This window comes from Bacillus sp. MN7755 (genome assembly GCF_054771475.1).
In genome coordinates this window covers 115,343-173,013 of the sequence record NZ_BTRL01000029.1, presented here as the reverse complement: position 1 = coordinate 173,013, position 57,671 = coordinate 115,343, and the positions used below count along the sequence as shown (strand labels likewise).

59 protein-coding genes, 1 pseudogene and 1 riboswitch (2 of these 61 running past the window's edge) are annotated in these 57,671 nt (G+C 34.6%); of the genes and pseudogenes, 46 read left to right on the top strand and 14 right to left on the bottom strand.

The features are described from left to right. The 6 genes from ACYVEC_RS28265 to ACYVEC_RS28240 all read left to right on the top strand — a co-directional run. Window position 1, top strand: partial view of a 5-oxoprolinase subunit C family protein gene (locus tag ACYVEC_RS28265; RefSeq protein WP_063225242.1) — a 1-nt sliver only. 989 nt of this gene lie to the left of the window's left edge; a 1-nt sliver of its 990-nt coding sequence is all that appears in the window; its start codon lies beyond the left edge, outside the window; only part of the stop codon is in view: it crosses the left edge, with 1 base visible at window position 1. A gap of 18 nt (window positions 2–19) precedes the next feature. Further along, window positions 20–781: a 5-oxoprolinase subunit PxpA gene (gene pxpA / locus ACYVEC_RS28260; protein ID WP_063225243.1), complete on the top strand. Its 762-nt coding sequence runs from the start codon at window positions 20–22 to the stop codon at window positions 779–781. 21 nt (window positions 782–802) lie between these two features. Then, entirely contained in the window at window positions 803–1,498 is a 696-nt protein-coding gene (locus tag ACYVEC_RS28255) for a DUF969 domain-containing protein (protein WP_063225244.1), read from the top strand. A 1-nt stretch (window position 1,499) separates the two neighbouring features. Then, window positions 1,500–2,462, top strand: a complete 963-nt coding sequence (locus ACYVEC_RS28250) for a DUF979 domain-containing protein (RefSeq protein ID WP_063225245.1) — start codon at window positions 1,500–1,502, stop codon at window positions 2,460–2,462. 16 nt (window positions 2,463–2,478) lie between these two features. Next, window positions 2,479–3,126: a pyroglutamyl-peptidase I gene (gene pcp / locus ACYVEC_RS28245; protein WP_063225246.1), complete on the top strand. Its 648-nt coding sequence runs from the start codon at window positions 2,479–2,481 to the stop codon at window positions 3,124–3,126. 75 nt (window positions 3,127–3,201) lie between these two features. Continuing rightward, window positions 3,202–3,930 (top strand): NAD-dependent protein deacylase, encoded by a 729-nt coding sequence (locus tag ACYVEC_RS28240; RefSeq protein ID WP_063225247.1) that lies wholly within the window; start codon window positions 3,202–3,204, stop codon window positions 3,928–3,930. Between the two features lie 55 nt (window positions 3,931–3,985). On the opposite strand, the gene ACYVEC_RS28235 is transcribed toward ACYVEC_RS28240, so the two are convergent. After that, the gene (locus ACYVEC_RS28235) at window positions 3,986–4,567 is read right to left on the bottom strand and encodes a hypothetical protein (RefSeq protein WP_460509366.1); all 582 of its coding nucleotides are present in this window, start codon (window positions 4,565–4,567) and stop codon (window positions 3,986–3,988) included. Between the two features lie 279 nt (window positions 4,568–4,846). Between ACYVEC_RS28235 and ACYVEC_RS28230 the strand changes: the two genes are divergently transcribed. Together ACYVEC_RS28230 and lepB are read left to right on the top strand one after the other, a co-directional pair. Continuing rightward, window positions 4,847–7,000, top strand: a complete 2,154-nt coding sequence (locus tag ACYVEC_RS28230; RefSeq protein WP_460509364.1) for a peptidoglycan D,D-transpeptidase FtsI family protein — start codon at window positions 4,847–4,849, stop codon at window positions 6,998–7,000. An 82-nt stretch (window positions 7,001–7,082) separates the two neighbouring features. Beyond that, window positions 7,083–7,604, top strand: coding sequence for a signal peptidase I (gene lepB / locus ACYVEC_RS28225; protein WP_460509362.1), 522 nt, complete (start codon window positions 7,083–7,085; stop codon window positions 7,602–7,604). 33 nt (window positions 7,605–7,637) lie between these two features. Here the strand turns inward: lepB and ACYVEC_RS28220 are convergent, their stop codons facing one another. Then, window positions 7,638–8,270, bottom strand: a complete 633-nt coding sequence (locus tag ACYVEC_RS28220) for a cephalosporin hydroxylase family protein (RefSeq protein ID WP_097950276.1) — start codon at window positions 8,268–8,270, stop codon at window positions 7,638–7,640. A 180-nt stretch (window positions 8,271–8,450) separates the two neighbouring features. On the opposite strand from ACYVEC_RS28220, the gene ACYVEC_RS28215 reads away from it, so the two are divergent. Continuing rightward, the gene (locus tag ACYVEC_RS28215; RefSeq protein ID WP_460509359.1) at window positions 8,451–8,975 is read left to right on the top strand and encodes an NUDIX hydrolase; all 525 of its coding nucleotides are present in this window, start codon (window positions 8,451–8,453) and stop codon (window positions 8,973–8,975) included. A 180-nt stretch (window positions 8,976–9,155) separates the two neighbouring features. Here the strand turns inward: ACYVEC_RS28215 and ACYVEC_RS28210 are convergent. Beyond that, a pseudogene (locus ACYVEC_RS28210) lies at window positions 9,156–9,838 on the bottom strand (class I SAM-dependent methyltransferase). A gap of 352 nt (window positions 9,839–10,190) precedes the next feature. Between ACYVEC_RS28210 and ACYVEC_RS28205 the strand changes: the two are divergent. The 3 genes from ACYVEC_RS28205 (at window position 10,191) to ACYVEC_RS28195 (ending at window position 12,221) form a co-directional block, all read left to right on the top strand. Continuing rightward, entirely contained in the window at window positions 10,191–10,445 is a 255-nt protein-coding gene (locus ACYVEC_RS28205) for a hypothetical protein (RefSeq protein WP_460509357.1), read from the top strand. Further along, window positions 10,442–10,894 carry a hypothetical protein gene (locus tag ACYVEC_RS28200; protein WP_231428459.1) on the top strand — a complete coding sequence of 151 codons (453 nt, stop codon included), beginning with the start codon at window positions 10,442–10,444 and terminating at the stop codon, window positions 10,892–10,894. Before ACYVEC_RS28205 ends, ACYVEC_RS28200 begins: the two co-directional genes overlap by 4 nt. A gap of 190 nt (window positions 10,895–11,084) precedes the next feature. After that, complete coding sequence (locus tag ACYVEC_RS28195; protein ID WP_460509355.1) at window positions 11,085–12,221, top strand: hypothetical protein; 1,137 nt, start codon at window positions 11,085–11,087, stop codon at window positions 12,219–12,221. Window positions 12,222–12,274: 53 nt separating this feature from the next. Here the strand turns inward: ACYVEC_RS28195 and ACYVEC_RS28190 are convergent, their stop codons facing one another. Beyond that, window positions 12,275–13,036, bottom strand: a complete 762-nt coding sequence (locus tag ACYVEC_RS28190; RefSeq protein ID WP_098555999.1) for a methyltransferase domain-containing protein — start codon at window positions 13,034–13,036, stop codon at window positions 12,275–12,277. 385 nt (window positions 13,037–13,421) lie between these two features. Here ACYVEC_RS28190 and ACYVEC_RS28185 point away from each other — a divergent pair, with 385 nt between their 5' ends. Then, on the top strand, window positions 13,422–14,195 hold the full coding sequence (locus ACYVEC_RS28185; RefSeq protein ID WP_460509353.1) for a MerR family transcriptional regulator: 774 nt from the start codon (window positions 13,422–13,424) through the stop codon (window positions 14,193–14,195). A 163-nt stretch (window positions 14,196–14,358) separates the two neighbouring features. Here ACYVEC_RS28185 and ACYVEC_RS28180 read toward each other — a convergent pair whose 3' ends face one another. From ACYVEC_RS28180 to ACYVEC_RS28170, 3 genes are all read right to left on the bottom strand, one after another. Then, window positions 14,359–15,129, bottom strand: a complete 771-nt coding sequence (locus ACYVEC_RS28180; protein ID WP_098556002.1) for a DNA alkylation repair protein — start codon at window positions 15,127–15,129, stop codon at window positions 14,359–14,361. 33 nt (window positions 15,130–15,162) lie between these two features. Beyond that, complete coding sequence (locus ACYVEC_RS28175) at window positions 15,163–15,468, bottom strand: iron-sulfur cluster biosynthesis family protein (RefSeq protein ID WP_142332764.1); 306 nt, start codon at window positions 15,466–15,468, stop codon at window positions 15,163–15,165. A gap of 118 nt (window positions 15,469–15,586) precedes the next feature. Next, complete coding sequence (locus ACYVEC_RS28170) at window positions 15,587–17,053, bottom strand: amino acid permease (protein ID WP_063225258.1); 1,467 nt, start codon at window positions 17,051–17,053, stop codon at window positions 15,587–15,589. Between the two features lie 112 nt (window positions 17,054–17,165). Beyond that, a riboswitch (Lysine riboswitch) is annotated at window positions 17,166–17,357 on the bottom strand. A gap of 384 nt (window positions 17,358–17,741) precedes the next feature. Between ACYVEC_RS28170 and ACYVEC_RS28165 the strand changes: the two genes are divergently transcribed. Beyond that, window positions 17,742–18,191 (top strand): GNAT family N-acetyltransferase, encoded by a 450-nt coding sequence (locus ACYVEC_RS28165; RefSeq protein WP_199677755.1) that lies wholly within the window; start codon window positions 17,742–17,744, stop codon window positions 18,189–18,191. A gap of 39 nt (window positions 18,192–18,230) precedes the next feature. Here the strand turns inward: ACYVEC_RS28165 and ACYVEC_RS28160 are convergent, their stop codons facing one another. After that, entirely contained in the window at window positions 18,231–19,133 is a 903-nt protein-coding gene (locus tag ACYVEC_RS28160) for a sulfite exporter TauE/SafE family protein (protein ID WP_098556005.1), read from the bottom strand. A 206-nt stretch (window positions 19,134–19,339) separates the two neighbouring features. Here ACYVEC_RS28160 and ACYVEC_RS28155 point away from each other — a divergent pair, with 206 nt between their 5' ends. From ACYVEC_RS28155 to ACYVEC_RS28115, 9 genes are all read left to right on the top strand, one after another. Further along, a complete protein-coding gene (locus tag ACYVEC_RS28155) occupies window positions 19,340–20,137 on the top strand; it encodes a VOC family protein (protein WP_098556007.1) in 798 nt (265 codons plus the stop codon). A gap of 14 nt (window positions 20,138–20,151) precedes the next feature. Beyond that, window positions 20,152–21,078 carry an aminoglycoside phosphotransferase family protein gene (locus ACYVEC_RS28150; RefSeq protein WP_460509349.1) on the top strand — a complete coding sequence of 309 codons (927 nt, stop codon included), beginning with the start codon at window positions 20,152–20,154 and terminating at the stop codon, window positions 21,076–21,078. A 13-nt stretch (window positions 21,079–21,091) separates the two neighbouring features. Beyond that, window positions 21,092–21,835 (top strand): metallophosphoesterase family protein, encoded by a 744-nt coding sequence (locus ACYVEC_RS28145; protein WP_275719578.1) that lies wholly within the window; start codon window positions 21,092–21,094, stop codon window positions 21,833–21,835. 173 nt (window positions 21,836–22,008) lie between these two features. Next, window positions 22,009–22,680 (top strand): nucleoside/nucleotide kinase family protein, encoded by a 672-nt coding sequence (locus tag ACYVEC_RS28140; protein ID WP_098556011.1) that lies wholly within the window; start codon window positions 22,009–22,011, stop codon window positions 22,678–22,680. Between the two features lie 130 nt (window positions 22,681–22,810). Continuing rightward, on the top strand, window positions 22,811–23,635 hold the full coding sequence (locus ACYVEC_RS28135) for a DUF2785 domain-containing protein (protein ID WP_275719579.1): 825 nt from the start codon (window positions 22,811–22,813) through the stop codon (window positions 23,633–23,635). A gap of 106 nt (window positions 23,636–23,741) precedes the next feature. Then, window positions 23,742–24,728, top strand: coding sequence for an alpha/beta fold hydrolase (locus tag ACYVEC_RS28130; RefSeq protein WP_098556014.1), 987 nt, complete (start codon window positions 23,742–23,744; stop codon window positions 24,726–24,728). A 34-nt stretch (window positions 24,729–24,762) separates the two neighbouring features. Next, a complete protein-coding gene (locus tag ACYVEC_RS28125; RefSeq protein WP_098556016.1) occupies window positions 24,763–25,434 on the top strand; it encodes a response regulator transcription factor in 672 nt (223 codons plus the stop codon). Continuing rightward, complete coding sequence (locus ACYVEC_RS28120; protein WP_098556018.1) at window positions 25,431–26,426, top strand: sensor histidine kinase; 996 nt, start codon at window positions 25,431–25,433, stop codon at window positions 26,424–26,426. The genes ACYVEC_RS28125 and ACYVEC_RS28120 overlap by 4 nt, the downstream gene beginning before the upstream one ends. 63 nt (window positions 26,427–26,489) lie before the next feature. Beyond that, the gene (locus tag ACYVEC_RS28115) at window positions 26,490–26,804 is read left to right on the top strand and encodes a DUF3892 domain-containing protein (protein WP_098556019.1); all 315 of its coding nucleotides are present in this window, start codon (window positions 26,490–26,492) and stop codon (window positions 26,802–26,804) included. Window positions 26,805–26,890: 86 nt separating this feature from the next. Here ACYVEC_RS28115 and ACYVEC_RS28110 read toward each other — a convergent pair whose 3' ends face one another. After that, window positions 26,891–27,331 carry a YaiI/YqxD family protein gene (locus tag ACYVEC_RS28110; protein WP_063225267.1) on the bottom strand — a complete coding sequence of 147 codons (441 nt, stop codon included), beginning with the start codon at window positions 27,329–27,331 and terminating at the stop codon, window positions 26,891–26,893. 81 nt (window positions 27,332–27,412) lie between these two features. Next, entirely contained in the window at window positions 27,413–28,855 is a 1,443-nt protein-coding gene (gene pdxR, locus ACYVEC_RS28105) for a MocR-like pyridoxine biosynthesis transcription factor PdxR (RefSeq protein ID WP_063225268.1), read from the bottom strand. A 125-nt stretch (window positions 28,856–28,980) separates the two neighbouring features. Between pdxR and ACYVEC_RS28100 the strand changes: the two genes are divergently transcribed. Then, window positions 28,981–29,892 carry a DMT family transporter gene (locus ACYVEC_RS28100; RefSeq protein ID WP_063225269.1) on the top strand — a complete coding sequence of 304 codons (912 nt, stop codon included), beginning with the start codon at window positions 28,981–28,983 and terminating at the stop codon, window positions 29,890–29,892. Between the two features lie 18 nt (window positions 29,893–29,910). Here the strand turns inward: ACYVEC_RS28100 and ACYVEC_RS28095 are convergent, their stop codons facing one another. Continuing rightward, window positions 29,911–30,375 (bottom strand): NUDIX hydrolase, encoded by a 465-nt coding sequence (locus tag ACYVEC_RS28095; protein ID WP_063225270.1) that lies wholly within the window; start codon window positions 30,373–30,375, stop codon window positions 29,911–29,913. Between the two features lie 96 nt (window positions 30,376–30,471). Between ACYVEC_RS28095 and ACYVEC_RS28090 the strand changes: the two genes are divergently transcribed. From ACYVEC_RS28090 to ACYVEC_RS28075, 4 genes are read left to right on the top strand one after another with little or no spacing between them, the layout of a single operon-like run. Next, complete coding sequence (locus ACYVEC_RS28090) at window positions 30,472–30,873, top strand: DUF3980 domain-containing protein (protein ID WP_063225271.1); 402 nt, start codon at window positions 30,472–30,474, stop codon at window positions 30,871–30,873. A gap of 17 nt (window positions 30,874–30,890) precedes the next feature. After that, entirely contained in the window at window positions 30,891–31,361 is a 471-nt protein-coding gene (locus ACYVEC_RS28085; RefSeq protein ID WP_063225272.1) for a GNAT family N-acetyltransferase, read from the top strand. 48 nt (window positions 31,362–31,409) lie between these two features. Beyond that, entirely contained in the window at window positions 31,410–32,300 is an 891-nt protein-coding gene (locus ACYVEC_RS28080; RefSeq protein WP_063225273.1) for an AraC family transcriptional regulator, read from the top strand. A 23-nt stretch (window positions 32,301–32,323) separates the two neighbouring features. After that, window positions 32,324–33,265, top strand: a complete 942-nt coding sequence (locus ACYVEC_RS28075; protein WP_063225274.1) for a serine hydrolase domain-containing protein — start codon at window positions 32,324–32,326, stop codon at window positions 33,263–33,265. A gap of 213 nt (window positions 33,266–33,478) precedes the next feature. Here ACYVEC_RS28075 and ACYVEC_RS28070 read toward each other — a convergent pair whose 3' ends face one another. Then, entirely contained in the window at window positions 33,479–34,234 is a 756-nt protein-coding gene (locus tag ACYVEC_RS28070; RefSeq protein ID WP_336448491.1) for a CPBP family intramembrane glutamic endopeptidase, read from the bottom strand. 226 nt (window positions 34,235–34,460) lie between these two features. On the opposite strand from ACYVEC_RS28070, the gene ACYVEC_RS28065 reads away from it, so the two are divergent. Then, on the top strand, window positions 34,461–35,516 hold the full coding sequence (locus tag ACYVEC_RS28065; protein ID WP_063225276.1) for an SDR family oxidoreductase: 1,056 nt from the start codon (window positions 34,461–34,463) through the stop codon (window positions 35,514–35,516). 116 nt (window positions 35,517–35,632) lie between these two features. Here ACYVEC_RS28065 and ACYVEC_RS28060 read toward each other — a convergent pair whose 3' ends face one another. Continuing rightward, the gene (locus tag ACYVEC_RS28060; RefSeq protein WP_460509341.1) at window positions 35,633–37,021 is read right to left on the bottom strand and encodes an erythromycin esterase family protein; all 1,389 of its coding nucleotides are present in this window, start codon (window positions 37,019–37,021) and stop codon (window positions 35,633–35,635) included. A gap of 386 nt (window positions 37,022–37,407) precedes the next feature. Here ACYVEC_RS28060 and ACYVEC_RS28055 point away from each other — a divergent pair, with 386 nt between their 5' ends. Together ACYVEC_RS28055 and ACYVEC_RS28050 are read left to right on the top strand one after the other, a co-directional pair. Further along, window positions 37,408–37,899 carry an NUDIX hydrolase gene (locus ACYVEC_RS28055; protein ID WP_098556174.1) on the top strand — a complete coding sequence of 164 codons (492 nt, stop codon included), beginning with the start codon at window positions 37,408–37,410 and terminating at the stop codon, window positions 37,897–37,899. Continuing rightward, window positions 37,896–38,552, top strand: a complete 657-nt coding sequence (locus ACYVEC_RS28050; protein WP_098556172.1) for an alpha/beta hydrolase — start codon at window positions 37,896–37,898, stop codon at window positions 38,550–38,552. The genes ACYVEC_RS28055 and ACYVEC_RS28050 overlap by 4 nt, the downstream gene beginning before the upstream one ends. Before the next feature lie 54 nt (window positions 38,553–38,606). Here ACYVEC_RS28050 and ACYVEC_RS28045 read toward each other — a convergent pair whose 3' ends face one another. After that, window positions 38,607–40,331, bottom strand: a complete 1,725-nt coding sequence (locus tag ACYVEC_RS28045) for an amidohydrolase (protein ID WP_098556171.1) — start codon at window positions 40,329–40,331, stop codon at window positions 38,607–38,609. Between the two features lie 283 nt (window positions 40,332–40,614). Here ACYVEC_RS28045 and ACYVEC_RS28040 point away from each other — a divergent pair, with 283 nt between their 5' ends. The 15 genes from ACYVEC_RS28040 to ACYVEC_RS27970 all read left to right on the top strand — a co-directional run. Then, a complete protein-coding gene (locus ACYVEC_RS28040) occupies window positions 40,615–41,973 on the top strand; it encodes an MFS transporter (RefSeq protein WP_460509338.1) in 1,359 nt (452 codons plus the stop codon). Window positions 41,974–42,103: 130 nt separating this feature from the next. Beyond that, a complete protein-coding gene (locus tag ACYVEC_RS28035; RefSeq protein ID WP_097950250.1) occupies window positions 42,104–44,326 on the top strand; it encodes a helix-turn-helix domain-containing protein in 2,223 nt (740 codons plus the stop codon). A gap of 127 nt (window positions 44,327–44,453) precedes the next feature. Continuing rightward, the gene (locus tag ACYVEC_RS28030; RefSeq protein ID WP_199677753.1) at window positions 44,454–45,290 is read left to right on the top strand and encodes a MerR family transcriptional regulator; all 837 of its coding nucleotides are present in this window, start codon (window positions 44,454–44,456) and stop codon (window positions 45,288–45,290) included. Window positions 45,291–45,571: 281 nt separating this feature from the next. Continuing rightward, window positions 45,572–45,874: a PTS sugar transporter subunit IIB gene (locus tag ACYVEC_RS28025; protein WP_063225386.1), complete on the top strand. Its 303-nt coding sequence runs from the start codon at window positions 45,572–45,574 to the stop codon at window positions 45,872–45,874. Between the two features lie 15 nt (window positions 45,875–45,889). Further along, the gene (locus ACYVEC_RS28020; RefSeq protein ID WP_098556169.1) at window positions 45,890–47,182 is read left to right on the top strand and encodes a prolyl oligopeptidase family serine peptidase; all 1,293 of its coding nucleotides are present in this window, start codon (window positions 45,890–45,892) and stop codon (window positions 47,180–47,182) included. Window positions 47,183–47,249: 67 nt separating this feature from the next. Continuing rightward, entirely contained in the window at window positions 47,250–48,032 is a 783-nt protein-coding gene (locus tag ACYVEC_RS28015) for a histidine phosphatase family protein (RefSeq protein WP_097950247.1), read from the top strand. A 33-nt stretch (window positions 48,033–48,065) separates the two neighbouring features. After that, window positions 48,066–49,367 (top strand): PTS sugar transporter subunit IIC, encoded by a 1,302-nt coding sequence (locus ACYVEC_RS28010; RefSeq protein ID WP_098556168.1) that lies wholly within the window; start codon window positions 48,066–48,068, stop codon window positions 49,365–49,367. A 114-nt stretch (window positions 49,368–49,481) separates the two neighbouring features. Continuing rightward, the gene (locus tag ACYVEC_RS28005; protein ID WP_000437092.1) at window positions 49,482–49,802 is read left to right on the top strand and encodes a PTS lactose/cellobiose transporter subunit IIA; all 321 of its coding nucleotides are present in this window, start codon (window positions 49,482–49,484) and stop codon (window positions 49,800–49,802) included. 46 nt (window positions 49,803–49,848) lie between these two features. Continuing rightward, the gene (locus ACYVEC_RS28000) at window positions 49,849–51,234 is read left to right on the top strand and encodes a glycoside hydrolase family 1 protein (protein WP_098556166.1); all 1,386 of its coding nucleotides are present in this window, start codon (window positions 49,849–49,851) and stop codon (window positions 51,232–51,234) included. 258 nt (window positions 51,235–51,492) lie between these two features. Beyond that, window positions 51,493–52,347: a 3-hydroxyacyl-CoA dehydrogenase family protein gene (locus tag ACYVEC_RS27995; RefSeq protein WP_063225288.1), complete on the top strand. Its 855-nt coding sequence runs from the start codon at window positions 51,493–51,495 to the stop codon at window positions 52,345–52,347. Window positions 52,348–52,365: 18 nt separating this feature from the next. Continuing rightward, on the top strand, window positions 52,366–53,145 hold the full coding sequence (locus tag ACYVEC_RS27990; protein ID WP_460509334.1) for an enoyl-CoA hydratase/isomerase family protein: 780 nt from the start codon (window positions 52,366–52,368) through the stop codon (window positions 53,143–53,145). A gap of 15 nt (window positions 53,146–53,160) precedes the next feature. Continuing rightward, complete coding sequence (locus tag ACYVEC_RS27985) at window positions 53,161–54,336, top strand: acetyl-CoA C-acetyltransferase (RefSeq protein WP_063225290.1); 1,176 nt, start codon at window positions 53,161–53,163, stop codon at window positions 54,334–54,336. Window positions 54,337–54,438: 102 nt separating this feature from the next. After that, window positions 54,439–55,995, top strand: a complete 1,557-nt coding sequence (locus tag ACYVEC_RS27980; RefSeq protein WP_063225291.1) for a class I adenylate-forming enzyme family protein — start codon at window positions 54,439–54,441, stop codon at window positions 55,993–55,995. A 20-nt stretch (window positions 55,996–56,015) separates the two neighbouring features. After that, window positions 56,016–56,432, top strand: coding sequence for an acyl-CoA thioesterase (locus ACYVEC_RS27975; protein ID WP_063225292.1), 417 nt, complete (start codon window positions 56,016–56,018; stop codon window positions 56,430–56,432). Between the two features lie 54 nt (window positions 56,433–56,486). Beyond that, a protein-coding gene (locus ACYVEC_RS27970; protein WP_460509331.1) for an FAD-dependent oxidoreductase crosses the window boundary here: on the top strand, window positions 56,487–57,671 show its 5' portion. The gene runs 45 nt beyond the window's last position; only the first 1,185 of its 1,230 coding nucleotides appear in the window; its start codon is at window positions 56,487–56,489; its stop codon lies off the right edge, out of view.

Sequence of the window (57,671 nt, the reverse complement as noted above, 5' to 3'; positions counted from 1 at the left end):
AAATTAGGAGGGTAATATTGTGACTACAATTGATTTAAACTGTGATTTAGGAGAAAGTTTTGGCGCTTATAAAATGGGGAGTGATGATGAAATTCTTCCATTCGTATCCTCTATAAATGTTGCTTGCGGTTTTCATGCGGGTGATCCGTCCGTTATGCGGCAAACAGTTGAAAAGGCAATGCAGCAAAACGTAGCGATAGGGGCACACCCAGGGTTTCCAGATTTAATTGGATTTGGGAGAAGAAACATGAACGTTTCAGCAAGTGAAGTATACGATTATGTTTTATATCAAATTGGTGCATTAGACGGGTTTGTAAAAGCAGCTGGCGGGAAGATGCAGCATGTAAAGCCACACGGTGCTTTATATAATATGGCGGCGACTAATCCGGAAATTGCAGATGCAATCGCAAAGGCAATTTCTCATGTGAATCCAAAGTTATTACTTTACGGATTGGCAAATAGCGAGGCATATAAACAGGCTGCGGAAAAATATAACGTAACTCTCGTACAAGAAGCTTTTGCAGATCGTACGTATAGGCAAGATGGAACATTAACAAGTCGTACAGAAGAGAATGCGCTTATAAAAAATGAAGACGAAGCGATAAAACAAGTGATTCAAATGGTGAAAGAAGGCTATGTAAATTCGGTGAATGGAGAGAAAGTAACAGTTCAGGCGAAAACGATTTGTTTACATGGTGATGGAGAAAAAGCAGTGAAATTTGCGGAAAGAATATACAGAACATTCAAACTTGAAGGTATTTCTATTTGTGCACCAAAATAAAAAATAGGGGGAAGTGCTGGAATGATTAAATTAATCGGGATACTACTTGTTGCAGTTGGTTTTTTATTTAGATTAAATACACTATTAGTAGTTATGGTCGCAGGTATTGTTACTGGTATGGTTTCAGGATTAAGTTTTTATGATGTGATCAGCATGTTCGGTAAATTTTTCATAGAAAATAGATATATGTCTATGCCGATAATATTAACTTTACCGGTAATCGGGATTTTAGAGCGTTACGGTTTAAAAGAAAGAGCAGAAGCGCTTATAACGAAATCAAAAGGCGCAACAACTGGAAGAGTATTAATGTCATATTTTACGATAAGAGAATCATCAGCAGCACTAGGGCTTAATATTGGTGGTCATGCGCAAACAGTAAGACCGCTTGTTGCACCGATGGCAGAAGGAGCGGCACAAGGTAAATACGGTAAACTACCTGAAAAATTAAGAGAGAAGATCAAAGCAAATGCAGCTGCTGCGGAAAATACAGCTTGGTTTTTCGGAGAAGATATATTTATCGCAACTGGTGCCATTTTATTAATGAAAGGATTCTTCGATTCAGTAGGTATGCATGTCGGTGTTTGGGATATGGCACTTTGGGGGATTCCAACTGCAATATCTGCACTTATCGTGAGCTGGATTAGATTTAGAAGGTTTGATAAATATATAGAGAAAACAATGAAGGCAGAAGCAAAAGAAGAGAAGGAGGCAATATAATATGAACATCATAACTATGGATACAATCTATTATGTATTAGGTATAATCGTTGCATTTATCGCTGTTCGTATTGCGTTTGATCGTGAGCATCCAAATCGATTTGGTTCTAGTTTATTTTGGGCATTGTTTGCAGTTACATTTTTGTTTGGAAATGTAATTCCTTCGTTTTACGTTGGTTGTATTGTGCTTGCTATGGTCGTATTAGCTTCATTAAATAAAGTAACAAAGTCTCAGGAAAAAGAAGTACCAGTGCAAGAACGTGTAAAACATGCGGAGAAATTAAAGAATAAAATCTTTATGCCTGCACTTTTAATTCCTATTTTTACAATTATCGGTACGTTAACGTTAGGGAAAATTAAATGGGGAAATGTATCCCTTGTTGATCCAGATAAAGTAACACTAGTAGCATTAGCACTAGGAGCATTACTTGCGTTCGTTGCTGCGATGCGAATTACAAAATCGAAAATAACAACGCCTGTTCAAGAAGGAAGTAGATTATTACAAGCTGTCGGCTGGGCTGTTATTTTACCACAAATGTTAGCAGCACTTGGCGGTATTTTCGCAAAATCTGGCGTTGGACAAGTCGTTTCTGATTTAGTCGGCCAAGTATTACCGACAGAGTATCCGTTCGTTGCTGTTATGGCGTATTGTTTAGGAATGATGCTCTTTACAGTCGTAATGGGAAATGCTTTCGCAGCGTTTGCCGTAATTACTGGCGGAATTGGCTTACCTTTAATTGTTCAAATGCACGGTGGAAACCCAGCAATTATGGCAGCTCTTGGTATGTTTGCTGGATATTGCGGAACGTTACTTACTCCAATGGCAGCAAACTTTAATATCGTTCCGGCAATGCTTTTAGAGCTAAAAGATAAAAATGCGGTTATTAAAGCGCAAGTCCCAATTGCTCTTTCAATCTTTATCATAAATATGTTTATTATGTACGGCTTAGTATATCGTTTCTAATTAGGAGGGTAAAACTATGAAAACAGTATTATTAACAGGATTCGATCCGTTCGGCGGAGAAAGTATCAATCCAGCTTGGGAAGTCGCAAAAAGTTTGCATGAAAAAACAATCGGAGAGTACAAGATTATAAGTAAACAAGTACCAACCGTATTTCATAAATCAATAAAAGTTTTAAACGAATATATACAAGAACTAAACCCTGAAATAATTATATGTATCGGACAAGCTGGGGGCAGACCAGATATTACGATAGAGCGTGTCGCAATTAATATCGATGATGCAAGAATAGCTGACAATGAAGGGAATCAGCCGGTAGATGTACCAGTTATAGAAGGAGGACCTGCTGCCTATTGGTCTACACTTCCGATGAAAGCAATCGTAAAAAAGCTTCAAGAAGAAGGCATACCAGCTTCCGTTTCACAAACAGCAGGTACATTCGTTTGTAATCACTTATTCTATGGTCTTATGCATGAAATAGAGAACCGTGATAAGAAAATAAAAGGTGGATTTGTCCATATTCCGTTTTTACCAGAACAAGCGAGTAACTATCCAGGCCAACCGAGTATGTCACTTACTACTATTAGTAAAGGGATAGAATTGGCAGTTGAGGTAACGACGGAAGTAGAGGTAGATATTGTAGAGGTTGGGGGTGCGACGCATTAAATAAACCGAAGTGTACAACACCTCCTGTAAACAACTGGTATAATAAGAATAGGAAAATACATAGAGGTGATTTTTGTGCAACAATTTGAAGAAGTACGTTCAATTTTAGAAAAAGCGAAGAAAATTACAGTATTAACAGGTGCAGGTGCAAGTACGGAAAGTGGTATCCCAGATTTTCGTTCAGCAAATGGATTGTACGCTGATGCAAATGTGGAAATGTACTTATCGAGAGGGTACTATAACCGAAGCCCGAAAGAGTTTTGGAAGCATTATAAAGAAATTTTTCAAATTAATACGTTTCATCAATATAAACCAAATCGTGGGCATCGCTTTTTAGCTGAATTAGAAGAACAAGGGAAAGATATTACGATTTTAACGCAAAATATTGACGGTTTACATCAATTAGGTGGTAGTAAACATGTTATTGATCTACATGGAACACTGCAAACAGCGCATTGTCCAAAATGTAAAGCGGGATATGACTTGCAGTATATGATTGATCATGAAGTGCCTCGCTGTCAGAAGTGTAATTTCATTTTAAATCCAGACGTTGTTTTATACGGAGATACACTGCCGCAATATCAAAACGCGATGAAACGTTTATATGAAACAGATGTGCTTATCGTCATGGGAACAACATTAAAAGTACAGCCTGTCGCTTCATTCCCAGAAATCGCAAAGAGAGAAGTAGGAGCAAAGACTATTTTAGTAAATGAAGAGCTAACAGGGCAAGAATATAACTTTGATTTTGTTTTTCAAAATAAGATTGGTGAATTTGTAGAAGGATTATCATCAATGAAATAAAATATCAAAAAAACTGAGGTATCTACCTCAGTTTTTTATTTGAGTAATCGCTGTTTTAAGCCACATGAAAACATGTTGATAATGTAGTAACAACATCTCTATAATTTATAAAAAGGTGTTTCGTAGGTAAAATAGCAGAGTAAGAAGTAATATTATCTTTAGTGAATACACAATCGTCATAAAGTAAGCTAATGTGTAGCTGTTGTAAAGGTTCTATTTGATTTTGTTTTAAGTATAAAACTAAGTCATTATAAAGTTGCGTACTATACTCACTTACAGACCATTCTAATGAATGCTGACCTACTATGTTAGTCCACCATACTTTAAAACTACATATTAACTCTTTAAAGGATTCCTCATTACATAAATGAGTGTCAAAAAGCTTCTCATAAAAGATATGATTTTCTTCATGAAAAATTTGTAAATCATATTTGTCGTTAGCAATTTTTTTGCGAAGTGTATGCCATAATTCTTTGAAATTCGCTTCAAAGTTAGTAGAGAAATTGAATTGTCTTGCTATGTAAGGAAATCTTAAATTTTCTTTTTTCTCTTTTTGGTTGAGATAAATATTTTGAATATAAATCATAAAGTTTAAACAATGTGACGTATTAATATGAATTGTGAATGAATCTGTCATTTCATTTTCTCCTTAGTAATGGATTTTATTGTTAGTATACAAAGAAATATGAATGAAAGGTATGAAAAAATAATTATATACAATCTTTCTTTTAGAACAACATTCATGTTATTCCTTAATAAGGGAATGGTAATAAATAGGATATAAAATTAAAAAACTGAAAATTAAATCTTTTAATTCTTTTGTAATTAATATAAAATTCTATATATATCATATAAATAAATTTGATACATAATGGTTCTGTGTAGAAATGTTAATAGAATGAAGCGAGGGAGCGAAATGAAACAGAAAAAGGAGCAGAAGAAACAATCGAAAAAGAAAAAGACTCATATTCCATTTCGATTAAATGTACTATTTTTTATCGTTTTTCTTTTATTTTCAGCTATTATAATTCAATTAGGTAAAGTACAAATCATTGATGGAGAAACGTATAGAAATGAAGTGAACAAAAAAGAAGATGTAACGGTAAGCACACCTGTACCTAGAGGGAAAATGTTTGATCGACAAGGTCATGTGATTGTAAATAATAAACCGCTACGAACCGTTACATATACGAAAATGAAAGGAGTAGATTCGAAAGAAGTTTTACAAGTAGCAAGAAATTTAGCCCAGCTAATTGAAATATCGCCAGAAGATATAGATAGGTTGACAGAAACAGATAAGAAAGATTTTTGGATGCAGTTAAATGAAAAACAGGCAGCAGCAAAAGTAACGAAAGAAGATGAGAATACATTTAGGAAGCAAGAGATAGAAGGGAAAGAATTAGATAAAAAAGTAGAAGAGTTACGTAGGGAAAGAATTACACAAGAGGAATTAAGCGAACTTTCAAAAGAGGATCTAGAAGTACTAGCAATTAAAAGTAGAATGAATGCAGGATATAAAATGACGCCGCAAATCGTTAAAAAAGATGTAAGTCAAAATGAATATGCGATTGTTAGTGAAAGATTGGCAAGCTTGCCAGGAGTAGATACGACAGTGGATTGGGAACGTGAATATCCAAATGATAAAATACTTCGTTCTATCCTTGGGAGTGTTTCTACTGAAAATGAAGGATTGCCAAGAGAACAATTGGATTATTACTTAGTACGTGATTATAACAGAAATGATCGTATTGGTAAGAGTTATATTGAAAAACAATACGAAGATGCACTACATGGAACGAAAGAACAGACTAGAAATATTACAGATAAAACAGGGAATATTATTCGAACTGAAAAAGTGACTGAAGGAAAAAGTGGAAATAATTTAATGTTAACAGTAGATATGGATTTACAGAAAAAAGTAGAGGAAAGCCTTGAAAAGAACTTACGAGCATTCCATTCTGCAGAGCCGATGATGGATCGTGCGTTCGTTGTAATGATGAACCCGAAAAACGGTCAAATTTTATCGATGGCAGGAAAGAAAATTGTAAAAAAAGATGGCGGCATGCAAATAGAAGATTATGCTTTAGGAACGATGACAAGTTCTTATGAATTAGGATCAACTGTAAAAGGGGCTACTTTATTAGCCGGATATCAAACTGAAACAATTAAGCCGTATACGCATTTCTTTGATGCACCAATGTATTTTAAAGGAAGTACTAAGCCGAAGAAATCGTGGAAAGATTTTGGTGATATTGATGATTTAAGAGCTTTACAAGTTTCATCAAACGTTTATATGTTTAATACAGCTTTAAAAATGGCGGGTATAAATTATGTGCCAAACAATCCGTTAGACATTAGAAAAGAGACATTTAATAAAATGCGCTACTATTTTAGACAATTTGGTTTAGGTGTACCGACTGGTATTGATTTGCCGAATGAATCGATTGGTCAAATGGGTAGAACTGATAACATACCTGGTTTTTTACTTGATTATGCGATTGGACAGTACGATACATATACACCTCTTCAACTTGCTCAATATATTTCAACGATTGCAAATGGCGGTTACCGAATGAAACCGCAAATTGTACAAGAAGTGAGAGAGCAACCACATAGACCAGAGGATGTTGGAAAAGTTATTCGATCTATTGAACCAGTTATTTTAAATCGAGTAGATATGAACACTTCATACATTAATCATGTAAAAGAAGGGTTTAGAAGAGTATTCCAGGAAACTGACGGAACAGGTGCTGGAACGTTTAAAGGATTACCATATAAACCAGCTGGAAAAACAGGGACAGCTGAAACGGTATATGGTGGAGAAAGTGATATTGGAAGAGATGAAAACAATAACCGAAAAAAATGTTATAATTTAACTCTTGCCGGTTATGCACCATATGATGCTGATCCAGAAGTAGCTTTTTCAGTTGTTGTACCATGGGTAAATGATGATAAATCAGGAATTAATTCCGCGATTGGTAAAGAGATTTTGGATGCGTATTTTGAATTGAAAACGAAAAGATCGGGTGGAAATCCAGTCCCAGTAGAGCAGCCGAACAAGAACCAGTAAAAATAATATCACTGCATTGAGACATATGGTGCAGTGATATATTTTTTGATTTAAAAAGTGTTTGAATAAGGTGGGAATGGATATGAAACAGGAGATTAAGAGAGGTTGGGGGAAATACATACTCTTCGTGTTTGTTTTGGTAGTAGCCTATCATTCTTTTACTTTATGTAAAGTAGAAGGGAAATCGATGCAACCGACTTTATATGAAGAAGACTACGTATTTGTAAATAAAGCAGCAGTGCATTTTTCTAATTTAGAGCACGGAGAAATTGTCATTATAAAGGAAGATGATGAATCGAAATATTATGTAAAACGAGTAATTGGACTTCCTGGTGACGTAATTAACATAACGAATGGATCAGTATATGTGAATGATAAAAAGCAAGAAGAACCGTATACAAATAAAGATTTATTCAATAATACGCAAGTGTTTTATAACTTTCAAAAAACAAAAATCCCGCCAAATAAGTTATTTGTCATGGGAGATAATCGTGAACTTAGTAGAGATAGTCGAAACGGTTTAGGTTATATTGAGGAAGATAATATAATAGGAAAAGTGGAATTTGTTTATTATCCATTTTCAAAAATGAAGATCATAGAATAAGTGGGGAGTTACAAAACCCCACTTATTAACATTTCACTTTATTCTCTTTAAAAAACCTTTTGGGTTAAATGATATGAAAAACTTATGTTTAGATTCATCGATTATGAAGTTGTTATTTGTAGCTAAAAACTCTTCAACAGCTTCCATTGGGCCAGGACCCCAATCGGGAGAAACAGGATTTCCATTAATAGATGTATCCTCTACAATAATATAACTGCCATTAGAAACGATAGATTTATAAAGCAATAATTCTTTTGCTACATGATCTTTACTATGATCTGAATCTAAAATAACTAAAATCACATCATCAGGTTTACGCATACTTAATATTGTTTGCACAGCGGTTACTGAAACAGAAGAAGCTGTTAAATACGTAATGCGATCATGGGATGGACGATTTGGTTGTGGAAATACATCGATAGTCAGAACGTGTCCTTTTCCAATTAAATCTAATACAGAAGCCAAATACAATGCGCTACCACCATAACAAGTGCCACATTCAATAATTAAATCGGGTTTTAATTCGTAAATAATTTCTTGATACAAAAAAAGATCAGAGGGAAGTTTGAGAATGGGGACCCCGAGCCAATGTGTATCATATAACCAGACTCGACTGTCGTAATATTGTTTTAAAAATTCACTGCTTATGTTATCGATTTTGAACACTCCTTTCTGAAACGAAAGTTGTACAATATATTATGTAAGATATGATTATAAGGAGAATGATTTTTAATAAAATTGAGCAAAATACCTCATTAAAAACCAATTGTTTTTATAATAAAAAACCTTTATTCAGCAAGTTTAATCAAAATCTGTAGATGAGGGAAAAAGAAAGGAAATGAACGTATGTATAAGTACACAATTTGTTTCATTAGAAAGGGAAATAAAATACTCTTACTAAATAGAAATAAAAAGCCGAATATGGGAATGTGGAACGGTGTCGGTGGAAAAATTGAAGATAATGAAACGCCATACGAAGGGATAATTAGAGAAACGCTTGAGGAAACAGGCATAGATCTTCCAAGTGTATCGTATAAAGGGAATGTGGTTTTTAAGAGTAAGGACGAGCATCGGGGTAGTGAAGGGATGTATGTATTCCTTGCTCATCTGCCAGATGGAGTACATATGGACACGCCATTAAGTACGGCGGAAGGATTATTAGAATGGAAAGAACTTGATTGGATATTAGATTGTGATAATAGAGGTGTAGTTAGCAATTTACCAAAATACTTACCAATAGTATTAAATGAGGAAAACAAGTTAGAGCATATATTCACATATGATAACCGGAATATTATTAATTATACAACTGCATGTTTGACAGAAGATGATGCGAACAGGCGATATGAAAAACAATTCATTTCTCAATAGAAGAGGATAGTGAAAAATCACTTTTTGCTCTCATTATATATGTGAGGTGATTATATGTTTCAGAAACACAATTCATTGGCCATAATTGTAATATGTATGCTATAACTTTTCTTATCATGAAAGAGTAGAGAACATACGTAAACGGAGCAAAAAGGAGATGGCAAAGCCACCTCCTTTTTGTTAGCTGTGAATCGCCTTAATGATAAATCGATGTTGCTTTACATCAAAATAATCTCATGTATACGATATAACTCCTCAAAGTACCTTTCGACAGTAAAATCAGGAATTTGCCACGGAATTGCTTTTAAATAATAGACGATAGCGCCAATATCATAAAAGCGTTGGAAAGGGAATTCTTCTTTTGCTTCTAAAATAGTAAATCCATTTTCCTGTAGTTCATTAAGTTCCGCGCAATCAAGACCACCAACTTGTTGTGTAAGAAATGTTCCATTAGGAGAAAGTATTCTATTTACCTCAGAAGCAGCATACGATTCATGTTGATTTATGATTAAATTAAATTGAGCATCTTGAAATGGTAAAGCAGTATCATCGGTCACTTCTACAACGGCAACCCCTAAAGGCTCTAATTTCTTCTGAGCAATTGGCACATTTGGAGCATAACCCTCAGTCGCATAAATAGTTGGTGGGAATGGTTGTAACATAGATAAAAACTCTCCGCCGCCAGTACCCATATAGAGCATTGATTCTGCACGCTGCATAAGTTGGAAAGCGGTGCTGCCGTATGACCAAGATAAAGGCTCGCTCTTCATTCGGCCTGTTTCAGAAATGAAAGAAAAATCCCAGCCACTAAAGTTTGTATTTGCACTTTCTAATAAAGTTAAAAATAATGGATCACGTTTCATAAATTTGTCCTCTTATTTCATAAATGAATGATATGATGAGAAAAGAAAAAGGGAGGACCTCTTATGAAAGAGAAGTGGTTTTATGTTTCGTGTTTTCTGGGTTCATTTCAATAGGATTGGGCTTTTTTGCAGGGGAAAAATACTATTCTATATAATATTTCTTAATAGTGTAGTGTTGCTTTACAGCAAAGTATGAAATTTGCATTTTTATATAAAAATTATTAAATTGATCGGTTTTCCTGACAATTCTTGAGAAAAAAATCAATAGTATATTTTTCCATTTTTTACTGTAATATGAGGGTGCGCTTACAAATATAGGGGAAAGTGCATATCACAAGGGGTGGGAGTTGTTATGATGAAAGTCGCAAAGAAAAAAATAGTACCGTTGTTATTAGCAGGCGGAATACTAGCTGGGGGAGGCATTGTAGCTGAAACTGCGTATGGAGCTGAAACGGAAGTTCTTCAGCCAAAGTCAGTAGAGTATGAGATTCAGATGATGAAAGATAGTGGCATGACGTTGGAACAGGTAAAACAATTTGTTGAAATTTCTAAAGAAGGAAAAGAGTTTTTGAAAAAGATGCGAAAATTAAAGCGGAAAAAGATTTGAAAGAGATTGATGAGTTAAAAACAACACATCCAGAAGAAGCGAAAGAATTGTATTCTAAAATTGATGATCCTGCATATAGTCAAAATGAATTAAATGGTCTTGTTGCGTTAGCAGGATCTGCTTTAGGTACAAAAGGGGATGTTTTAGTCAGTTATGAAATTAATTCTGGAAGTTCTTCTATCGGTGTAGGACACACAGCGATCGTATCAAAAGATAGTAGTCGTACAATAGAATCATTTGCAAAAAGTTGGAGCCCAACTGGTAAAGATGGAGTCCAATATTACCCTAATACATGGAAAGGACGTTCTAAAGTTTATGGTCTATGGGTGAAGGGAGCTAACAATACAAAATATTTAAATGCAGCTTCATATGCTCAGGGGCAAATTGGAAAAGGGTATAATTGGTCATTCTTCGATAAAAATAGAACGGATAAGTTTTATTGTTCTTAATTGGCATGGCGTTCTTGGAGAAATCAGGGTATTGATATTGATAATGTTACTTGGGACACTGTTGTTACACCTATGGAATTAGTAAAATCATCAAATACTACTATTTTCTATTCAAATTGATAAACTATATTTTATAGAGCAATCGGCATTTATTTGTCGATTGCTTTCACTATATATGTGAGGTGATTACATGCTAAAGAAATATATTTCCTTAGTCAAAGTTATAATATGTACAATGTTTCTTTTTGTAGGTTGTTCTAAAAATGTTAATGGTGGTAAAGAACTTAAAAACATTCAACAAGCGGACTATCTTGTATCCTATTCAAATGCAATGAAAGATGGTGGTTACATATATGCATATGATAAGAAAGGAAATACGATTAGTAAAATGGAAGTAGATGGTCAAAGTATGATGAGCAATGCAAAAGATGAAAAGGGATACTACTTTTCATCAAATAGAAATAACAATCATTATGCAATAAATAAGACAGGCAAGGTACAAGGGATCAATAGACCTAAAGAATTACAAGATGTAAACGCAGGGGCATATTTCATCCATGCAGAACAAGGATATGTATATTATGATGTGAATATTGGATTGGTAGACGAAAAGAAGGGATATACAAGTGAACTTGTATATTGGAAAGATAGTGACAAAAGGCAAGAAAGTGTAGAACTAAAGGGAACGATTCAAGGTGCGCATATTATTGAGAATCATATATACGCATTTTCACAAACACTAGACAAAGTATATATTTCAGAAATAGATTTGGCCATAAATAAAAAAACAAACGAATTTGAAATTCCTAATGAAAATGTGTATTTTGCACCAACTGCTCAAAAAATAATTTTTCAAAAGTATAAAGATAAATTATTGTTCGTACTAAGTGATAATGTAAATCAAAAGTTACCACCTAAATTAATTATGGTAAATACAAAGACTAGAGTAGTAGAAAAAGAAACAATATTAGACGAAAAGCAATTCATACCTGTTCTAGTGCAGGTGGTTGAAGATAAGGTGTATATTTTAAATAATGATGAAAAAGTGAAAGAGCTAGATGAGAACTTGAACATCATACGTACATATTCATTACAAAGTGACAAAAATACAAAAATCACTAGAGAGGATAAAGGGATTTCTGATATACAAGTACATGGTAATAAGTTATACATCTTATACAAAGATATGAATCCAAAGAGTAAAACGAAACAATTGGTAGCTGAGATTGAAGGATATGATTTGTTAACAGGGGCTAGTATTGAAAAGACTACTTTACAATTAGAGAGAAAATGGGATGATATAACTTTTCTTATGGTGAAAGAGTAGAGAATATACGTAAATGGAACAAAAAAGGAGGTGGCTTTGCCACCTCTTTTCCGTTAGTCACGAATAGCCTTAATAATAAAGCGATGTTGCTTCACATCAAAATATCCTTTTTGCAAGATGATTTCATGTATACGATATAGTTCCTCATAATACCTTTCGACAGTAAAATCAGAAATTTGCCACGGAATTGCTTTTAAATAATAGACAATAGCGCCAATATCATAAAAGCGTTGGAAAGGGAATGCTTCTTTTGCATCTAAGATAGTAAATCCATTTTCCTCTAACTCACTACATGCTGCTTCGAGTGACCAACTTGCAAATTCGCTATTTAGTGGTGAGCCAAACTGCTCATTAAGTACCGCGCAATCAAGACCACCAACTTGTTGTGTAAGAAAAACGCCATTTCGAGAAAGGATTCTGTTTACCTCAGAGGCAGCATATGATTCATGTTGATTCATGATTAAATCAAACTGACCATTTTGAAATGGTAAAGCAGTATCATTAATCACTTCGACGACTGTAACTCCTAAAGGCTCTAATTTCTTCCGAGCAATTGGCAAGTTTGGAGTATAGCCCTCAGTCGCATAAATAGTTGATGGGAACGGTTGTAACATAGATAAAAACTCTCCGCCGCCAGTACCCATATCTAGCAGTGATTTTGCACGCTGCATAAGCTGGTAAGCAGTGCTACCATACGACCAAGATAAAGGCTCGCTCTTCATTCGGCCAGTTTCTGAAATAAAAGAAAAATCCCAGCCGCTAAAATGTGTATTTGCACTTTCTAATAAAGTTAAAAATAATGGATCACGTTTCATAATTATGTCCTCCTATTTTTCAATGAATGATATGATGAGAAAGGAAAAAGGGAGGACCTCTTATGAAAGAGAAGCGGTTTTACGTTTCGTGTTCGAATAGATTCATATAAAGTTACTCCTTGTGAGAATGGTTATTTATATATTCGGGATTAGTAAGTGGAAATCCTTTGAACTTATGAGGGAAGGTCGTTGTTTGAAAACTGCCATTCATGCTGTTCAACAATCGGGCCATTAAATGGAATAAAACTTATTGAATGAAACGGGATAATGCAATACATATTGATTACATGCACTTCAATATTTTTGAATTTTCTTAAATTCTCTCTTGAACCTCTAGTTACTTTAGGTTTTATAATGAATCTATACTTTTAATAGGGGGATTTGGATGAATAAGGATAAAAAGTTTTCTATTGGAGAATTCTCAGGGAAAACGGGAATACCAATTCCTACTTTGCATTACTATGATGAAATCGGGTTGTTACAACCAGAAAAGAATCCTTCTTCAGGGCACCGCATTTATAAGTATCACGATATTATAACCTTACAAAAAATTTTAAGTCTAAAATTTCTAGGCTATAGTCTAGATAAAGTCATTAATTTGTTACACGAATCAAGTTTTGGTGTTGATTTGAATGAAAGTTTGTCTCTCCATTTGCAAGTGTTAGAAAGAGAACACGAACAAATTGAGCAATCAATGCAAGCAATTAAAAGAGTAATGAAGTTAGTCGAAGAGGAAGAAGAAGTAGATAGTACTGTATTGTTTAGTCTTATTTACGGTAGGAATACAGAACATACACACAAAGAATGGATGGACCGCCATAAGTTAACAGATATCGTGGAAGAATTATCAAAGAAACGAGAAGAAGATAAAGTTGCCTTGGATAAAACGTTTATTCAATTGTCTAAAAAGGTTAAACAATTATATGGTAAACCAGTCGAGTATTCGAAAGTACAAGAGATGGTTAAGGCATATATAGGAGGGTCTTTTTCATTTCTTAGTGAAGATTTGATACAAAAGTTAGCTAATACTAGTGTGGAAGAACTGGATATGCAAGAACTTGAAAATATGATACCTTCGCCTTTCGTAGAAGATGAACAAAAATGGCTTAATCAAGCGATGGAATATTATATGAAGCAAGTAGAAATGGAAGAGGGATAGATTTTATGAGCAATTGTAGGTGGCTTAGCTTCATCGAAATAATGCAATAGACCTTTCATTGAAGAAGGGGAATATTGGAAAAATACGTTTGTTATTGCTTTATTCAAAAGAAAGAAACGCTTATACTTCATTTTTGAAACATAAGCGTTTTTGTTTAAAATACTCAAAAACAAAAATCCTTTGGTAAAGTATCATTTTTAATAACCGTTCTTAACCCATGTTTTATAATCCAAGGGTTAACAGGATGCTGTTTATCACGCAATTGCTGCAACCATTGAAAAACAAGTTCTTTATCTTCTTTCGTAATATCGTTAATATGATTGGCTACAGATTTTTGAACATATTTAGAAGGGTCATTCATTAAAGGTTCAAGAAGCTGTAAATTGTACTTAAAGTCACCTTTCAGAGCTCCTATTTTTTTAGCCCAAGGAAGCCTTGGTCTTGTACCTTCAGAAACTAATCTTCTAATGTGGCTGTTTTCGTCATGAAGCCACTGTTGTAGTATGTCTAGCGTGTCTTCATGGTATGTTTCAAGAAAAGGCCGAATGGCATATTCAGCAGTATTCCTTTTTGTTATTTCATACATGGCGTTGAATGAGGTTTCAAAATCGTTAAGTCCATATTTTTCAACGTATTTTGCGATAGGCATGTACATATATCCGTTTGTAAATGTGCCTACTTCTGTTGTATTTTCTGGTCCCAAAGTTCTCAGTAATATATGTATTGCTTCATTAAAATCTTTTTGTAAAGCATTGTGTAATTCATCTGCCAATACTTCAATACGCTGCTTTAACTCTAAATTTTCAACTTTACATGTTACGGAAGATACAAAGTTTCTTTTAGAGAAAGTAGGATCGTGTTTACAAATAGAATCAGCCATTTTTTCTGCTAATTCTTCGTTAAACAAAAATTTTAGCGGAACATATTTACTCATTTTTTCACCTCGGTGGTCAGTTAAAAGCAATTTTTATTTTTTAATCGACAATCCATAAACTAAAGTCTCACTTGGAGTCGTAATACTAAAACCAGTCGTCTTATAATCAAGTTTCACCGTATCACCAGTGTAATCTTTCGTGAATGAATCCATTTGTACAATAAAATCAGCATCTTCATATACAACATCATCTGCAACATATGTATCCCAAATTAAATCGACATCAACGAAAATACTACAAGAGTTTGTCATTGTTCCTCTAATACGAATAATCTTTTTGTCTTCACGTTCTAGACTATGTATAGCTGCTTTTGCTTCATCAGTAATGCGAATGTTCATGGTATCCCAACCTTTATTTATATTTCCTTTATTATTGCAAAAACAAGAGCAATAGGGAAGTAAAGAGGTTTGTAACAAAAAACGAGCAAACAAATTTGTTTGCTCGTTTCGTTTCATTTTATTTTAGTTCACATTTATCAAGTGGAATGACTTTTGTTTTCTTCGTAAATTTATATCCTAACCATAGTACTAAGAAGAGTGGTAAACCGATGTAAGAAACGAGTACACCGTTCCAATCGATTGATTCGCCCATAAATGCGCCGTAGTTTTGACCTAAAATTACGATGACACAAAGTGCAAATGCAAAGATTGGACCGAACGGGAACCATTTTGCTCTATATGGTAAGTCTTTTAAATCTTTTCCTTGTGCGATATATGCTTTACGGAAGCGATAATGACTAATTGCAATGCCGACCCATGCGATAAAGCCAGACATTCCTGATGCGTTTAATAACCAAATGTATACAACACCGTCACCGAATAAAGAAGCAATGAAAGCGATACTACCGACAATTGACGTTACGATTAATGCGTTAACAGGTACACCGCGGCTATCTAATTTACCAAGAAACTTTGGTGCTTTCCCTTGGCGAGCTAAATCCCAAAGCATACGAGTTGATGCATACATACCAGAGTTACCAGCAGATAGTACTGCCGTTAAAATAACAGCGTTCATAACAGAAGCAGCAAAGGCAACGCCCGCTTTTTCAAAAATAAGTGTAAATGGACTTACTGTTACATCACTTGCGGCAAGGCTTTCAGTTGTATAAGGAATTAATAAACCGATAACGAGAATCGCAAGAATATAGAATAAAAGAATACGCCAAAAGATCGAACGAATTGCTTTCGGAATATTACGTTCTGGATCAGAAGTTTCACCAGCAGCTACCCCAAGTAATTCAGTTCCTTGGAATGAGAAACCAGCTGCCATAAATACACCGATAATTGCCATGATGCCGCCGTTAAATGGTGCATCTGCAACTGTGAAGTTTTTAAAGCCAACAGTTTCGCCGCCCATAATTCCGAAAATCATCATAAAGCCGACAATTAAAAAGATAATAATAGTAACCACTTTAATAAGTGCGAACCAATATTCAGATTCACCAAACCCTTTAACAGATAAGTAGTTTAAAAGGAAAATAATAGCTAAACATAATCCGCTCCAAATGAGGGAAGGGGTATCTGGGAACCAAAATTTCATAATTAATGTTACAGCCGCTAGTTCAGCAGCTATCGTAATTGCCCAGTTATACCAATAGTTCCATCCAAGTGCAAAGCCAAGTGATGGATCAACAAATTTTGTTGCATACGTACTAAAAGATCCAGTAACAGGCATGTAAGCTGCGAGTTCAGCTAAGCTTGTCATTAAAAAGTAAACCATAATTCCAATTGCGGCGTATGCAACTAATGCACCACCAGGTCCAGCTGTGTGGATCACACCACCACTGGCAAGAAATAGTCCGGTACCAATTGTACCACCGAGAGAAATCATCGTAAGGTGCCGTGATTTTAAACTACGTTTTAATTCACCTTTTCCATTTGTAGTTTCTGTTTTAGAGGTAGTTTGATTCGTTGCGCTATTCATGTTCAACACTCCTTTTCTTGTAAGATAGGAAGGAGCGGGGGAGAAAAATACAAAAAACCGCCAAAGGAATTTGGCGGAACGTTTCACAAATAACCACCCCATCATACCCTTCCGTTAAGATAGCACCCCACGTTTACACGGTAATTTGTAAACGTGACAGTTCTGTTCCTTTCGGAGACAGCCCCAGCTCATATTTCCAGAGAAGAAATATAAACTTCGGCAACTTTTCCTTTCAAACGGAGTCGGTGACATTCTCTATGTCTCGTCCGTTTTACTCTTAAAAGTCGCAACCTCTACCTCATCGGATTGATGAGGATTTATATATTGCTAAGATTTTTAATATATGGCAATTGTAATGAGTTTCTGAATATATTGCAAGATATTTTGTTAGGAAAAGTCAAAAAATATCGGTTATTGTATAGGAAACGCTTGCAAAACTCCACCCGAACCTACTATTATGTAGCAATAAGCAAAGAAAAAATTGTTATACAAATGTTTCGCAAAAAATATTGAAAAACCCTTTAAAATTAAAAGAAAATTCAGAAAATATAATTCGACATAACTATCAAAAGAGGATTATTCCTTAAATTCGTTTCAAAGAATAAGTATAAATCTGATAAATAGAATGAATATTCTTTTTATTTCTGATAAAATTGAGGTATTGTTTAATTGAAAAGGGGAAATCAATATGAAATTAGAAACAGAAAGGCTCTATATAGTGCCGTGTACAGAAGAGAGTATTCACGTTGCTAATGAGCAAGGATATAATAGTGGTCCACATATTGTAGGGCATGTAGAAAATATAAAACAAAATAAGACTTTATTACCTTGGGGGGCGTGGTATGTCATTCGCAAGGAAGATGACATCGTTTTAGGTGATATAGGGTTTAAAGGGAAACCAAATGAGGAGCATACAGTAGAAATTGGTTACGGTTTTATTGAGAAATATTGGAATAAAGGGTATGCGACAGAAGCTGTAAGAGAACTAATAAATTGGACTTTTCAAACAGGAGAAGTAGAAACAATTATTGCGGAGACACTTCTTGAAAATGAAAGATCGATTCGTGTATTAGAGAAATTACATATGAAAAGAATTGGCACTACAGAAACAATGATTAATTGGAGAATGGAAAAATGAAAAATACCGCTCGAAGTATATCGGGCGGTATTTTTATCATTATGGAAGCATTTGTTTTTGATCATTCGGATATTTGGCTGTCGATGCGTTAGAACGATTGGAATGATTGCGAACAGCAATGAAAATAGAAATAATAACGACAAGGCCAACTGCCACGTAAGAAAGTGAAATAATAGTCGGATCCACTTTAAATGTAGTGAGCAGTGTACGAATGTTTGTAAAGATAATAAGGCCACCAACTAATACGCCAAGTAAATGTGCTGGAACGATGCGTACTAACCATGCAGCAATTGGAGCTGCGACAATACCGCCAAGCATTAACGCAAATACCCAAACCCAGCTTACTTGTTCCCAGCCAAGTGAGATGAAGAAGCCAATTGTTGCAGCAAGTGAAACAGGAAATTCACTCGTATCTACAGATCCGATAACTTTTCTAGCCTCATTTCCTCTTGCTAAAAGTACAGGTGTCGTAATCGGTCCCCAGCCACCGCCACCAGTTGAATCAACAAATCCAGCAAATAAGCCAAGCGGAACAAGTTGTTTAGCAGACATACGTTTCTTTGAAGTGACAATTTGTTTTTGAATGATGAATCGTAATAAAATATAAACCCCTAAAGTAAATAAAAATACGGAAATGTACGGTTTAATGACATCGCCAGGTAAATTACTTAAAAAACATGCCCCAATAAATGCGCCAACTGCTCCTGGCAATGTAAGCCTGGAAACGGTATATTTATCAACGTTTCCAAATTTGATATGAGATGCACCAGAAGCGGCGGTTGTAACAACTTCAGCTAAATGAACAGATGCGGAAGCGACAGCCGGTGCGATACCAAACATTAATAATAGTGAGGTAGATGTTACCCCATACGCCATTCCAAGCGCTCCATCGATCAATTGAGCGAAAAATCCAATAATAGCAAAGACAATTAATTTCTGCATAAAAAATCCCCCTGTAATAGTAAATGAAAAAGGCACTTTTCCCGTGTGAGAAAAGTGCCTTTGGTTTTTCCAATCAGCAATATTGAAATTTGTTTCATTATAATACACATTAATCGTATAAATCAACTGGGTTTTAAAGTTTTTTGAATTGAACGAAAGAAAAATAAAATATACAATAAAAGGATGGAGAGAAAGGGGAGAAAGACATGTTACTATTTGATCATCTCGTTCACGCAGTTCATGGCACACCGGAGGAAGCGGCAAAACAAATGCAGGAACTTGGATTTCATACTGTATTAGGCGGAGAGCATACGAACTGGGGTACTTGGAATAGTTTAAGTTATTTTGATTTATCATACATAGAATTTCTGGCAGTTCAACATGAAGAAAAAGCGAAAGAAGCAGAAAATCCATTAGTACAAGAAACAGTGGTGAAATTACAAAATGGAGAAGGAATGCTACAACTCGCAATTCGAACAGATGCCATTGAAGAATTAGCAGTGAAATTTAGTCAGCATGGTTTACATACGATAGGGCCATTTGAAGGGAAGCGTGTGAGAAAAGATGGCAGACTTTTAGAATGGAAAATGTTATTTGTAAAGCAAGAAGAGAACAGACCGAAATTACCTTTCTTTATACAGTGGAATGAAACAGATGAAGAAAGAAGAAATGATTTACATAAAATAGGAACGATCACTGAACATAAAAACAAAGTGCAACAAATTGAAACAATTCATTATGCAGTGAAAAATGTTAGAGAAACGGTGCGGAAATGGAAAGAAGTAATGGAGCTAACTGCAAGCTCAGTCGTAAAAAGTGAAGAGTGGAATGCTGAATGCCAAAGTGTATCATTCGGTGACATTCAAGTACAGTTTTGTGAACCAATTGGAGAAGGGGTAGTACTAGAATGTTTGAAGAATCATGGCGAATATCCATTTGTAGTGGAGTTTAAAGGGGAAAATAAACGAGAGCATGAAGTGTTAGGTAGTTTGTACATATATTAATAGAGGTGAACGTTGTGGAAGAAATGCTTAGAGAGATAGAGAGAAAACTAGAATGGCCTCGTATTGTAAAGTGTACAGCTATTTCAAAAGGTTTTTCACATGAAGATAAATATAAAATTGAATTAAAGAATCGAGAAACATATTTTGTAAAAGTATGTGATGCGGTTAATTCTGAACGCAAACAAGAAGAATATACGTATATGAAACAATTAGAGTTATTACATATTCCAACGCCCAAATTAATTCATTTCATAAAACTTGAGAAATTAAATAAATGCGTTCAAGTATTTGAATGGGTCCAAGGTGTAAATGGTGAAGAGAGCTTAAGTAAGCTAACGGAGGAAGAACAGTATAATGCAGGAAGAAAAGCTGGAGAAGTATTAAAGCGAATCCACTCAATTGAAAGAGAAAGTACAAGTAATAAATGGGAAACATCTAGATGGAATAAGTACGAAAGATACATAGAGGCATTAGCAGATTACGAGGTGAACTTTCTGGATTTGAAGCCTGTATTAACCTTTGTAGAAAATCATAAAGATTTATTGAAAAATCGTCCAATCACATTTTTACATGATGACTTTCATCCAGCAAATACTATGATTCATAACAAGAAGTTTATCGTTATCGATTTTGGTGGGTATGATTTTGGCGATCCAATACACGATTTTTATAATGTAGCGATTTTTACTACAAGAATAAGCAAACCATTTGCAGTTGGACAAGTTCACGGTTATTGCGGAGGCGAACCATCGCTTCAATTTTGGCAACTGTATACATTATATGCAGCAATGACATTCCCAGCGGATATCGTTTGGACAAACCGAAGCACACCGCATTTAGTAGATGATATGAAGGAAAGGTTAAACGGAATTTTAGAAGATCATAATCAATTTTCATCCTATATTCCAAAATGGTATCAATCAAGTGAATTTAATAAATAAAGGAGGAATTCATATGGACAAAATAGCGGTAATTTCAGATATACATGGTAATATTCCAGCTTTAGAATTTGTACTACAAGACATTAAATTGAGAGGAATCGAACGTATTATTTGTCTTGGAGATTTAGTAGGAAAAGGACCTCATTCTAGTGAAGTGATTGAAATCATTCGTAAAGAATGTGAAGGAGTCGTAATGGGAAACTGGGATGATTTTATTACAAAACCGACTGAATTTGAAGCGTTAAAATGGCATCAAAAACAATTATCAGAAGAACAAAATGATTATTTAAGAAGCTTACCATTTTCAATCGAGTTTTATATGAGCGGCAAACTGATTCGTATGTTCCACGCTTCACCGAGAAGTTTATATGAAAGAATACAACCACATGCCTCAAGAGAAGAGCGTATTAGTATGTTCGAAAACAGTGAGCTCACGGAGAATATAGAAGGAGAAAGAAAACCAGATGTCGTTTGCTACGGTGACGTTCACCAAGCATTCGTTCAAAATTTCAGAGGGAAAACGTTATGTAATGCTGGTAGCGTAGGAAATCCGCTTGAAATTACACAAGCTTCTTATTTAATATTCGAAGGAATTTACAATGAAAAAGAAGCAGCGAGCTTTTCCATTCAACTCGTACGTGTACCGTATGATATTGAACTTGCCATTCGATTAGCGGAAGAGCTCGATATGCCAGAAATTGAAGAATACAAACAAGAATTACGGACAGCTTTATATCGAGGGTTTAAGGGAAAGTAAGCCAATCATAATATATCAACGATTTTTCAAATATATCTATCATAACTTAAAATATATCAACGATTTTTTCAATATATCAACGATTTGACAAAGGATATCGACTTACCGACAAATAGTGACATGAATTGTTACTTGTAATTATATTATGTTAACTGATTAAAGGAGGGAATATCATGTGTCGAAAACAAAACATCAAAGAAATTATTGATCGTATTTTAACGTTAAAATTAACTCATCCAATTAGAGTTGGAGTAAGTGGTATTACAGCTTCAGGAAAAACAACATTTGCAAATGAACTAGCGGAAGAAATAAAAAAACGAGGGTTACCAGTAACACGTGCTAGCATTGACGATTTTCATAATCCAAGATTGATTCGCTATGCACAAGGTAAAGATTCTGCAAGAGGGTATTATGAAGATGCACACGATTATACAGCTTTCAAAGAAAGGTTATTAAAGCCTTTAGGACCAAACGGGAATTTACAATATGAAACGATTTCTCATAATTTAAAAAAGGACATCCCTGTACATAATGAGCCACTAGTGGCCACGCAAAATATGATATTAATAGTAGATGGAACGTTTCTATTGAAAAAAGAAGTTGAGCATTTATTTGATTACAAAATCTTTGTAGATACAGATTTTGAGATTGCGAGAAAACGTGGTGCAAAGCGCGAGACTGAGGTTTTTGGAAGTTATGAAGAAGCAGATAAGATGTTTTTGAATAGGTACCATGCGGCCTGTAAGATGTATATAGATGAGCATAATCCGAAAGAGTGTGCGGATGTTGTATTTCGGAATAGTGATTTAGAAAATCCAGAAGTTATATTTCATGAGAGAAAGTAATACACAATCAAAAGTATATGTATAGCCTTTTATTTATAGTTATAATTCTCGTATAATTAAATTAATTTATAGGAAGTGAAAAACGGGGGATAAGGCAATAAAAAAACGTAAAAAGGGGATAGGAAATATAATGAATGAAGTACTAGAACTAAAAGAAGAACTGCTACAAATTAAAAATAATAATTATGCTGTACCAGAAGACGTAGATGCACATCCATATGCACAGTGGATGTTAGATTATATCGGATCATCCGATGCTGAATTACGTGATGATTTAATTTATAGTACGCTTCACAAATGGATTACAAATGATGTGTTTAGACAAAAAGAATTACGAGGGTTAATGTTACAGGCAATTAGTCCTGATTATTTATTTTATAAAATTGGTGAAAAGGGAACAGACTCTGTTTTTAAACGTGCGTTCTCTGTATTAATTCCACCACTTATTTTATCTGTTCATGAAAGAGAACCATTGTTATCGGAAGAACAACTGTACAGTGTGGCAGAACAAGTGTTGGAATATGTATATTTAGAAGAAGATGTAAGGGGTTACGTAGAAGGAAAAGGCTGGGCACATTCTACAGCACACGCTGCTGATGCGCTAGATGCGTTAGCGCGTACAATACGAAATCGTGAGTTTTCATATGCAATACTAGCTGCTGTTCGTCAGAAGGTTCGTTTAAATGACTACGCGTACATACACTTTGAGGATGAGAGATTAGTAAAACCAATTATGTCGTTACGTAACCAAAATCTTTTAACGGAAGAAGAGTGGGGCAACTGGCTACATAGTATAGCAACTGTTGAAGACGTCCGACATCCGCAGCATGCTATTTTAGTACAAAATATTAGATCTTTCCTGAGAAGTTTATATTTCAGAGTTTTAGAGACAGAGGGTAGCACAGCTTTTACAGATGATATATTGGAGACTTTGAGGGGGGGGCGTAGGTATTAAAAATGGTCCAGCCTTAGAAACCAAGAATAGATATTAATTTTGAAAAATTTATTAGAAATTTATTTTTAAATTGTACCCTTTCAGTATAGGTTGAAAGGGGTGTCAAATGAAAAAATTATTGAAGTTAGTGAAAATAATTTTTTTAATGTGTATTAGTATTATTTTCTTTGGAACAGGCGCTGTATTTATATATCATAACTATCAATTAAAAATGGAATCGAAATTAATGAACAATAAAGGTGAACTTGTTAATTTCGATAATAAAAAAGTGAATGTTTATAATGAGGGGAGCGGGGAGGACACGTTTGTATTTATGGCCGGTTCTGGAATTGCCGCTCCTGTTTATGAATTAAAAGGCTTATATAGGAAATTTTCGAAAGAAAACAAGATTTCTGTAATTGAGAGAGCTGGTTATGGATACAGTGATGTTTTTCAAGATGATAGAGATATTGAGACGATATTAGAACAAACGAGAGAAGCGCTTATTCGAAGTGGAAATAAACCACCTTACATTTTAGTACCACACTCTCTATCGGGAATAGAGGCTATTTATTGGGCACAAGAATATCCAAGTGAAGTAAAAGGGATTATTGCGTTAGATATTGGTTTACCTAAACAGTACGAATCTAATGAAATAGGCATGGTTGATTCATTAAAAATAAAAGGGATGAATATTTTAACGAAAATTGGTTTTCAGAGATTAGCTCCCTCTATTACTTATAATCCCGAAGTTATTCGTCAATCCTTTTTAAATGAACAGGAAAAAGATATTTATAAAGCGCTTACGTATAAGAGGGCTTTTAATGATGATATGAAGCAAGAACTTTTACAAAGCTACAATAACGGTAAAAAATCAAATTCCTTATCGATCCCAAAAGAAACACCTATGTTATTTATAGATGCGATTGCTAGGCAATATAAAGATTCGAAGTATACAAAGCAAAAAAACGAAGATTATAAGAAGTTTGCTAGCAAGTTATTAATAGCTGATGTGAAAATAATTGAAGGTACACATAGCATTTATTTATACGCTCCTGATGAAATATACAAATTTGCTATGGACTTTATTAAGAATAAAGTAATGGAGAACTAAGCTATTGTTATTTTAGCGATGAAAGGTCTACATAATGAAAGTATATAACATATTAATTGTTGAAGACGATTTAATTATAGGAGATTTATTACAAAAAATTTTGCAGCGCCAGAAGTATAATGTGTATTGGGAGAAAGAGGGAAGGAAAGTTCTTGATGTAATTCATGAAATAGATTTAGTCATAATGGATGTTATGTTACCAGGTGAAGATGGTTATCAAATTACAAAGAAAATAAAAAATCTAGGACTAAATATTCCAATTATATTTCTATCAGCTAGGAATGATATGGATAGTAAACTAAAAGGTTTAACTATTGGAGAAGAATACATGATAAAACCCTTTGATCCTAGAGAATTATTGTTAAGAATTCAGAAAATGTTAGATAATCAATATGGTACTTTCACGCAAATTAAACATTTATTTTTAGATGCAGAATATAAAAGAGTTTTCATTAATGGTTTACGTGATGAAGTTGCTTTTACTGCAATTGAGCGTAAGATATTCTTCTATTTGTATGAAAATAGAGATAGAATTTTATCGAAAGAACACTTCTACGATTACCTATGGCAACTCGAAGATAGAAATCAAAATATCATGAACGTACATATAAAGAAAATCAGGAACAAAATTGATGATAAAACAGGGGATATTATACAGAATATATATGGAGAAGGGTATAGACTAAATACCTATACGAAGAAATGAACTTAAAGAAAAAATATCAGTTACTACTATTCTCCGCTATTATTAGCGTACCACTGTTATTGTTGTCGATTAGTATCTTTGTATCAGTTATTTATAATGTTGTCTTTAAAACTAAAAATAAGAACATCCCTTTTCACGAATCCTATGCATATCCTACTATGATAATCATATTTTTATTATCACTATTAGTATTAGCTCTTGTATTTTCAAAATCGATTAACACCGTATTAAATAAAATTAATGTATTAAATCAAACGATTCGAGATTTAGCTAGTGATAAAAAAACCCCTAATATAATAGATGTTAAAAGCGATGATGAAATGGGAAAACTAATTAGGTCAGTAAACTTGCTTATAGAGAGAACGACTTATCGAGAATTGGAACTACAACAACAGGAACAAATAAAAAAGGAACTATTAAATAAGTTACGGCATGACATTAATACCCCCTTAACAGCGGTCAGATTACAATTATATTATTTAGAAGGTGAGTACAAGGAACAAGCACCAATACTTGAATCACTTTATGAGCAGATACAATATATAAGTGATTTAACTAACGAATTTAATATTCAATCTACAGAGATCTTAGAGAATACTTATATTGTGAATGATGAAGTGAATATACATAATTTAATCGAAAATATGATTAAAAAATGGAGCTATTTGTATAGCATTCATAAAATTGAATTAGTATATAATCCACAAGATAAAGAGTTGATATGGAATAGTAATGAGTTATGGATTCAAAGGCTATTTGATAATATTTTTCAAAATGTCCTTAAACATTCAAAAGCTAATAAACTCAAAATTATTATAGATGAAGATATTGTTTCTTTTAGAGATAACGGGATTGGGTTTGATATAAATAGTAAAGGAACGGGACTTGGTTTGAAAAATATTGAAGATATATCAAAGATGTTCGATATAAAATACACTTTACAATCAAATAGTGAGGGGACTATGTTTTCATTTGAAAATACTAAAGTTTAGAGCAAAGCACATAAAACCAATACCTCCCAACCATACTAATAAAATGTGTTGGAGGTGAGTTTTATGTACAAAAAAGACTTTGAAAAAGTTTATAATGAATATTTACATCAAGGAAAAGAGCAAGCTCAATTTGAAGTAGACCATGAAATCAATTCAGGAGCAGAACAAATTGTTGCAGTTCGTAAAAATGATGACGGTGATTTAATTGCTTTTAAAACAAGTAGCGGGAGAGAGTTAGATTATATGACTGCTCTTGATGAAGCAAAATCAGGAAAGTTAGCTCATGTAGATGTATTTCATAAGTATGGTAGAGATATTATACGTAGTGAACCTGATGGAATAAAAGAAAATAACTTAGATAATTTACCTTCATTTTAAACGGGTAAACCTCAAGAAGAGAATGTTCATTTGGATATTCTCTTCTTTATTTTGCGAAGTTTTCCTAGCGAATAGACGATTCATTTTTAAAGTGTAATCATACTTTTAAAGAGCTCTCTAAATTTCTCTTTGTCTTCTGCTGTAAATGGTTTCGGTCCTTTTGTACGCTTACCGCTTTTTCGAACCATTGCACTTAAATACCGTGTTTGTAACAATTGATCAATGTTTTCATTCGTATACTTGTACCCTTTATGATGAAGAACGATACAGCCTTTTGCTAAAGCAAGCGAAGCAAGACCGTAATCTTGTGTTACGATTAAATCTTCTTTTTTTGCTAACTGCATAATTCGGTAATCCGCAGCATCTGCTCCAGAATCAACATAAATGGTCTCCACACCTTTTGGCTGCTCTGCATTAGAATAATGAGAAAAGCTAGTAACGAGGGTAACAGGAATTTCCGCATTCGTAGCTTCAAAAATAATTACATCTTTTACAGGACAAGCATCTGCATCAACGTAAATTTTCATTGGTATCACTCCTATAACTAGGTTCGTGTTGATAATAATGGTAGATTTAGGTTTTGTCAAACGAGATCTCTTTATCATAAGTTACTTTTCGCAAACCAAAATAGCCTTCCTCAAACGAGAAATACCTTCCTCAATTTGATCAATATTCACTTTTCCATAAGATAAACGAATATAACCATCTTTCGCGCCGAAAATACTCCCCGGCATAAAAGCAATTTCTTGTTTTAAGCTTTGCATAATGAGTTGTTTTTCGTTTATCGGTTCGTTTAATTTTCCCCATATGTATATACCGCCGGTCGGGTTTGAAAAAGAGATTTTGTCGTGAAGTTGCTCGTTTAGGGCGCGAACGATAACGTCTCTTTTTTCTGCTAGTTGTTTTCGTAATGGTACGATATGAGACTGAAATGGTACAGTTTCGAAAAATTGCTGCATAAGCCACTGCGGGAATATGCTCATACCTAATTCCATTTGGTGCCTTGCGTCGGATAACCTTTCTACTACAGACTGCGGGGCAACAAGCCAGCCGACTCGTAATCCTGGTGCAATCATCTTTGATAAGGAATGTACATAAATGACTGTTCCATTTTCATCAATCGATTTCAAAGTAGGACAAGGTTGTTTCTTTTCTAACGTAAGTAAACTAGACGGATCATCTTCAACAATCGCAATTCGTAAGTCAGCGCAAAGTGATAATAGTTTTTTTCTACGGTTTGGATGCAGCATTGTGCCCGTAGGATTTTGGAAATTTGGATTTAAAAAAATCATTTTAATACGATGCTTTCGATATAACTCTTGCACATCGTCTGGATTAATACCGTGTTCATCAACAGGTAATGGGAAAATACGAATCCCCGCTGATTGGAATAAAGGTAAGGAATAACAGTGTGAAGGACTTTCGAAAGCAACAGCATCACCTGGATTTAATAAACATTGTACGATAAGGTGAAGTGCTTGCTGTGCGCCAGAAGTAATCATAATAGACTGCTCAGTTGCTTCAACTTTTAAATATTCTTTCATATATTTTACTACCGCTTGTCTTAGCGGGAGATACCCTTGCGGATGATCGTAACTTAATGAATGTGTTAACGGTTGTTCACGTAGAATCGTTTGTAGCTGATCGTGAGGATAAAGATTACAACCGAGTTCTCCGTTTGCAAAATCTATAATATTTTCATTTTGTTGTACTTCTGCCCGAATATGACGAAGTAAAGGTAAGTTTGGTAAAAAAGTACCACCTTCTACGAAATTTCTCCAGTTCGGCGTTAATGTAGGAGAAACGCCCCACATATGTGTACTCACACGTGTACCTTTACCAGTCGTACTTTCTACAATCCCCATTGCACGAAGTTCGTTATAAGCAGTCGTTACTGTACTTCGGTTTACATTTAACAGTGTAGCTAATTTCCGTTCTGAAGGGAGGAAGCTACCTGGAGGGAGTTCTCCGTACGTAATACGTTTTTCAATAAAGTCAACAACTTGCTGATAAATAGGGATTTTACTGTCACTATCTAGCTTCCATTCCATAAAAAACGCCTCCGTATCTTTTCACTACATCAAGTATAGCAAATTGGCTGGGTAAAAAAACAGCCAATTGGACGGTGTTTTATCCAGCCAATTTTACTATGCTAAATATGGAAGGGGAGATTCGGATGAAACGATGGCAAATGGAATGGCTCCTAGTATCAGTTGCATTAGTATGGGGAGCAAATTATACAATTGGAAAGTATGGCGTGGCATTTATGTCATCCATTCAATTTAATAGTTTACGATTTTTAATAGCATCACCGGTATTATTACTTATTACATTTTTAATGGAACGCTCATTACGTATTGAAAGAAAAGATTGGTTACGATTAGTAGCAGTCGGCATCGTTGGAACGACAATGTATCAAACGATGTTTATGCTATCTGTGAAATATACTTCAGCAACGAACGCCTCATTACTAATTGCAATGTCACCTATTTTTACAGGGATATTAGCAGTATTACACAAGCAAGAGCGTTTTTCGATGAAAGTACAAATTGGTTCAATAATAGCGTTTATTGGTGCAGCATTTGTTTTATTAACAGGGCATACAGGAGGAGCTACTTATGAGTATGCATGGCTCGGAAATATAATTGGATTAGTCGCAGCAATTGCTTGGGGATGGTATCCAATATTAGCGCAACCTCTTATTACAAAATACTCCGCAATGAGAGTCACATCATGGTCTACTTTAATTGGAATTGTACCTCTCGTTATATACTGTTTATTCAACGTAAATACATTAACGTGGCCAGTAGATACGCCAAGCTGGGGATCACTTGCATATTCAATCGTCTTTGCGACCATCTTTGGGCTAGCAATGTGGTATGTCGGCATTAGTCAAATAGGCTCAACGAAAGTAATGGTTTATATGTATCTTGTGCCATTATTCGCAGTTATCTTTGCAGCAGTAACAATTGGAGAGCAAATCAATATGTTGCAACTCGTTGGCGGACTTATTATCTTTATCGGCTTATATGTTGTAAAAAAAGGCGGAATCAAAAAGCCAGCTCTCAATTTGAAAAAAGTAAGCTAACAGTAAAAAGGATCTCTTTTACATAGAAGGAGATCCTTTTTGCTTTTGTAAAAAAAGCGCTTGTTCAACAGCCCATTTTTGATGATCGTGAATGAGAATCCCTACAGCATGCAATGGAGACATCCACCTTAAAACATGATCCTCTTCACAGGCTTTGGTTTGTTTCTGCGCCATGTTCGCAATGTAAAAGAACCCATCATTTAAATAATATGTATCTTCCTTTTCAGCATAAAAATACCGCATTGCATTACCGATATACTGATCAATTTCAATTGCCCATCCTAATTCCTCTAGTAATTCACGATGTAAACATTCTTCTTTTGTTTCATTACCTTCCATACAGCCACCAGGTAAAAAATAACGGTCTCCTTTTTGGATAACAGCAATCTTTGAAGAAGAATTAAAAATAATCGCATAACAACTAGGTCTTAATACATAATGAACGGTAGGTTTTTTAGAGCCAAACTTGAACTTCGAAATCATAAAACACAACCTTTCTCTATAAAATACATAAAAGGAATATTAAGGTAAATGTAGAATTATATAAGTATAATCTTAATGGATTGGAGTGATAACAACATGATAAATCGAAAATGTTCAAGGTGTAAAGAGATAACAGGTACGATGCACGGTGGTAAAAAAATTAAGGAAGAATTTCTATGTGAAGACTGTTTGCAAAAAGGAATTGCGAGCGGGGAAATCGAATTATCACAAGTGGAAGAAAAGCAAACTTCTTATCTTTCTATAAAGATATTAAAAATAATGAGTGTGATTTATTTAATAGGATCTATTTTAATGGCTTTTTCTGCTGGATCTCTTATACATGACCCAGGATTTGGGGAAGTATCAATTTCAGGATCAGGTGCAGTTGGTGTTATTATTATTGGATCCATATTCCAGTCTGTACTTGTATTTTGCGGTATTTGGGTATTCATCCTATTAGTAGAAACAGTCATTAAAATTTATGAAAAAATGAAGTGAGTGAGAGGGAGAAATATATGCGAGTAAGAAACATACAAGGGGAAGATTATGTAAAGATTCATTCTGTTTTAAATGATTGGTGGGGCGGGAGAGACATGGCTGCCATGTTGCCAAAATTGTTTTTCGTTCACTTTCAAGAAACGAGTTTTATCATTGAAGAAGATGGCGAAACGTTAGGTTTCTTATGCGGATTCTTCTCACAAACGCATAAAGAGGAAGCGTACGTTCATTTTATTGGTGTCAATCCGAAGTATAGAAGAAGAGGAATCGCATCGACATTGTATTCATATTTCTTTGATATTGCTCGTGCAAATAACCGTAAAGTTGTAAAAGCAATCACATCACCAGTTAATAAAAAATCGATACAGTTTCATAGGGAGATTGGTTTTCGAATTGAGGCTGGGGATGATGAGATAGAGGGTGTATCGGTACATACAAATTATGACGGGAACGGTGGTAGCAGAGTTTTATTTTTAAAATATGTGTAAAAGTAGGCTAGCTCGAAGTTAGCCTTTTTGTTGTGAGGAGGTAGAAGTATGGAGAGTAAACAAAGTAGAAATGAGTATTTAAGACGCATACATACAGTTCAAGATTATATAGAATCAAACATAAATAGTTCACTATCCATTGAAGTATTATCTGATGTAGCAGGGTTTTCGAAGTATCATTTTCATAGAATTTTTAAAGGAATAGTAGATGAATCGTTATCTCGGTATGTAAACAGATTGAAGTTAGAAAGGGCAACAAATCTACTTACATATCGTACAGATATGACCATTACAGATATTGCGTATCACTTTGGTTTCACAGATTCGGCAGTTTTCTCCCGTACATTTAAAAATTATTACGGAGTAAGTCCATCTCACTATCGTAACTACAATAGCAAGAATTGCAAAGACGTAAGTGAACCTTCTCAATACAATGAATGTAAGAAGGTTCGAGGAGATCTTGAAATTGTAACAGCGGACGATATGAAAGTCGCATACATAAGACATATCGGTACATATGAAGAGTTAACTATAGCTTTTCCGAAAATGATAGAGAAATTATTTCATTACGCAGCGGAAGAAAACTATCATGTATTTGAGGATACGAAAGTATTAACCATTTACCACGATCATCATGAATTTACGGAGGACTATCATTTAAGAACAAGTTTATGTATAACAATTCCGAATGAGTCCGCAGTAGAAACGAGCGACATTGGAATAATGGTAATACCTTCTGGAAAGTATGCGATAGGTCACTTCGAAATACGCCAAGATGAATACAAAGGTGCATGGGATTTTTTATACGGTGAATGGCTACCAAATAGCGGATATAAACCGAGAGATGCGTATCCTTTTGAAATGTATAAAAATGACCCAAGGCAGCACCCGGAAAATAAACATATAGTTGATATATATGTACCTATCGAACCTTTTTAATGATAGATTGAGGGGGAAGAAGGATGAAAACCGCTGAAAAGTTAGATTCCATTATAAAAGAAGACTATAAAAATATAAACGGTATGTTAGTAATGCAGAAAGGTAATATTATTTTTGAAAAATATTATAACGGCCAAGGTCCAGATGATGCATTTCATGTAGCATCTGTTACAAAAACGATTATTTCTGCGTTAATTGGGATATGTGTAGATAAAGGTTATATAAAAAGCATTGATCAAAGAGTAATAGAATTTTTCCCTGAATATAAAGTTAAGTCATCTGAAATAACAGTACGCCATCTTCTAACAATGACAGCTCCATATCCTTTTGTAGATTGGCAGGAACCGTTAGAAGAACTATGTACACAACCAGACTGGGTACAGTATACACTTAATAGAATGGGGAACGGCGGGGAAATCGGTTCTTTTAAATACTCATCTGCAGGAGCACATGTACTATCCGCAATTATTACGAGTATAACAGGAAAAAGTGCGCGTGAATTTGCGAATGAACAGCTATTTCAGCCACTCGGTATGAGAGAAATTCCAAACTACAATATGATAGCATTTGGATTCGATGACTTATTCGGAAAGGATGTGAAAGGATGGGTTCATGATCCAAACGGTATTTCAACTGGCGGATGGGGACTAACGTTAATGGTTAGAGATATGGCTAAGTTTGGAAGTTTGTATTTAAACGAAGGTACTCATAATGGAAAACAAATTCTATCAACATTATGGATAAAAGAATCAACAGAAATGAACACAAATCAATATGGTTACTTATGGTGGTTACGAGAAGAAGATGGAATCTTTTCATACTGTGCAGTGGGCGATGGTGGGAATATGATTTGTTGTATTCCGGAGAGGGAATTGGTGGTGGTGATTGCCTCTGAAATTATACCAAATGCAGGGGATAGATGGAAGTTAATGAAAGAGTATATACTTCCTTATATAAAAGGTTAATATGTTTATATTATGAAAACAAGAATAAAGGTCTAGTTATACTTGTTTTGTTCTCCATATTAAAAATAAGTGGTGTGAGAACAAAATTGTTTAACTAAGATTAAAAAACTTCAACACCTATACGATTATTGAATAATTGTAAGGTGTTGAAGTACTATATAATCTATTAATGGTATTTTCCATTAAAAGCGGAAATACCTTTTTTACTTTTAACTATTCTTTATCTTTGCGATGTATAAGGTACATTATGCCGAGTATAATTGCTAGGAAGATAAATTTAATTAATTCTATTAGACTGGCATCCCACTTGTTTTGCACTACATCTGTTAAATAAAATACATTAAACATACCATGTAAAATAGCGGGTGATATTACAGAACCGTCATGTTCTCTCGTGTACGTCAAAATTATAGATAATATAAATAATAAAGAGAGATAACTTAATATTCCTACAAGTTGAAACTCATAATTTTTATAAAAGATTGCTACTGGTATATGCCATAAAGACCAGAGAAAAGTGATAATAATAGCTGTTTGTTTGAATGAATATTTTTTTCGTAAATAGTAATGAAAATTCCCACGCCATATAATCTCTTCTAATAATGCAGATAAAGATCCGACTGTAAGACCAACGAGCAAGAGGAATCCTAACTCATTCCAATGATTATATAAGAACTTTATATCATAAATATAAAAATAAAAATGGAGACATAGCCCTAGAAGTAGTGGAAATAATATGGAGAAAATTAGTGTTTTTATTTTTGGACGTGAAATTCCAAGTGTATGAACTATTTTTTGTTTCTTATATAATGTTTGATATGAAATAACTGCTAAAAGCGGAACAACCATTGTAAACCCCAAATAATTACGACCATTTTCTATGTTCAGCAAGATGATATATACAAGTGATGTGAGAAAATAAATACATAATGTTGAATGATAAACTATGTGTTTATTAATATTTTTCACCTGCCTAAGTATGTATAAGTGGTTAATCGAATATCCGATATTTTAATTATATATGAAATGGAAACCGACAGAATGAATATTTCTATATTATTGTTTTTAGCATAGAAAAAGCGTCGCAATTACATATATTGAACTTGTAGAAAAAATTAAGCTTTCCCCGTAACTTTCCACCACAAAAAATCGTTTAACAAAAGAAAGGAATTTCAATCGCGAATGGGGGAGAACCATGAAAATTCTAATACTAGGTGGTACACGATTTTTGGGAAGAGCTTATGTAGAAGAGGCGTTGAAAAGAGGGCATGAAGTTACAATATTCAACCGCGGAACAAACAAAGAAATTTTTCCTGAAGTGGAGCAGTTAATTGGTGACAGAAATAACGATGTATCAAGTTTAGAAAATCGAAAATGGGATGTTGTCATAGATACGTGTGGATTTTCTCCGCATCATATTAGAAATGTGGGAGAAGTATTAAAAGATAATGTAAAGAATTATATTTTTATCTCAAGTCTTTCTGTATATAAAGATTGGATTCCACATGACATAAAAGAAGACTATAAATTACAAGCTGAACCAACGGCTGAGCAAATAAAGGCTGTAGAAAATGGAGAAATAACTCCTTACGAGCATTATGGTGCGCTCAAAGTATTATGTGAAAAAGAAGCAGAGAAATATTGGCCTGGGCATGTTTTACATGTAAGAGCAGGACTTCTATCAGGAATGTTTGATTATACAGATCGGCTTCCATACTGGATTGGGCGTGTAGCAAAGGGAGGAGAAGTGTTAGTTCCAGGAAGAAAAAACCGTCCAGTGCAGATAGTTGATATAAAAGACGTCGCAAACTGGGGACTAAACATGGCAGAAAATAATAAAGCAGGTATATTCAATGTTACAGGTCCAAATTATGAATTGACGATGGAAGAGCTATTAAATACGTGTAAAAAGGTTACGAATAGTGATGCTGAATTCGTTTGGGTAGAGGAATCGTTTATGAATGAACATAAAGTGCAGCCTTGGACAGAGATGCCTTTATGGCTTCCAGAAACTTTTTCATTAGAAGGTGAAACGAAGCCGTGGAAAGGTGGTTTTTCTATTAGTATTGAAAGTGCTGTTAAAGAAGGGCTTACTTTTAGAGGATTAGAAAATACTGTTACAGACGTGTATATGTGGATGAAGGGGATGGAAGATAGGGAATTAAAAGCAGGTATTTCAGTTGAAAGGGAGGGAGTATTATTAGAGAAGTGGTATAAAGAAGGGCAGACTAGTAGAGTACTTTTAGAATGATTTGATTTTAAGGGATGGTATCATTTATTGTATATATTCTATAAATTCCTAAAATATATTAGTTATTATGATTATAAAAGCGCACACTTATCCATAGCGAAAGTGTGCGCTTTTCCTTATTTATATTGTGATGGTGAAATATGGTCTATCCATAATATGCCATCGTATTGTTCAATCGGCTTCAAAATTTCTTCGAATTTTTGAAGACCCCAGTGTCTTGCAGTAGTAGGAGTAAACATCCAAGATGTTTCAGGATGATTATTTTCACCTTTTAAATCAACAAATACATTAGGATTTTGAGATGTTCTTAATATATTCTCGATACTTTGTTCAGCGTGGTCTGTATCTATAGTGACTATTTTATTAAGATTACTACTATCCCAACTCTTTCCGCTATATGAATATACGCCAATTGTGTACATTTGATCTTTTATCCGTTGAGGTAAATAATCAATCATATTCGGTGCTTTAAAATTGTATTGTTGGGATTTAGTCCAATCAAGTATCATTTTTGAATTTTGTTTTCGGATATGATAGTTATGTCCCCATACAATGATTTTTTTATTTTTGTATTGAATATCACTTAACCATGCTAAAGCTTGTCCCATCTTTTGATCTCGAATATAAAATGATAGATCTGTAGGTTTAAAGTTTGTTGGATAAATAAAGTTTTTTTCTTTTACAGTAGCATCTTGGAGTGTTTTAATTGTATCAATGCGTATACTGATAGTCTTTTCTAACAGATTTACATCGTATGTATTTGATGGGGCTATCTTATTTAATTCGGCTTTATGTTGTTGAACAAACGTTTTAATTTTTTCATATTTGGCTATTACTTGTTGAACTTCCGCTTTATATTGTTCGTATGAGTACTGATTATCTTTAGATTCAATTTTTTCATCAATATTGAGTAATTCTGTATGAGCCTTTTCTATATCATTAGCAATTTCAGGATTAATTTTTTCTAACCATTCTTTTGCAAACTCAGGGAAATAAGAATACCACCTGAATTGAGCATCAAACCCTGTTAATATAAGAGGTGTTCCTTTTTCTTTTTGATCTTTTATATATTGAAATAGCTCTAAAATTTCTTCAGTATGCCAAACACCGTATAAAGATTTTTTCATGGCCTGCAAAGCAGTTAATTGGTCGAGGTTTTGATTTACAGCATTTGCCTCCGCAAATCCTGTTTCAAATGCAATAACATCATATCCCATCTCTTCATGTAAATACTTAATCATACGTACTTTTGATTGGTTTATTTCCTTAGCTCCATGTGTACTTTCACCAAGTAGAACAATTCGTTCATCCTTTACTTTTTCTTTTAAAAAGGATAAATCTTCATTTGTTTGTGCATTTGGTTCGTCCAACTTTTGTGCATTTTCCTTTATCCACTCTTCCCATTTTGGCTGATCTTTCGGTTTCTCTTCAGCAGAAATCACAGATGTAAATGTAGTAAAAGCAACAAGAGAAGTAATCATTCCTATTTTCCATTTAGTAAACACATATTTCCCCCCATGAAACAATTTTGTTATTTAATACGGTAGATATATCCAAATATATACTTTTATTCCATGTATTTATATTAATTGATAAAAACAAAAGAAACAATATAAAAATTAAGAATATTCAACCTGTTATTATACGATGAAGATTATTATTTTTATTCATTACAACGAGTTAGTTAACAAAAACTAATGAATCAATAGTTAGAATAGTGTTTTTTTATCTAAAAATTTTGAAAGGCATTAGTGGATTTAGTAATCTTAATTTATAAATAATAGTGTGCAATTAGGTAAAATGCTTGTGAAAATAGTTTTTTATTGTACATACTTGCAATTACAATTGTTTTATCTCTTAATCCAAAACTATATAAAGGTGGTAAAAAATAGTGGATCTTACGTTTAAAGTTGAGGAAACATGTTTTAATTACCGAGTCGGAGCAATTTGTAAATACGATAATAAAATACTCATTCTGCAAGGTGACGGTGAAGATTTATGGTATGTACCCGGCGGAAGAGTGAAAATGCTAGAGAATAGTGAAGATGCATTAAAACGAGAGCTTGCGGAAGAGATAGGTGTTCCTATTAAAAGGAAAAGGTTAATATGGTCAGTAGAAAATTTCTTTACACTTTCTGAGCGAAAGTTTCATGAGATTAGTTTTTATTATGAAGTAGAGCTACATGAATTACCTGCAAATGGAGCGGATCAATATATTTTGGAAGAAGAGGGTAGAACGTATATGTTTAGATGGGTGCCAGTAGAAGAGTTACATGCATATAATTTACAGCCAGCGTTTATAAAAGAGAAAGTAAAGGGTATCGCAGTTCATACAGAACATATCGTTTTACAAAATAAACGTATTCGGAGGGAAAAAGGGTGAAGGGGACTAAAAAAGAGGTACATATAAATGACAAAGTAATTCGTTACACACATATCGAAAAAGGTTCTAGTACGGTTTGCTTTATGTTTTCAGGTTCAGGATACAATTACGATAAGCCGTTATTTTATTACGCGACGATGCTTATGCTTGAACATAAAATTGATGTTGTACATATTCATTACTCTTACGACGAACAGGTAATGAATAAACCAATAGAAGAACTAACGAAAGTAATGATGGATGATATTTATCCTATAATGAATGAAGTATTAAAAGGTGAGCAATACAACGAGACTTTGTTTTTAGGGAAGTCACTCGGAACGATTCCGATTGCAAATGATGTAATGAAGAGAGAAGAGTTTTTACAGTCAAAAATGATACTACTTACACCTTTACTAACATTTGAATCTATTTTCGAATCCATTTTACATAGTCAACACGAAGGGCTTTTAGTTATTGGGGATAAAGATCATCAATATAATGCAGATCAAGTTAAGCAGTTATATAAAACGAATTTAACAATCGATGTTATCAAAAATGCAAATCATTCTGTAAATGTGGGGGGATATGAAACAGGTAATTCAATTGAAGCGATAGCAAATATAATGAGAAAACTGAAAGAAACAATAAGCACAATTAAAGTTGAATTATAATTGTTCTGATACATACAAAAAGAGGTGCTTCATGCACCTCTTTTTATGTTGAAATTAACGAAACTCTGTATGACGAAATGTTTCTTTTCCTTCTAATAGAGTCAGTAAAATTCTCGCTTTATGAATATCCTGCTTTGGAATTTTAAATAAGTTTTTATCTAATACAACGATGTCTGCTTTTTTGCCGACTTTAATAGATCCAGTTTCTTTCTCTAAAAAATTGGCGTAAGCTCCATTTATTGTATAAGTCTTAATCATTTCTGCTAAACTTACTTTTTCTTTTGGGTTTAAAGCGTTTTGTGAATTTGTATCTTGTAAACTTGTACGAGTAATCCCCATTTGAATGCCAGCTAGAGGGGAGAAGTATGGTCCTTGTGTAATGGGATAATCACTAGAAGAAGCCATAACAACACCTTTATTTATGAAACTTCGCATAGGATATTGTTCATTTGCACGCTCTTCTCCTAATAATTCGACAGCTTGTGCAAAGTATTCTCCGTCTTTAAGAAACCACGTTGGTTGCGGAACACCAATGACACCTAAATCTTTAAAACGATTTATATCATTTTCTTTTACTAATTGTAGATGTGTAATTTTATGGCGACTATCTCGTTTTCCGTTTTGTTCTTGAGCGATAGCTAATATATTTAATGTTTCTGTAGTGGCAGCATCACCGATAGAGTGGATATGAACTTGGAATTTCTCTTTGTCTAATGTTTGAACCATTTGTTCAAATGCTGGTTTTTCCCAAACAGGAACGCCGTAATAGTTTGGTTTATTGTTATACGGCTCATGTAAGTAGGCAGTTCCGCCTTCAAGTACACCATCCATAAATAACTTGACCGTATTCATTTTTACAAGTGGGCCTTGTAATTTAGCACGCTGTTCTTTTACATAAGGAATACGCTCCTGACCTTCACTTGGTTGTATCGTTAATGCAAGATTATGTCTAATAGATAATGCTTGTTCTTTCTCGAGCATTGTTAGTGCTTCAATGACGGTATCTTGCTGCGGAACAACGACATCATTTACTTGTGTATATCCATTGCTCGCAGCGAGCTGTTGGAAAGTTTTTAAACCTTCTTTATACTGTTCCGTATTGTACTTTGGCAGTTTGTCTAAAACAAGATTCGTTGCGGTATCACGAAGCGTACCGGACGGTTCACCGTTTTCATTTCGTTCAATTACTCCGCCGTTAGGATTTGGAGTATCTTTTGTAATTTTAGCTATCTCAAGTGCTTTCGAATTTGCCCAGACGGAATGATAATCCTCGGAAATTAAAGCGACAGGAATGTCTTTCACAACAGCATCTAATAAATCTTTTGTCGGACCAGATGATGAGAAGAGGGTATTGCTCCAACCAGCTCCATGAATAACTTTGACATCACTATGTTCTTTCCTGTATTGTTCAACGGCCTGAACATATTCATCAACTGTTCGAGCATTTACTAAGTCAACAGAATAAAGAGAGTTTACAGTTTCGGATGCGTGAAGATGGCTATCAACAAAGCCTGGAAGTAACATTTTTCCCTTTAAATCAATGATCTTTGTATTCTTATTCTTGTATTTTTTTGCAGCTTTCGTATTACCTACATAAATAATCTCCCCATTTTTAATCGCAACAGCTTCTGCCCAAGGTTGCTTTGCTTCTACTGTATAGACATTTCCGTTAATAAAAATGGTGTCTGCTAGTTTTGAAGTGTCTTTTTTCGCCGGTTCAAATCCTACTAACATAAAAAGCATAGTGAGACTAATGAAAATAGAAATAAACTTTTTCATTGTATCAACCCCAATTCTTTATTATTTGATTTTGATGCGCTACTTTTATTACAGAAGTTCGATAGACGGAAATTCAAATCCTATGAAGCGAAGTCCGCTATATATAGGAATATTACTTTTTGTTTTCCTATATATAGCGGATAACATTTTCCAAGAGTAATGATTACAATTTAAATACGGAAAATTCAGAAAAATTTTCAAAAAATTAGAAAGGGTAATTGAAAGCGTTTACTAGTTTTGGAGGCTATGAAAAGAAAAATCCCCATATAAGGAGGCTATTAAGATGAAATCGATTAACCCAATGAATGTGATAGATGAGAGTCGTATTCATTCCATGCACCTTTGGTTAATATTTTGGCTATTTATCGTAATTGCATTTGATGGATATGATGTTGTTATTTATGGAGCAGCTGTACCGTCGCTCATTAAAGAGTGGGGGATATCGGATGTTACAGCAGGGGCAATTGGTAGTTATACAGTTATTGGAACAGCGGTTGGTGCTATTTTCTTCGGTTTATTAGCTGATAAAATTGGTCGTAAAAATATTATACTACTAACTACAATCATATTTAGTTTATTTACATTTTTATCTGGTTTTGCGAACGATCCTGTTACATTTACAATCTTCCGTGTCATCGCTGGTATTGGGCTTGGTGGAGTGATGCCGAATGTAATTGCTATAGCAACTGAATTCTCCCCGAAACGAGTTCGCACTGCTATTGTATCATTTATTTTTTGCGGCTATTCGGTGGGGGCGATGGCAGCAGCACTTACAAGTCGATCACTTCTCATGATAGCAGGATGGAAACCAGTCTTTTGGTTAGCGGGACTTCCTTTATTGTTTCTTCCGTTTTTAATGAAAAGTATTCCAGAGTCTGTTGGTTTCCTTCTAGGGAAAGGAAAAATAGACGAAGCTAAAAAAGTAATAGCGAAAGTAAATCCGAAATTAAGTGATGATGCGACAATTGAATTTATAAAACCACCAACGAAAGAAGCTGGTTCTCCTGTTGTTAAATTATTTGAGGAAAAACGCGCAGTAAGTACGATTATGTTTTGGATTTCATGTTTTAGTGCTTTCGTGCTCATTTACTCTATGAATACTTGGTTACCAAGACTTATGATGCAATCAGGGTACGATCTGAAATCAAGTCTTTCATTTACAGCTGTCATGCAAATTGGCGCTATCGTTGGGACACTTATATTCGGTCCAATCGTGGATAAAGTTGGATTCAAAAAGGTACTTGTTCCATTATTTTTCTGTGGAGCGATTGCGTTATCCCTAATTGGATTTGCGAATAACATGTTTGTTGGATTTTTGTTAATTTCTATAATTGGTGCTTCTTCAGTCGGACTACAAAATATGTCAAATGCATTTGTTTCTCAATACTATCCTGGCAATATGCGATCAACGGCGGTTGGAAGTACAATGGCGTTTGGGCGTCTTGGAGGTGTGGTCGCTCCGACTTTTGTAGGGGTACTACTTTCTATGCATTTTTTACCTCAATATAACTTTGCGGCTATTGCGAGTGCTGCTGTAATTGGTGGTATAGCAATGCTATTTGTGAAAGAAGAACATGGAATGTATTATAAAGAGAAAAAAGAGATTGTAAGCGGAGGTAGCAACGTAACTACAGCAAAATAATGAAAGAAGAATCCCGGAGATACATTTCTTCGGGATTTCAAAATGTTTGCTAAATAATTTAAATATTTAGTTTTATTTTATGTAACGCTTCTTATACAATAGATAGAAAAGATGAAGTGGGGGATGGGGCATGTCTGGTAATAAGAGAGAGAGGTTAATGAAAAGAATAGAATATCATTTGCGAAATACATCACGTCAGCTTATTAAAATCGATACGGAAGAAGAAGCACTTCAGTATTTAACTCATTCCTTTTGCTCAGAATTACATTGTAATTTCGTAGCTGTTATTTTTAATGAAGGAGGACAATTTTTGCCAAAGGCTTGGAGCGGGAATTTAACTTCTTTAGCTTCTGCATTTCCTCTTCATTCTGATGAATGTTCATCAAGACTCCAATATCAAAGCATAACGGATCAAACAGCAGATTCACCAGAAGTGTGCCTACTCGCGGAAACGTTGAACCGTGCTGGTGTGGAAACTTGGTTTACTGTCCCATTAAAAGATGACATACAGCATTTTGGTTTTTGTGTTGTTGCATTTTCAAGTTATGTCCCACTTTTAGATATGGAAATATCATTTGAAGAGTTTGGAAGAGATATAGCCGTGGCAATAGCTGTGGCTAGACAAAAAGAATCGCAGTTGAAAAAGATTGAAGGTTTTGGATGGATCAGTAAAAACTTATCGCTAGATGTTCCGTTAGAAAAGCATATATATGAGGTAACTTCTAAAGCAGGAATGGAAACAAATGCTCAGTTTTCATGTGTTTATCTGTATAACGAAGATGAAAATTGTTTTGTTTTTCAACCACCATCATATGGGGAAATGAAGTACCCATTCAAAATTATGGTTGAAGATAAATATGTACTAAAAGAGCACTTTCCATTTTTTGAAACGGTTGGTGGTGAACAGTTTACAGCTCCAATCATTATTGATATGAAACCGATTGGCGTTTTACATGTTGAAAAGGAATGTGAAGGGCTTTTTACGGAAGCAGATGCAAAATCACTTGAAATGATAGCGAATCACTTGGCTACTATACTTGATAATGCAAGATTATATAATGGTGAGAAAGAGCATAAACAACGACTTCATTTCCTATTAGATTATCAGCAGGCTTTATTAAAAGAAACGGTCGATGATAATAATTTTGAAGGTATTACAACAATGCTTGGTAGTCTGTTTCAAGATACGGTGTTTATTTTCGATAGATTTATGCAACCAATAGCCTTTCATGATGAAAAGGATAGTCGTTTAGCAGAACATTTAGCTGATTTAGCAAGAGAAGAACGTAAAAATCAAAGAATGAATGATACGTTCCATATTACTGATCCAAATCATATTGATTATTGTTTTTCATTTTGGATTATAAATGGGGGCGGTAATTTCTTAGGATATTTAGCAGTACGAAGAATGAATGGAGGGATGGATGAATTTGATCAACTAACAGTAGATTTAGCCCGGAATATATGTTCCATCCAGTTTATTAAACAAAAGCTCGTACTGGATACGAAAGAACAAATGAAAGATAGCTTTATTAGTAAATTACTCACTGAAAAAATTGAAGATCGAGATAATATTTTGCAATATGCCAACTTGTATCAATGGAATCTTTTCAAAAAACATCGAGTAGCCGTATTATCTATATCGCTTGATGAAAAAGAATTAAAAAAAGGGAATTTACTCGAACAACAAGCGAAAAAGTCACTTATTTGGGATTTAATTAAGACCCGTCTTCCGGAACTAGGGACAGGCATTTTAGCAGTATCTCATAATGATGAGCAACTTTTAATTGTTCCTATTGAAGATCAGAAGAAGAGAGCCGATACGTTTTGGGAATCAATGTTTCATAGTATTCAAAAATGGATACACGCATCACCTATTGGTTGTCATGTATTATTAGGGATTGGTGGCGTTACAAAACAATTAGAAGACTACTATATTAGTTACCAGCAAGCCGTGCAGGCTCTAAATATTTTAGATAGTCGCTTCCGAAAAAAAGGGTATGCGCTATTTGAAGATTTAGGTTCGTACGCTATTTTACATCATTTAAATCATTCAACAGCCGTAGAGCTTTTTGTTACAAAACAAATTGGTCCGCTCCTTGCCTATTCAGAAGGAAAAAATATTGATTTATATCATACATTACATGTATTCTTACAAAACAATGGAAATGTAAAAAGCGCCGCAGAAGAACTCTTTATTCATCGAAGTTCTCTTCTGTACAGGCTCGAAAAGATTGAATCACTCATTTCAGTTGATTTAAATGATGCTGAAGCGAGATTTAATTTAATGATGGCGTTAAAGCTTTATGATATGCATGGGGAAGTAGTAGGAGAATTGAAGTCAATATTTTAGTTTGAATTTGATAAAAAGAGGTTTTGTATTCATACGAAATCTCTTTTTATTTTGTATATAATTGTTTTTCAAAACTTGTTACACTATAAAGGTATGAAAAGGAATTATAGAGTTGAAGGTGATAGGTATGAAGAAATACAAAATAGGAGAAGTAGGAAAGGAATTTGGAGTTTCAATAGATGCTTTACGATTTTATGAAAAGAAAGGATTCCTAAAACCACAAAAAGATAAAGATAATGGTTTTAGATTTTATACATATGAGGATTTTGGTGTATTTTTAGCCATTAGAAGTTTCCGACAAATGGGATTTCATGTGAAAGAAATTGGAGCAGTATTTAATGGTTTAGAATTTGATGACATCATAAATAAGTGTAATGAAAAAATAACTGAAAAAAATGAAGCGATAAAACAATTAGAATTAGAAACAAAACAAATAAATGAATTTATTAACTTATTAAAAGAATACAAGCAAGAAGATAAGCAATGGGTGATAAAACCAGCCGGCACTTATTATTTTCTCAAACATGTTCATTTAAATGATGGAGCGCTATGTGTAAATCCACTATTAAAAGAATGGTTAAATTTCTTGCCAACTGTTTCAACAGCTTTGTGTATTCCACTTGAAGAATATAAAGTGAAAAATATAGATAATAGTTATTGGGTAATGGCTATATCTGAATTAAAGATGAAAGAGTGCAAATTACCTATAGATGATTCAGTTTTTCAAATAGAAATGGGAGAGTGCTTGCATTACTTATATGAAAAAGATGTGAATGAACCGTTATCATCACTAATTTTAGACGAAGCATTTCATATTATGGAGAGTCATGGCTACGTACTAAACGGAGACATTTTGTGTCGATATGTTTGTGAAACAAAGAGTGAAGAAAAAACAATTGATCATTATGTTATTATGATTCCTATCATTAAATCAAAAAGTGAAGTGATACATACAGAAGGATAGTAAAGAGCATTTAATTGGAGACCATGTCTAACAATTAAATGCTCTTTTTATGTTTTAATATGCTTTAAATTCAATTTATCACGTAAAATCTTGGCTCCATCTCCTACTAATTAGTAGGAGATGGACACCCTCATCAATTAAAGTTTTACTTTATAAAAAATATATGAATAAAGATATTGACCCTAGTCTTAGACCATAGTTTATATTGAAACCATAAAGAAAGCGTTTGCATCTGTAAGGATATGCAAATCGCTTCAGAAAAATATTGGAGGTTGTAAATGATGAGAAATATTGTACTTTTATGTAACGCAGGTATGTCTACAAGTATGTTAATGAACAAAATGAGAGGGTATGCAGAATCAGCAGGTTATAACTGTGAAATTAATGCTTATGCATTAACGGAAGCACCAAATGTTGGTCCAGCAGCTGATGTGATTTTATTAGGACCACAAGTTAGATATGCATTAAACAATGTGAAAAAACAATTGCCAGAAAAGCATATTGAAGTAATTGATATGGCAGCTTACGGCATGTTAGATGGAAAAAAAGTAATTGAGCGAGTAAAAACTATTTTAGGAGACTAAAAGTTTATACGACTTATGTCAGTTTTGAAAAGTACATATTTTGAGGGAGGTCATCGTCTGAAAAAGATAAGGAAATTTCCAATTTTATGTATGGTAGTAGGCAGCCTGGCAGGTGGTTTAGTACTTTCAGGATGTTCGTCAGAAAGCAAAGATAAGGCTTTAAAAGACTCAGATATAACACTTATAACGAATGTTCTTCCATATGGAGAGGTAGGAGCTACTGTCGTTTGTGATTTTGGAGATACAATAGATAGCTCAAAATTAACAAAAGATAGTTTTGAAGTTGAGGTGGAAGTGAATGGGAAACCTCAAAATAGAAAAATAACGAAAGTGTATACAAATAATAAAGCTGAAGTATCAGAGACTTCAAAAGACGGACAATACGTCGTGATTGAATTAGATGAAAATGATAAATATTCATCTACCTCAACATTTAATGAAGAAAAATTTTTAAGCACAAGAGATAATTTAGATTATAAGTTATCTCTTACGAAAGAAATTAAAACAAAAGAAGGTGCAACTTTTAAAGCATCTGAAAAGAAAAATAAAATTTCAAATGTAGTTACACCTGTTGTGGATGATTTTAAAAAAGAGGTATATCAAGATGCATCTGGAAGCAAAATGCAATACAGACTTTTTGAGCCTAAAAAAGAGCCTAACAAAAAATATCCACTAGTTTTATTTTTACATGGATCAGGTGAACGAGGAAATGACAACTATATGCAAGTCGTAGGAAATGAGGGTGCTGTAGCGTGGGCTAATCCAGAACAGCAAAAGAAAAACCCTGCATATGTGTTAGCTCCTCAGGTTAAAGCAGCTGAGACCCTTACAGCATATTGGACCGAGGAACCAAACTATACCACGATGTTTAATTTGCTAAAAGAAATCATCGATAAGTATGATATTGATAAAAATCGTATATATGTTGTTGGTATGTCCAATGGTGGAATTGGGACTTGGAATGTTATTAAGAAGAACCCAAATCTTTTCGCAGCTGCTGTTCCGATTTGTGGAATAGGAGATTTGCCAGGAAATAAGCTTGTTAGTGAATATGAACCATTACAAGATACTTCAGTATTCAAGAACATTAAAGATATGCCAATTTGGGTCTTTCATGCAGAAGATGATCCGCTGGTTGATGTGAGATATAGCAGAGACGCTGTACGAGCTATTAAAGAACTAGGCGGTTCTTTGGTCAAATATACAGAATATCCAACTGGTGTCGTTAAACCAATGGGACACTTTTCTTGGGTGCCGGCATTACAGGATAAAGAGATGATAAATTGGTTGTTTAATCAGTCAAAATAGCTGGTTACATAAATTCATTAGGAGATAATCATTCTATAACTGATAATGCTTATAAGGAGATTATGCGATGAATAAAAAAATAGTATCGTTTTGTTTAGTAGCTTCTTTGACAGTTTCCTTGTTTGGATGTTCGTCTAATAAGACAGAGCAAGTTAAGAATAAAAAAGAAGAAAAATCAGTTGAGTTTTATTTAGTAAGACATGGAAAGACGATGTTAAATACAACTGATAGAGTACAAGGTTGGGCAGACGCACCTCTAACAAAGGATGGTGTTGCGGTAGCGGAGTACCTTGGAAAAGGTTTGAAAGACGTTAACTTTGAAAAGGCATATAGTAGCGATAGTGGACGAGCAATAGAGACAGCTAAAATTGTACTAGATAAAAGTGGAAATAAAGATATGAATATCAATCAAAGTAAAAATTTGCGGGAAGCGTGTTTTGGTGAGTTTGAAGGGGAGTTAAATCATACGTTTCGTGAAAAACTTGCGCAAGCTAATAATATGACCCTTGAAGAGTTTATGAACAATTTTGATGTTGATATTATGCAAAAAACTGCAGCAAAGATCGATAAGAGTAAACAGGCTGAAGATACGGAAACAGTTACAAAAAGAATGAAAAAAGAAGTTGATCAAATTGCAGAAGAAGTAGCAGAAGATGGCGGTGGGAAAGTTCTTGTCGTATCACATGGTACATCATTAATGGACCTGTTATACGCAATATCTCCTGAATCCTTAAATGAAGTTGAAGAAGGATTAGGAAATGCAAGTGTTTCAAAAGTTGTGTATAAAGACGGGAAATATAAAGTTCAATCTGTAAATGATATGAGCTATGTGGAAAAAGGAAAAAAATAGATTAATTAAAAGTCAGAAATATTGGAGGTAATTATGAAATTGTTAGAAGGGACAAAAAACGGACTAGAACGAATCATCACACCACTAACAAATTATCTCGGAAATAGTAAAGTAGTAAATGCTATTACATCAGGGATGATGATGACAATTCCTGTTACGATCGGCGTTACATTATTTGCTATTTTAGGTAATCTACCATTTGAAGGTTGGAAAGAGTTTTTAATTCAAATTGGTTTATATACGCATATGCAAGACATGATTAGTGCGACATTAAGTTTGCTAGCGGTTTATATGGTTGTCATTATCGCTTACTCTTATGTGAAAGAGGAAGGCATGAATGGAATGACGGCCGCTGTTATAGCATTAGGTAGTTTCTTATGCTTAATGCCAATGTCGATTAAGGTTGGAGAAGAACAAATTCCAGCTATTTTAAATCAGTATTTAGGTAGTGATGGAATATTCGTTGCCATGTTTGTCGGTGTTTTTACTGGTAAATTGTACTGTGCATTAAAAAGAAAAAATATTGGAGTAAAATTACCGGAATCGGTACCACCTATGGTAGCTGATGCGATTAACCCTGTGTTTATTTCAATCATCATTTTCACCATTATATTCTTTATTAGAGTAATATTTGGCTTTACTCCATATGAAAATATTTTTAACTTTGTGAGTCAAGTAATTTCGTTACCTGTAAAAGTCATCGGATCGTCTGTATGGTCAGTTATTGCTATCTTTACATTCATGAATATATGTTGGTTCTTCGGGCTACACCCAGCACCAATTATAAATGTATGGTATAGTGCGACAGCTCCGTTATTTACGGCAGCTATTACAGCTTTTGCTTCGGGAACACCTTTTGCAGAAATCCCTTACTTAGCATTTACTTTAATGCATTTTGCAGTTGCCATTGGTGGAACAGGAAATACGTTAGGTTTAGCAATAAATCTACTATTTGCGAAATCGGAGCAATACAAATCACTTGGGAAAATCGGTATCGTCCCAAATATCTTTAATATTAATGAGCCGATTGTATTTGGATTACCGCTTGTGCTGAATCCAATCTACTTTATTCCATTAGTAGCATCTTCAATAGTTGGCGGCTTAATCTGTGTTGTATTCCTTAAAATTACGGGAATTTTATCTAACTTTAACCCACTTATCGAATTACCATGGGTAACACCAGCGCCATTTGCAGCTTATATTTCTGGTGGTTGGTTACTATTCATCATGACAGTATTAATTATTATCTCTCAAATTCTATTATATTATCCGTTCTTTAAAATGGGAGATAAGAAAGCTTATGAGGCAGAACAACAAGCGGCAACACAGCAATAATCATGTATCCCGCAAAAGCCCAATTAGTGTGGGCTAGTAATCAGTGGGGATGAACAAAACCCCACTGATTGTTTTTTCGAATTATAAAAATAAAAAAATGTTAGGAGAATTGTTATGGAACAAAATGAATTAGTAGTATTTCAAATTATATCAGCAGTAGGTAGCGCACGATCTTCGTATATTGAAGCGATTCAAGAAGCAAAAATGGGTAACTTTGAACAAGCAAGACAATTAATGAACGAAGGTAGTGAAACATTTATTGAAGGCCATAGAGCACATGCTGGATTGATTAGTAAAGAAGCAGCAGGTGAAAAAGTAGAAGTAAGCTTATTGTTAGCGCACGCAGAAGATCAGTTAATGAGTGCAGAAGGATTTAAAATCATTGCAGAAGAGCTTATAAGTGTTTATGAAACATTTTTAGTGAAACAAAATTAATAGAAATAAACGATAACAATACTATTTTTGAAAGGGAAAGGTAAATATGCTCAATACTACATTTAAAAAAGACTTTTTATGGGGCGCTTCAACAAGTGCCTATCAAGTAGAAGGTGCCTATAATGAAGATGGAAAAGGCCTTTCTGTTCAAGATGTGAAAGTTATTCCTGAAGGTACATCAGATTTCAAAGTTTGTAGTGATCATTATCATCATTTTAAAGAAGATATAAAGCTTTTTTCTGAATTAGGATTGAAAGTATATCGTTTTTCTATAGCTTGGACTCGAATTCTTCCAAATGGAACTGGAGAAGTGAATGAAAAAGGTATTGCGTTTTATAGTGATCTTATTGATGAATTGCTGAAGTATGATATCGTACCGTTAGTAACGATGTATCATTTTGATTTACCATATGAATTAGAGAAAAAGGGTGGCTGGAGTAACCGAGCTACCATCGATGCTTTTGTTAAGTATTGTGAAATTCTATTTGATCGATTTGGAGATAGGGTAAAGAATTGGTTAACAATTAATGAGCAGAATATGATGATTTTACACGGTGGAGCTATTGGTACATCTGTATTATCTCAAAAAGAGTTATATCAACAAAATCATCATATGTTGTTAGCGGAGGCAAAGGTGACAAACTTATGCCATAAGATGATACATGATGCAAAAATCGGTCCAGCTCCAAATATTAGTTATGTGTATCCGAAAACGTGCAATCCGAATGATATAATTGCAGCGCAAAATTGTAACGCAATTCGTAACTGGTTATACCTTGATATGGCTGTATATGGACGATATAACAATATCGCTTGGAATTTCATGAAAAGTAAAAACATCGAACCAGAAATTTTAGAGGGAGATATGGAGATTCTATCTAGTTCTAAACCAGACTATATTGCCTTTAATTATTATTCTTCTATTACTGTTAGTGAGTACGATGAGAACTTTGTAATTGATGAAGCTGGTGATCAACAAATTGAAGTAGGTGAAGAAGGATTCTTCATGGGTGATGATAATGAATTTCTAGAGTTAACTGATTTCGGTTGGGAGATTGATCCGATTGGCTTCCGAGCTACATTAAGAGAAGTAAATGATCGTTATAACTTGCCAATTATCGTTACAGAGAATGGAATAGGCGCTTATGACAAAGTAGATGAAAATGGGTCAGTGCAAGATCATTACCGAATTGATTATTTGAAAAAACATATTGAACAGATGGAATTGGCAATTGCAGACGGAGTCGATGTAATTGGTTACTGCCCTTGGGCTGCAATTGATTTAATTTCTACGCATCAAGGTTTCAGAAAAAGATATGGTTTTATTTATATAAATCGTGATGAAGACGATTTAAAAGATTTAAAAAGAATAAAGAAACAAAGCTTCTATTGGTATAAAGAAGTTATTTCATCAAATGGAAAAGAACGATAACATATAGTTTCGAATTTCACATCATAGAGTGCGCGCCTCAAGAAAAAATTATTTACTTTGAGGTGCGCGCTTTTTATATGTAAAATAACTATACCGTTCGCTTGATAAGGTATAAAGCCGTTTGAATTAGAATGAATACCCTCAAAATGTATGAAAGAAATATATGTATTTCCTACATTATGTACATACAAAAACTTTTTGGATATAGATATAATTTATTTACAGAATATTTAAAAAGTAACTCGAGGGGGTAAAAGAATGTTAATTCAAACAATTGGTATTGTCGGTGCAGGATCTATGGGTTCTGGCATTGCAAATTTAGCTGCATTACACGGATTTACAGTTATTTTACATGATATTGAAGAGCGTTATTTAGATAGTGCAATGCAACGTATGAATGGTTTTATGACAAAAAGTGTTACGAGAGGAAAAATGTCGGAAGAGGATAAACAAGAGGCGCTTAATCGTATTCAAATGACTACAAATTTAGAAAGTATGAAAGATGCGGATGTAATTATTGAAGCAGTGTTAGAAAAATTAGAGTTGAAGAGAGAAGTGTTTGCAGCACTGGATCGCATAGTTCCTGAAGGAGTTATACTTGCGACAAATACTTCATCTATGTCAATAACAGAAATTGCGTCAGCGACGAATCGTCCAGAGCGAGTAGCAGGTATGCACTTCTTTAATCCGGCACAACTTATGAAACTTGTAGAAGTTGTTCGAGGCTATAAAACGAGTGATGAAACAGTGGAAGAATTGAAAGCGTTATCTAAAAAGCTTTCGAAAGAACCAGTTGAAGTAAAGAAAGATTCACCTGGATTTATTGTAAATCGAATTATGATTCCGCAATTTATTGAAGCAATTAAATTGCTTGAAGATGGGGTTGCGTCTGCAGAAGATATTGATAAGGCTGTTACACTGGGACTCAATTATCCGATGGGGCCGTTTACACTACAAGATTTTGCAGGTGTAGACATTGGCTATCACGTGATGGAGTACTTCAAAGAAGAATTAAATAATGATCAATACGCGCCGCCGCTTCTTTTAAAACAACTAGTTAGAGCAGGTAGACACGGCAAAAAAACAGGTGCAGGTTTTTATGATTATGAATAAAGAATGGGGGATTAAGTTATGAATTATGAATTTTTAATTTGTGATATTGAAAATAAAGTTGCGATCGTTACGATTAATCGACCACCTGTAAATCCGTTGAATACACAAGTATTTCATGAACTTTCTGAACTATTTGGTGCACTAGAGGCGAATGAAGAAGTACGAGTAATCGTTCTTACAGGAAGTGGAAGGAAAGCATTTGTCGCAGGCGCTGATATTAATGAAATGGCAGCACTTGATCTTGTAGGTGTAAACAAAATGAATAAAACCTCACGTACGGTATTTAGCAAAATTGAAAATATGTCAAAACCAGTTATTGCTGCGGTAAATGGATTAGCGCTTGGCGGTGGTTTTGAACTCGCGCTCGCATGTGACTTACGTATCTGCTCGGATCAAGCAAAATTCGCTTTTCCAGAAGTAGGACTCGGAATTATTCCTGGAGGAGGAGGTACACAGCGTCTTCAAAAGATTGTCGGCCAAGGTATAGCGAAAGAATTACTTTATTTCGGAGATATGTTTGATGCAGAGCGTGCTTTCGATTTACATATTGTCAATAAAGTAGTGCTTGCGGAAGAGTTGTTTGAAGCGGCAAAGGAGTGGGCATATAAATTGGCAAAAAACCCACCAGTAGCACTTCAAATGTTAAAGACGGCGGTGAATGTAGGAAGTAATGCTGATCTTGAAACAGGCTTAATCATTGAAAGCACTTGTTTTGGAAATGCATTTGCAACAGAGGATCGTAAGGAAGGATTACAAGCATTCGTTGAAAAAAGAAAACCAGTTTATTTAGGGAAATAATGAGGTGAAAAGGATATGAAAGAAATTGTTTTATTAGAGGGAGCAAGGACTCCATTCGCTGAAATTTCGGGATCATTCCGGGGATTAAATGCAACAGAATTAGGGGCAATTGCCGCTAAGGAAGCAATACGTAAAGCTTCTATATCTGCTGAAGATATTGATCAAGTTGTATTTGGTAACGTTCAGCAATCTAGTAGAGACGCACATTTATTGGCAAGGCATGTTGGTCTAAAAGCTGGAGCACCTATTCATGTACCAGCTTTGACAATCAATCGACTTTGCGGAACTGGTGTTGAATCTATTTTAACGGCTGCTCGTTATATACTTAGCGGAGAAGCAGAAGTTGCACTTGCAGGTGGAACGGAGAACATGAGCCAAGTGCCGCACGTAATACCCGGAATGAGATGGGGAAGCCCGCTCGGTGGTCCAGCTATAGAAGATTGGTTATGGGATGGTCTTTATGATACGTACGGCAAATGTACGATGGGAGAAACAGCTGAAAACTTGGCTGCAAAATATAACTTAACGAGGGAAGAAGTAGATCGGCATGCACTCTCTAGTCATGAACGAGCTCTTGTAGCAAGAGAAAAAGGGTATTTCAAAGAAGAGATTGTTCCAGTAACAGTGAAAGGAAGAAAAGGAGCACAAGTGATTGAAGAGGATGAGCATATCCGTCATACGAGTCTAGAAAAACTTGCAAAGTTAAAACCTCGTTTTGTGGAAAATGGCGTCGTAACTCCTGGTAGTGCAAGCGGCATGGTGGACGGTGCAGCGGCCGTTGTCTTGGCATCAAGTAATTTTGCAAATGATAGAGGATTAAAACCGATTGCTAAGCTCATTTCTTGGGCTGTTGTAGGAGTAGAACCGAAGTATATGGGAATTGGTCCAGTTCCGGCAATTCGAAGTGCATTAGAAAAAGCAAATTTAACTTTAGCAGACTTAGATTTGATTGAAATTAATGAAGCATTTTCTGCGCAGTACTTAGCTTGTCAAAAAGAATTAGGGTTCGATCTTAATAAAGCGAATGTAAACGGTGGGGCAATTGCGATAGGTCATCCACTTGCTGCAAGTGGAACGAGAATTTCTCTATCCTTAATTTATGAATTAAGAAGAAGAAATCAGAAATATGGAGTATCCGCTGTTTGTATTGGCGGAGGACAAGGAATTGCAGCGATTTGGGAAGCGTTGTAATAGGGATAAAACCAGGGAGAGTCCTTCCTGGTTTTACCTACATCGTTTCTTAAAGTGGAAAATTCGGGCTAGTTGGTAAGACGATAGAAAGTGAGTGGGAAAATGAAAAAGGATAAAAACTTATTGTCGGTGTATGAGCTATTAGAAACGGTGAGTTCATCTTACGGTGAAAAAGAAGCAATATATGATTTAACGAGACGTATTACATATAAACAATTGAAATATGAAGTAGATTGTTTGGCTACGGCATTTAAGAGACTAGGAGTAGGTAAAGCAGACCGTATCGCAGTATCTCTACCAAACTGGTCCGAAACAGTAGTAATCTATTTTGCAGCTGCGAAATTGGGAGCGATAATCGTTCCATTTAATCCTAAATATAAATCATATGAAATTGAGTATATATTGGAAAGTTCAGCTCCAAAACTATTAATAGCTTCAGGGGAATTTGAAAAGAATTTTGGATTTGAAAAAGTGGTTAATAAAGTACAAAAGGTTATTACAGTACGGTTTTCGCAAGAGAATTACTGTTCATATGAGGAGTTAATTCGTACAGAAAAAGTGGGTATTGAACTAGTTCATATAAATGTGAACGATGATTTGTTTTGTATTTTATATACGTCAGGGACGACGGGAACTCCAAAAGGTGTAATGGTTACACATCGTGCCGTTGTACAATCTGCACGAACGATAGGAACAGAGCTGTATTGTACACAAAAGGATGTATTCATTATTTCAGCACCACTATTTCATATTTTCGGTATGGCAATTAATATGCTTTGCGCAGTAGCGATGGGAGGAAGGATCATATTACAAGAAAAATTCCACCCGCGAGAAACTTTACAATTAATTGAACAAGAAAAGGTAACTATCCAAAAAGGTGTACCAACTATGTTTATAAAGGAACTAGAGTTAGAGGACTTTGATAAATATGATTTATCTTCATTACGTGCCGGGTTAGTTGGTGCAGCACCTATATCAGTAAAAACAGTGACGGAGATTCGAGAACGGATGGGCATTAACCTTTGCCAATCATTTGGGATAACTGAAACGGTTTCGATTACGATGACCTCGTATGATGATACAAAGCAGAATATAACAGAAACTCTCGGGAAGGCAATCCCAGGAGTAACATTAAAAATTGTAGATGAAAATAGAGTAGCGCTCCCGCCTGGGGAAGTGGGAGAAATCGCAGTTAAGGGATTTGGAGTAATGAAAGGTTATTATAATATGCCTGAACAGACAAAGCAGGTTTTAGATAATGAAGATTGGTATTATTCAGGAGATTTAGGCACACTTGATTCTCAAGGATATTTAAGATTTGTAGGAAGAAAGAAAGAGATGATTATAAGGGGTGGACTTAACGTTTATCCTCAGGAAATTGAAGCAGTTATTATGAAACATCCAAAAGTAATCGAAGCAGCTGTTATAGGACTTCCAGATAAAGTGCTAGGGGAAGTTGCTTGTGCAGTCATACGATTAAAGAACGGGGTAGTAAGTACGGAAGAAGAAATAAAACTCTATCTTAAAGAGAGAATGGCAATTTATAAACTACCAGAGAAAGTGATCTTTACAGAGGAATTTCCTGTCACAGCAAGTGGGAAAATTCAAAAATTGAAATTGAAAGAACAAGTATCTTCCAATATTAGTCCGACAATTTAATAGATAGGGGTGAAGAAATAATGGAAGAGTATACTTTTCAAGTGAGATGGGGAGATACAGATGCGGCAGGCATTGTGTATTATCCTAATTTTTATAAATGGATGGATGAAGCAACTCATGAATATTTTAAAAAAATTGGCTTTCCTTCAGTTGAACTTTACGAAGAACAACAAATTGGTTTGCCGTTATTAGAAGCAAAATGTCAATTTAAGTCACCTCTTCGTTTTGAAGATCAAGTAATTGTGAAAAGTGCTGTGAACAAATTGCATAATAAAGTTTTTACAATTCAGCATGTTTTTGTAAAGGAAGAACAGGTTGTGGCAGAAGGTTATGAAACTCGTGCATGGACTTCTTTTAAAGAAAAAGTGAAAGCGCAACCGATACCTGGATATATTCGGCAGAAGATGATGCCAGAGATAAAAACTGTAGAAAGTTAAGAAGTACGAGTAAGGATACCGTAACGAGAAATTGTTAATAAGGGGGAGATAGTGATGGGAAAAGAAAAAAAGTATGATGCCATAGTAGTTGGGGCGGGACCAGTCGGGCTTGTAGCAGGACTTGCATTACAAAAGAAGGGGATATCAACTTTAGTAATTGAGGCAGATTCATTCGGAAGACCACGCCCGGGAAGTAGAGCAATCTATTTGCATAGTGCTTCGTTAAAACTACTGGAAGAGACTTCAGAAGGTCTCGGTTTCGCGCTTGCACATAACGGAATAATTTGGCCTGTAAAACGAACATTTTATAAAGGGAAAGAAGTATATGTAAGAGATTACGGTAAGGATGAAAACCTTAAGTTTAACCGATTACCTCATTTCACAGCTCTTCATCAAGATGAAATTGAAAAACATATGTATGAGGCGTGTATAAAAGAAGGTGTTGAATTCCTTTGGGATGCCCCGGTCAAGAAGTTACACATTACAGATTCTGGAGTAGAACTAACAATCACAAATGACGAAATATTAAAGGCGCAGTATGTAATTGGATGTGATGGAGCACGTTCCATCGTAAGAGAAGAAGCTGGATTAACGTTTGAAGGCCCACGTACAGCAGATACTTTTATAGTCGTGGATGCAAAAGAAGATGAAACAGATCCACTTCCTTTAGAAAGAATATTCCATTATCAGCATCCAGATATGGAAGGAAGAAATGTAATGTTTGTTCCGTTTAAAGGCGGGTGGCGTATCGATTTACAACTACTTGAATCAGATAATCCAGATGATTATACAAATATTGAAAGTGTAAAGACATGGTTGCCGAAAGTCATGGATGCTAAATATGCGGAGAGAATTACGTGGGTGTCTTCTTATCGTTTCCATCAAGTAGTGGCAAATTTGTTTACTGACGAAAAACGTCGTGTTCTTCTAGCTGGAGAAGCAGCACACTTATTTGCCCCATTCGGAGCACGTGGATTAAATTCTGGTATTCCAGATGCTGTTCTTGCTGCAAGAGGAATTGAGAAAGCACTACATTCTCATTCTGAAGAAGAGCGAGTAGAAGCAATTGAAGCAGCTGCAAAAGAACGTCGAATTGCAGCGCAGTGGAACCGCGATGCATCAACTACAGCACTTCATCATCTTCAAGGGAGTTCTCCTGAAATGAAACTAAAACGAGATATTGCTGCTTCATTAGTATCTATCGTGCCAAGGCTAGGCAGATGGCTTGATGAGGGACCG

Excerpts from the sequence above, each read along its gene's own strand:
- ACYVEC_RS28255 (WP_063225244.1), top strand. The coding sequence starts at position 803 with ATGATTAAATTAATCGGGATACTACTTGTTGCAGTTGGTTTTTTATTT.
- ACYVEC_RS28250 (WP_063225245.1), top strand. The coding sequence starts at position 1,500 with ATGAACATCATAACTATGGATACAATCTATTATGTATTAGGTATAATC.
- pcp (WP_063225246.1), top strand. The coding sequence starts at position 2,479 with ATGAAAACAGTATTATTAACAGGATTCGATCCGTTCGGCGGAGAAAGT.
- ACYVEC_RS28235 (WP_460509366.1), bottom strand. The coding sequence starts at position 4,567 with ATGACAGATTCATTCACAATTCATATTAATACGTCACATTGTTTAAAC.
- ACYVEC_RS28230 (WP_460509364.1), top strand. The coding sequence starts at position 4,847 with ATGAAACAGAAAAAGGAGCAGAAGAAACAATCGAAAAAGAAAAAGACT.
- lepB (WP_460509362.1), top strand. The coding sequence starts at position 7,083 with ATGAAACAGGAGATTAAGAGAGGTTGGGGGAAATACATACTCTTCGTG.
- ACYVEC_RS28215 (WP_460509359.1), top strand. The coding sequence starts at position 8,451 with ATGTATAAGTACACAATTTGTTTCATTAGAAAGGGAAATAAAATACTC.
- ACYVEC_RS28205 (WP_460509357.1), top strand. The coding sequence starts at position 10,191 with ATGATGAAAGTCGCAAAGAAAAAAATAGTACCGTTGTTATTAGCAGGC.
- ACYVEC_RS28195 (WP_460509355.1), top strand. The coding sequence starts at position 11,085 with ATGCTAAAGAAATATATTTCCTTAGTCAAAGTTATAATATGTACAATG.
- ACYVEC_RS28190 (WP_098555999.1), bottom strand. The coding sequence starts at position 13,036 with ATGAAACGTGATCCATTATTTTTAACTTTATTAGAAAGTGCAAATACA.
- ACYVEC_RS28185 (WP_460509353.1), top strand. The coding sequence starts at position 13,422 with ATGAATAAGGATAAAAAGTTTTCTATTGGAGAATTCTCAGGGAAAACG.
- ACYVEC_RS28180 (WP_098556002.1), bottom strand. The coding sequence starts at position 15,129 with ATGAGTAAATATGTTCCGCTAAAATTTTTGTTTAACGAAGAATTAGCA.
- ACYVEC_RS28175 (WP_142332764.1), bottom strand. The coding sequence starts at position 15,468 with ATGAACATTCGCATTACTGATGAAGCAAAAGCAGCTATACATAGTCTA.
- ACYVEC_RS28170 (WP_063225258.1), bottom strand. The coding sequence starts at position 17,053 with ATGAATAGCGCAACGAATCAAACTACCTCTAAAACAGAAACTACAAAT.
- ACYVEC_RS28165 (WP_199677755.1), top strand. The coding sequence starts at position 17,742 with ATGAAATTAGAAACAGAAAGGCTCTATATAGTGCCGTGTACAGAAGAG.
- ACYVEC_RS28160 (WP_098556005.1), bottom strand. The coding sequence starts at position 19,133 with ATGCAGAAATTAATTGTCTTTGCTATTATTGGATTTTTCGCTCAATTG.
- ACYVEC_RS28155 (WP_098556007.1), top strand. The coding sequence starts at position 19,340 with ATGTTACTATTTGATCATCTCGTTCACGCAGTTCATGGCACACCGGAG.
- ACYVEC_RS28145 (WP_275719578.1), top strand. The coding sequence starts at position 21,092 with ATGGACAAAATAGCGGTAATTTCAGATATACATGGTAATATTCCAGCT.
- ACYVEC_RS28140 (WP_098556011.1), top strand. The coding sequence starts at position 22,009 with ATGTGTCGAAAACAAAACATCAAAGAAATTATTGATCGTATTTTAACG.
- ACYVEC_RS28135 (WP_275719579.1), top strand. The coding sequence starts at position 22,811 with ATGAATGAAGTACTAGAACTAAAAGAAGAACTGCTACAAATTAAAAAT.
- ACYVEC_RS28130 (WP_098556014.1), top strand. The coding sequence starts at position 23,742 with ATGAAAAAATTATTGAAGTTAGTGAAAATAATTTTTTTAATGTGTATT.
- ACYVEC_RS28125 (WP_098556016.1), top strand. The coding sequence starts at position 24,763 with ATGAAAGTATATAACATATTAATTGTTGAAGACGATTTAATTATAGGA.
- ACYVEC_RS28120 (WP_098556018.1), top strand. The coding sequence starts at position 25,431 with ATGAACTTAAAGAAAAAATATCAGTTACTACTATTCTCCGCTATTATT.
- ACYVEC_RS28115 (WP_098556019.1), top strand. The coding sequence starts at position 26,490 with ATGTACAAAAAAGACTTTGAAAAAGTTTATAATGAATATTTACATCAA.
- ACYVEC_RS28110 (WP_063225267.1), bottom strand. The coding sequence starts at position 27,331 with ATGAAAATTTACGTTGATGCAGATGCTTGTCCTGTAAAAGATGTAATT.
- pdxR (WP_063225268.1), bottom strand. The coding sequence starts at position 28,855 with ATGGAATGGAAGCTAGATAGTGACAGTAAAATCCCTATTTATCAGCAA.
- ACYVEC_RS28100 (WP_063225269.1), top strand. The coding sequence starts at position 28,981 with ATGAAACGATGGCAAATGGAATGGCTCCTAGTATCAGTTGCATTAGTA.
- ACYVEC_RS28095 (WP_063225270.1), bottom strand. The coding sequence starts at position 30,375 with ATGATTTCGAAGTTCAAGTTTGGCTCTAAAAAACCTACCGTTCATTAT.
- ACYVEC_RS28090 (WP_063225271.1), top strand. The coding sequence starts at position 30,472 with ATGATAAATCGAAAATGTTCAAGGTGTAAAGAGATAACAGGTACGATG.
- ACYVEC_RS28085 (WP_063225272.1), top strand. The coding sequence starts at position 30,891 with ATGCGAGTAAGAAACATACAAGGGGAAGATTATGTAAAGATTCATTCT.
- ACYVEC_RS28080 (WP_063225273.1), top strand. The coding sequence starts at position 31,410 with ATGGAGAGTAAACAAAGTAGAAATGAGTATTTAAGACGCATACATACA.
- ACYVEC_RS28075 (WP_063225274.1), top strand. The coding sequence starts at position 32,324 with ATGAAAACCGCTGAAAAGTTAGATTCCATTATAAAAGAAGACTATAAA.
- ACYVEC_RS28065 (WP_063225276.1), top strand. The coding sequence starts at position 34,461 with ATGAAAATTCTAATACTAGGTGGTACACGATTTTTGGGAAGAGCTTAT.
- ACYVEC_RS28045 (WP_098556171.1), bottom strand. The coding sequence starts at position 40,331 with ATGAAAAAGTTTATTTCTATTTTCATTAGTCTCACTATGCTTTTTATG.
- ACYVEC_RS28040 (WP_460509338.1), top strand. The coding sequence starts at position 40,615 with ATGAAATCGATTAACCCAATGAATGTGATAGATGAGAGTCGTATTCAT.
- ACYVEC_RS28035 (WP_097950250.1), top strand. The coding sequence starts at position 42,104 with ATGTCTGGTAATAAGAGAGAGAGGTTAATGAAAAGAATAGAATATCAT.
- ACYVEC_RS28030 (WP_199677753.1), top strand. The coding sequence starts at position 44,454 with ATGAAGAAATACAAAATAGGAGAAGTAGGAAAGGAATTTGGAGTTTCA.
- ACYVEC_RS28025 (WP_063225386.1), top strand. The coding sequence starts at position 45,572 with ATGAGAAATATTGTACTTTTATGTAACGCAGGTATGTCTACAAGTATG.
- ACYVEC_RS28020 (WP_098556169.1), top strand. The coding sequence starts at position 45,890 with ATGTCAGTTTTGAAAAGTACATATTTTGAGGGAGGTCATCGTCTGAAA.
- ACYVEC_RS28015 (WP_097950247.1), top strand. The coding sequence starts at position 47,250 with ATGAATAAAAAAATAGTATCGTTTTGTTTAGTAGCTTCTTTGACAGTT.
- ACYVEC_RS28010 (WP_098556168.1), top strand. The coding sequence starts at position 48,066 with ATGAAATTGTTAGAAGGGACAAAAAACGGACTAGAACGAATCATCACA.
- ACYVEC_RS28005 (WP_000437092.1), top strand. The coding sequence starts at position 49,482 with ATGGAACAAAATGAATTAGTAGTATTTCAAATTATATCAGCAGTAGGT.
- ACYVEC_RS28000 (WP_098556166.1), top strand. The coding sequence starts at position 49,849 with ATGCTCAATACTACATTTAAAAAAGACTTTTTATGGGGCGCTTCAACA.
- ACYVEC_RS27995 (WP_063225288.1), top strand. The coding sequence starts at position 51,493 with ATGTTAATTCAAACAATTGGTATTGTCGGTGCAGGATCTATGGGTTCT.
- ACYVEC_RS27990 (WP_460509334.1), top strand. The coding sequence starts at position 52,366 with ATGAATTATGAATTTTTAATTTGTGATATTGAAAATAAAGTTGCGATC.
- ACYVEC_RS27985 (WP_063225290.1), top strand. The coding sequence starts at position 53,161 with ATGAAAGAAATTGTTTTATTAGAGGGAGCAAGGACTCCATTCGCTGAA.
- ACYVEC_RS27980 (WP_063225291.1), top strand. The coding sequence starts at position 54,439 with ATGAAAAAGGATAAAAACTTATTGTCGGTGTATGAGCTATTAGAAACG.
- ACYVEC_RS27975 (WP_063225292.1), top strand. The coding sequence starts at position 56,016 with ATGGAAGAGTATACTTTTCAAGTGAGATGGGGAGATACAGATGCGGCA.